The following is a 57,671-nucleotide window of genomic DNA, read 5'->3' as shown; positions in this document are numbered from 1 at the left end:
CGATATGTCAACTAACATTCCTGGTGTATACGCTGTAGGAGATATCTGTTCCTATGAGGGAAAAGTGAAATTAATCGCTACAGGCTTTGGTGAGGCACCTACTGCCGTAAATAATGCTTTACATTACTTACGGCCCGATGCTCGACGTCAACCAGTTCATAGTACAAGTTTATTTGAAAACGGCGTACCTAAATAAGGTTAGCACTGGACTTTAGCAGTTTTTAAGCCAAGGACAAAAATCTAAATCGGATTTTTGTCCTTGGCTTTCTGCTTTACTGAAAAGCCTTTCTTTTTCTCTTTTAAATTTATTTTTGATACAATAAAAAGTGCTAGGAGGAAGAAAGATGAACCAACCAATTATTTATTTAAATGAAGTATTCAACGAAGAACAACTGGAACAAGTGAAAGCTGTGGCACCCAATTATCTAGTTAAAACATCTACCGATTATTTATCCTCTGCTGAAGAAGAGGCCATCGAAATTATGTTAGGCTGGCATAAAGAAATTGGTCCGCGTTTATTAGCCTCTGATACTAGTCACCTAAAATGGATTCAGCTCATTTCTGCTGGTGCTGATTATATGGATTTTGATAAATTAAGAGAAAAAGGCATTCTGTTGTCTAATGGTAGTGGAATTCATAGTGTTTCTATCTCAGAACATGTTTTAGGCGTTTTATTAGCACATACCCGCGGACTGCAAGAAAGTATCCAACAACAAATGCAACACACATGGAATCAAACAGCCCCTTCCTATCAACAACTTTCTGGGCAAAAAATGTTAATCGTAGGCACTGGGCAAATCGGACAACAATTAGCTAAATTTGCTAAAGGTTTAAATCTTCAAGTTTATGGCGTGAATACCTCTGGACATGTGACGGAAGGCTTCATTGAATGCTATTCACAGAAGAATATGAGTAAAATTATCCATGAAATGTCCATTGTTGTGAACATTCTTCCTTTGACTGAAACAACAAAACATTTATACAATCAGGCACTTTTTGAAAAAATGGCTCCTGAAACAATTTTCGTAAATGTTGGTCGCGGTGCCTCAGTAGCAACGAACGATTTGATAACTGCCTTAAACAATAAAACCATTGCTTTTGCTGCCTTAGATGTCTTTGAAGAAGAACCTCTTCCCGAAGATAGCCCTTTATGGGAGATGCAGAATGTTTTATTAACACCTCATATTTCTGGCATGACACCGAAGTTCAAATCAAAATTACTGGCGATTTTTATTCCAAACTTAAATCAATTTGTGACGGATCAGACCCTCGTCAAAAACCAAGTTTCCTTAAAAAAAGGCTATTAACTCAAAAAAGGCCTTCAACCATCTTTCAAGTAATTGCATGGTTGAAGGTTTTTTTTGCTATTTTTTACCAGATAACCTTGAAGTTATCATTTGTCGACGCTTGAATGATTGGATGTTTTTTTAAATATTCTGCAATCAGTTCCGTCATATCAATTTGGATTTCTCGAATAATTTTTTCAGGTTGGAACATTTGATAGTTTCCGCCACCGACTGCACGGTATTGATTTGTCACGATTTCCAAAACATCTTCTGCTTGCACTGCTTTACCATGATAATTAAGTTTCGTCACTCTTTCACCAAACGGTTGTCTTAAATCAAGCGTATACTCAATGCCTTCATACATATCATAATTATAGTATTGTGGTTTTGGATCGACATATTTCGGGTTAAAAATTGGTTGGCCTTTTTCTAACACAAAATAAGTAGCGCTTTGTTCTAACGCTTCACGGAGGTCTTGTCCAGTGACACGCAATACAGCCAAGGTATTTGGATAAATGTAGTTGGTAATGATATCGCGCATCGTAATTTGGTTATTAAACCCTTTGCCTTCATTGTTAAAAAGTGCAGTCCCTGAAATATCCGTTCCGCTTGAAGCCATTTGGACGTTATTAATAAATTCTATATATGGATGTTCTTTGAGGCGTACGGCATTCGGATTTTGAATCGTCATATCCCCTTCCACATTTCCCACCGGTTGGTCAAGCCACTCTTCTACCTCGTCATGTAACGCTGTTGTCAAAGCTAAAATTTCTGCATCTGGTTGTTCGTTCCCAACAGGATGAATAGCTGCATCACTTCCGATAACGCGATAGCCTTTAGCCATAGGTTCAATTTCTAAAGTAATTTCTCCAACAAAAGCTCCTCGAAAACCTGGTTGAATCACAGGTATTCCATTCAGTTTTGTAGCAATTTCTCGATGTTGGTGACCAGTGACTAAGGCATCAATCCCAGGAACTTTTTCCAATAAATCGTAGCCTTCATTTTCTCCTGTTAGTAATTCCGTGGGTTCCCCTGTTTCTAAATCTTTTTCAAAACCGCCATGGTAAGCGACAACAACTAGGTCTGCTTCTTCCCGCAGTTTTGGCACGTATTCCGCCGCTGTTTCAACGACACTTTTAAACGTTAAATCTTTGACTGTTGCCGGCTGTTCCCAATGAGGAATATATTGGGTCGTCACGCCAAGAATGGCTACTTTAACCCCTTGTTTTTCTATGATGACATACGGCTGACCGAAATAAGGTTGTCCATCTTTACCAAGGATATTGGCAGCTAAAACTGGCTGTTGATAACTGGCAATCGTTTCCTTTAAATAATCTAAACCGTAATTAAATTCATGGTTGCCTAAAATGCTAACATCATAATTCATTTGATTAATGATTTTAGTGATGGCTTCCACTGAATGTGTTTCTGCTTTTCTTACGTAGTAACTAAGCGGCGAACCTTGAATAAAATCCCCATTTTCAATTTGAAAAACTGGTCCTTTGGCAGACGCACGTAACTTTTTCAGCATGGTTGCTGCTTTTGCGGTTCCAAAAGGCAAATCCATCTTTTTTTCACTATAACTTGTTGGCATAATATACCCATGCATATCACTTGTTGCTAAAATTTTTATTTGCATTTTGTTTCTCTCCTTCTTCCGCCCAAAAGAACAGGAAGGTTAGAACACGAGCCATAACGACTCAGATCCCAACCTCCCACGTCTGTTTATTTATTGATTATTGGTTCCATGCTTGTTCAAATTGTGATGTTGCATCTTTCAATAATTTTTTCGTGTCTTTATTTGATGAAGCAAAAATACTTTCCATAATTGTCCGCATTTCATTATAGGCTGAATCAGCATTCTCTTCTACTGGGATAGCGAATAAATCTTTTACTGCGTTTTCAAGTTGTGCAGGTACTTTGGTTGTCTTAGAGTTTTTGTACTCATCACTGTGTAAAACAGATTCTAAAATTGGCATATAACCTGTTTGTTGTGCCCAGTACAATTGTGAATCAGGCGTTGCTAAGAATTTCATGAATTCAAATGCCGCTGTCCGTTGTTCTGGCGTAGCACTATCGAACATATAAATATCTGTTCCTTGTTGTAAGTTGATTTTTTCAGGACGTGGTGCAACACCGTATTCATAGCCACCAGCTTCAGCATCTTTTTGAACAAAACCAGCACCAGCAATACTACCGACAAACATTGCTACCTTTTTGTTTGCAAATGGGCCAGATAAATATTTATCTGAACCAGCTGTGCGGAAGTAACCTGCTTCGATACCATCACGGTAATAGTCCACGACTTCTTGTGAATCTTTGCTTGTTAAATCTAAGTCTTTATTAAAATCAACGCCTTTGTTTTTCATTCCAATTGCGTAATAGTTATTTAACGAGTCAAAACCAGCACCAACGACTTCTTTGTTGGATTTTTCGTAAATTGTTTTAGAAGCTTCTTTTAATTCCTCTAATGTTTTCGGTACTTCAACACCATATTCTTTCAACAAATCAGCATTATAGAATAACATTTCTGTCGATTTATTAAATGGAATGCCGTATTGTTTGCCGTCGATTTTGGCGCCGTCTAACAATACTTCACGAATTGGCTCTGCATCTTTCCAACCGATTGTGTCATCATCCATATATGGTTTTAAGTCCACTAACATTTCATCTTGTGCAGCATTCCATAACCAGCCTGGGTACGCTTGCGTAATTGTTGGTAAATCTTTTGGTGAAGTTAAAGTCGAATTGATTTTGGCTTGTAAATCAGGGTAAGCAGATTGATTTTGTAATTCCACTTTAATTTTTGGATTTTCTTTCATGAAGTCTTTCGTTAATTTTGTTAACGCTTCTTCTTGAACCCCATTCATTGCATGCCAGAAAGTGATTGTCGTATCTTCCTTCACTTCTTTCACAATATCGTTTGATTCTTTGGCCCCATTACCGTTACCACAAGCCCCCAATGCGAAAATAGCTGCGGTTGCTAACACTGTTGTTGCTAGAGTTTTGAACTTCATTTTTTTCTCTCCCTTAAAAAAATTTATAAAACAATTTGCTCGCCACGTTCTGGCAATATTCTTTCACCATACGGGTTTTCCAGTTTTTCTGGTTTTAACGTATGGATTGGAACCAATACTTGAGGTTCAATCAATGCAATAATTTTATCCAGATCTTCTGGAATTGCATGTCCTGAACAAGCTAAACGGACAAAAGTAATGTCTTTTTTAGCCAACAAATCTAAAAACACGCGATACTGTGGATCAAAGTCCCCTAACGGTTGTGCATCACTGTGAATGTATAAACTACCTTCTTGGAGGTTGTCAAACTGGTTCACAACTTGCCACAAATAGTCTGTTTTGTCCTTTAGTAACGTGTCATACGGGATTTCTAACGCTGGATTCAATTCTGGTATTTTACCAGATTCAGCATAATAATAACGAACTTCTATTCCAAATACTTCAAGTAACAACGCAGCCATATTTGCTTCTAAAACGACTGTACGTGGTGACTTTTCAATAATCTTAGCAAAACGTTCCACGTTTGCTGGATAACCATTAAAGGTAATTTGTCGATTCGGGTTTTCTAGTTCTAAACGAACCAAGTGCTGAACAAGATCTTCTTCACTGACAACCGCTATTTGGGCTGGATCTGGTTCACGTTCTGGGAAGCTAATGCTTACGCCTTCCATCATTAATAATTCAGTATGTTTGGCTTTTTCACAAAAAGCTAAAGTTTCTTCACGATTATGGCCATGTAAGCGCAAATCACCTGTGTATGTGATGAAATGGTCAGGCGTGCGAATCAGTAATGCCGAAGCACCGTACGCATCATGATCGACAGGTACGATTTCCACTGAAATTTCGCCAACTTTAATCACATCGTTTTTATTAAGACCAATCATTTCTCGGGTAAAATTCTTTTCTTCAAACGGTGATGGAATCAAAAAATCACCTTTGCGATTTAAACTATTTAGAATCATTTTCGTTTCTTTTAGGGTGTACAACGGAACAGCTGGGTCTAAATAATTAATCATGCGTGAATGATCTAAGTGGGCATGAGATAAGAAAACAGCTGTGTGTTGATACTCTTTGTCTTCTGCACCATGATATTCATAACCTAAACGTGGATCATATAAGTCTTTTAATTCTGGCACTAAACGGTTATTAATTAAGGTTTCAATGTGATCATCGGGCAAATCTAATTCTGGTCGAAATTCTGTACCAAAATCAAAGAAGATATGGGCATCTTTATACGCCACTTCAATCACGGTTCCTCCAATTGTTAAAATGCCACTGTGAAAAGTCACAGTTGTTTTAGCCTTTGATTCCATTTTTTGCAACTCCTCTGATAATTTCTTTTCTGAAAATCAAGTAAATAATTAAAATTGGAATAACGGTTAATGTTGCAGCAGCCATTTGTAAATGTACGTCACTACCGCTCTCTGTCGCAAAGGCCGATAGTCCATTATTCAATAGACGGTATTTTTTCTCGTTCGTCACCAACAATGGCCACAAGAAAGAATTCCAACTAGAAATGAATGTTAAAATCCCTACTGTTACTAACGCTGGTTTTGACATTGGTACTAAAATACGCCAAATATATTCTAAATCACTAGCGCCATCAATCTTGGCAGCCTTGTAAAAAGTATCAGGAATACCTTTTAAATACCCGTTTAAATAGTAAATATAAAAAATACTAGTTAAAAATGGAATAATTAAGGCGCTGTAAGTATTTAACAAACCTAATTGCGCAATCGTTTGATAATTGGTAAAGATAATAGATTCATATGGAACCATTAACAACGAAATCATCAAAGCAATGACTACATTTTTAAAACGGAACTTCAAACTCGTTAACGCGAATGAAGCTAACACGGCGGTGACTACCGTAGCAATCGTTGTAACACCTGAAACAAAGACTGTGTTCAAGAAATACCGAAGAAAGGGTGCTTTTTGAAAGACCTCTGTGTAGTTTTGCCATTGTGGTTGTTTTGGAAACATGGTTGGCGGCATGCTGGTCGCTTCAGAGTAACTCATTAAACCAGCTAAAATCATATAGACAAATGGAAATAACGTAATAACGGCTAAAATGCCTAAGAAAACAAATGCGATAATCGTTAAAACTTTTTTCATTGGCTTATTGCCCCACTTTCTTTAAGAGTTTATTTTGTAAGAAAGTGACCACTAAAATAATCACAAATAAAATCACTGTGGCGGCCATCGCAATTCCAGGACGCCCTGCAATGTGGAATTTGTCATAAATATAGTACACTGCGGTTGTGGCACTGTTGGCAATCCCCGCACGACCACCGAATAAAGCATAAACTTGTGTATAAACTTTAAAGGCGCCAATTAAATTGACCGTTAATAAAAAGGCAATGGTCGGGACTAATTGCGGAAACGTAATACGTCGGAAAATTTCGCCGTCTGAGGCACCAAACATTTTCGCTATTTTAAAGTGTTCTTCATCAATATTTCTCAACCCAGCCAACAAAATAATAATATTAAATGCTAAACTCGTCCAAACCCCAAAAATAATCAATGTTGGCATACTCATTTGAACATTATCTAGCCAGTTGACAGAAGGAATGCCGAAAAAGCCTAAGACGTAATTGACAATTCCATAATCGCCATTAAAGAAGTAACGGAAGACAATCCCAATGGCAATCGTACTCGTTACATAAGGCATAAAGAAAATCGTTTCAAAGAAACTCTTATGTTTAACTTTTTCAAAGATAATCCAAGCAATTGCTAGGGAAATTATCAAGGCAATCGGTACCACAGCAAATGCATAGAGCGCTGTATTTTTTAACGCTTTATAGAAGATTGGATCATTCAATACACGTTGATAATTTTCTAAACCAGCGTAGCGTTGGTTAATTAAGGAACCTTTTTGGAAGCTCATCCACAAAGAACGAAACAGCGGATAAACGCTAAACAGTAAAATGATTCCTAATGATGGCAGAAGGAAGAGCCATGCTTTTGGTTGATTTTCTGGATTGTATTTTTTCATTAGTAAACCCGGTCTCCCGCTTCGTTAAAGATAAATACTTTTTTATATGAAAAATCAAAAGATAAAGTGTCTCCTTCTTCAATCGCTTCTTCTACACTTACAATTGATTTCACTTGTTCATTTCCTAATGTAAATCGTAAAATACGTTCTCGACCAATCAATTCCACTAAATCTGTCGTTGTGGTAAAGAGACCTGTTTCAGCTGGTACCACATCTTCTGGACGAGAAGCAAACGTATATTTCCCATCAGTCATTGGCATTTTAAAGCGTGCTTGCTCAAAACGCTCAAGCGGAATTTCAAAACTTTCATGGTACATTTTGCCGTCTTTCACTTCAACAGACAATAAATTAATAATTGGGTTACCTATGAACTGAGCAACAAATAAGTTATTTGGTTCTAAGTAAAGGTTTTGAGGTTCATCATTTTGTTGAATAACCCCTTCGTTTAATAAAATAATTTTATCACTGATTGATAGCGCTTCCTCTTGGTCGTGCGTTACAAAGATTGTTGTAATGCCTACTTCTTTCACCAAGCGGCGGATTTCTTCACGAATTTTCAAACGCAAACGTGCATCCAAGTTACTTAAAGGCTCATCTAATAATAAAACATCTGGTTTTTGAACTAACGCCCGGGTAATCGCAACACGCTGTTGTTGACCACCAGAAAGTGTGCCTGGCTTTTTATGGCTTAACTCTTCAATATTCGTTAGTTTCATATATTCTTCGGCAATAGCTTGTGCCTCTGCCTTGGGAACTTTCTTACTTCCTACCGTCAAAGGAAACATTACGTTTTCTAAAACAGTCATATGTGGATATAAGGCATAGTTTTGAAAAACGAACCCGATGTTCCGATCTTTTGGTGCTGTTTTGACAACCGATTGCTGTCGAAACTGAATATCTCCATCACTTGGATGTAATAAACCTGCAATTAAGTTTAAAATTGTGGATTTCCCACACCCACTTGGTCCTAACAAACAAACCAAGTCCCCTTGCTCAATCGTAAAATTGACCGATTTTAACGCTTCAAACCCATTATCGAATACTTTTTTCAAGTCGATAACTTCTATCATGACCCAACCTCCAAAAAAACATTTAATAGCATACCTTTTGATTTTAACATTTATTTCTTGCAACCGCGAGAGCAAAGCTGTTTCATTAAGATAAAAATAGGTAAAGTTAATGTATTTTTTATGTAAAAAATGTTGTTTTTCTGAAAGTCTATTCACACTTTTTTTAATGCACAACAAAAAAACAGAGAATTTTTCTCTGCTTTTTTGGTTATTTTTTAGAATCTTTTTCTGATTCCTTTACAATATAAATTGGTCGTTTTTTCGTTTCTAAGAAAATTTTGCCGATATATTTGCCAATAATTCCTAAACATAATAGTTGCAAGCCACCTACAAAAAGTACAATACAAACCATTGAAGGCCAGCCGCTTGTTGGATCACCATTAACTAATGTTCGAAAGATAATCACTAACATTGCTAGTGCAGAACCAATACACGAAAAGGCGCCAACGTATGAAGCAATATTCAATGGTGTTTCTGAAAAATTGACAATCCCGTCAATTGAATAACTTAATAGACTCCAGAAAGACCAAGAGGTTTCTCCAGCAATTCGTTCTCGATTTTTAAATTCAATATATTCTGTTTTAAAGCCGACCCAACTAAAAATCCCTTTTGAAAAACGATTATACTCAGATAACTCTAAAATCGCATCGACCATTTGTCGGGTCATGACACGGAAGTCACGGGCACCATCCACCATTTCTGTCTCAGCAATTCGATTAATGAGTTTATAGAACATCCGAGCAAAAAAGCTACGAATGGGCGGTTCGCCGTCTCTTGTTATGCGTCGTGTGCCAACACAATCTAAATCTGTACTGGTTTCAATCATCTCAATCATTTGAGGTAATAACTCAGGCGGGTCTTGTAAATCAACGTCCATGACTGTCACTAAGTCACCTGTCGCTTCTTTTAAACCAGCGTATAAGCCTGCTTCTTTCCCAAAATTTCGTGAAAAAGAAAGATAACGAACCTTCTCTGGATGTTCGCGATAAAGCTGTCTTAAAACAGCTAACGTATTATCTTTTGAGCCATCATTCACAAATATATATTCTACTGAATGAGATAGTTGCTGGCTAATTTTTTCTACTTCTTCAAAAAACAGCGGAATCGCTGCTTCCTCATTATAACAAGGGACAACAATTGATAACATTTTATTTCCTCCACACTTCAGTTAATTATCATTATACCATATAATAGCCTTATTAAATAACGATATCCAATTAAGAATAGCTTAATTAAATAGAAAGAACCTGAGAAAAAATCCAAAACGATTTTTTCTCAGGCTGACTAGCGGTTAAACGAAAGCAACAGAAATAGTCCTACGCACTACTTCAGCCTCTTTTGTTTAGCACTAAATTTATTTTGTTAAATCTTCTTGGTTCGCTTCAAATTGATAACGCGGTTCATCATTCTTTTCATCATAATCAACAATCAAATCATACCCTTTAAAGAACCAATCATCTGTTTCTTCAATAAAATAGGTAATCCCATCTAGGTTCTCTTTAATCATTGGCTCATCTGGCGCTTCTACAGACATCGCAATGGAAAAACCATCATGAACAGGTGTTTTTCCGTAAATTTTTCCGAAAAAACGAATGCCTGTCTCAGGCTGAACCCCGGTTTCTTCTTTAAACCATTGTTGGGCTTTCGGTGTCACTTCTAATTTCATTCTTTGTTCCTCCTTCACATCTCTGTCGCCATTTATTGTAGCACAGCGCAGTGCTTTTAGAGAATAAAGTGCTTAGCCATTCATTTTTTCATCTAATAAATCAACATCTGCGGTATCACCGATAACTAATAAATTATCGTTTTCTCGAACAATTTCAGAAGCATCTGGCGAAGCAATTACTTCTGTTTTCGAGCGGCGAATCGCTACCACAGTTAAACCAAATCGTTGACGGAAATTTAATTCTGCTAAGGTTTTATTGTAAAATTTAGGATTGGTGACCCGAACCTCAGCTAATGAAAATTCGCTAGATAATTCAATATAATCTAAAATATTGCGCGAAACAAGTTTGTGAGCAATTCGAATGCCCATATCCCGCTCTGGGTGAACGACCATGTCTGCCCCAATTTTATCTAAGACACGGGCATGATATTCATTGACTGCTTTGGCTAAGACATTGGGAACCCCCATCTCTTTAACCATTAGTGTCACTAAAATACTCGCTTGAATATCTTCACCAATTGCCACCACTACGTGATCAAAATTCCGAATTCCTAAAGAACGCAACGTCATTTCATCTTGGGCGTTAGCCACCACTGCATGCGTTGCAATATTCATATATTCATTGACACGGTCTTCACTGCTGTCAATGGCCAAAACTTCTTGACCAGCTTCCACCAAAGTTTGGCATATGCTGCCGCCAAAACGTCCTAAACCAATAATTGCAAAATTTTGTTTCATTTCTTCTGACCGCTCCTGTCTGTTCGTTAAAATTAGTATAACAAATCCATAAATAAATTCCTAGAAGGATTTCCTAGAATTTATTTATGGATTTATCTGATATTTATTTGGCTAAACCATGTTGAAAAGCATAAATCGCCGCTTGGGTCCGATCATCCACATCTAGTTTTGCTAAAATGTTTGAAACATGTGTTTTAACTGTTTTCAAAGTGATAAAGAGTTCATCAGCTATTTCCTGATTACTTTTACCTTGTGCAATCAACATTAAAATTTCGTGTTCCCGGTTTGTCAAATCTTCGTGCAACACCGGCTCTTGTTTTTTTGTTAACCGTTCCATCATCTTATGCGTCACTTCAGGTTCCAACACACGCTCTCCGCGATAAGTCGCCCGAATTGCATCAGCAATCTCATGTGCTGTTGATGTTTTTAATAGGTAGCCCGCTGCACCAGCTTCAATCGCCGGATACACTTTCTCATCATCAATAAAACTCGTCACAATAATAATCTTGGCTTCTGGCCAATCTTTCAAGATCGCTTTTGTTGAATCAATGCCGTCCATTTCTTCCATTACCAAATCCATCAAAATAACATCTGGACGTAGTTCCAATGCTTTTTCATAGCCAATCTTACCGTTTTCTGCTTCGCCTACGACTTCTATATCCTCTTGAATAGATAAATATGATGAAACGCCTAAACGGACCATTTCATGGTCATCCACTAACATTACTTTGATCACTTGCAGTTTCCTCCTTTATGACAGGAACTTTAATTTCAACGCTGGTTCCCTGCCCTTTAAAACTAATAATTTTAACTGTACCGCCCATGCCGACAACACGTTCTCGAATATTATTTAAGCCATAACTACCGGCTTTATTACTTTGTTCCTTCATATCAAAGCCGACACCATCATCAACAATACGCAATAACACGTTTTTATCGACTTGGTGTAAGTATACCTCTAATTCCTTTGCTTTGGCATGTCTTAAGGTATTGGAAAGTAATTCCTGCACAATTCGGAAAAGATGATCCTCAATGCTGCTATTTAAATGAACATCTTCAACATCCCAAATCAATTCAATTTTAATTTTTGTTTGTAGTTCTTTCAGTAATTGTTCAATACCTTTACGCAAACTTTTTCCTTCTAGACTGATAGGACGCAAGTGCAATAGTAACGCGCGCATTTCCGATTGGGAGGCATTAATGATTTCTGCCACCATGGCTAGTTGTTTACGATATGGTTCCGGGGTTTCTGTTCGTTGTGCTTGTTCATTTAAGGCAGACAACATCATCATGGCTGCAAAAAGTTGTTGACTGACTGAATCATGCAACTCCCGCGCCAAACGATGCCGCTCGTTCTCTAAAATTTCTTCTTTTGTTTGCCCATCCATTAATTGCGGCCGACTGTTTAATAATTGCAATTCTTTAGACATCTCTAATAATTTATTTTTAATCGACCAAATATCTTGTTCGACTTCGGTTAGATAATGATCTTGATTTTCACTGGTCGTTGGTTTGTTTAAGACTGGACTTTCATAATTGCCATTGGCCAATAACCGAAGTTTTTCTTCAATCCGTCCATATTGCCCTTTTTGAACCAATGAAATCAGTAAAAAGGTCAATAAGCCTATTAGTAAGGATATGAGAACAATGTGCACAATTAGTGGTAAATAAAAGACTTTCCTCTGAAGAAGCTCTAATAGCCACCGGTTTTGTTTAATCGAATGAAAATATGAAAACAATGTAATTAAGATAACAATAAAGGTGCTAAGGGACGCATATAATGAAATCATGCGTCTTGAAATCCGATCGGTCATACACGGATCACCTCAACATCTCCTACTAAAGTGTTCGTCATAATTTTCAAACGACGAAGATTGGTATCATAATCATTGCTGTAAATTTTTAATGATTCGTTTTTCAATTGATATTTTTCTTCTTCAAAACGTACCGTTCCGTAAAAAGTTGAATGTTCTAACAAAATAGCTACACCTAACGGCACTAGAATTCGCGTGCGGCCAAAACCTTTACGAATAATAATAATATTGTCTTCTTTCGGTAGTAGCGTATTACCTAAATCAATAATGGTGTCCCCAGAGATTAAATCAATATTGATGTCATCCCATTCATAGATATTGTTACCAATGCGTTCGTTGGCAAACCAGCGGCGTTTAAATCGTTTGCCATTTTTAGGTTCTTTTGCCGCCGTCTCTACCATAATCATTTGTTTTTTACGCCAAGGTGCTCGTTCAGCTATATCCACGCCTGAAATCTCAAAGCCTTTTAAGCCGATAAAGAGTACGCCAAAAATCAACATAAACCAAACAGCCGTACTGTTCATTGCACCAATGACAATAAAAACAACGCCGAGGACGAATTGAAAGTTGTTAAAATGTGTTTTTGATGCTTTCCTGGAAACATAGGCCACAAGTAAAACGCCAATTGTTAATAAAACAGCTAATCCAGGATTATGTACAATTTGCCATAACGCCAGAATAAAAAGTAATGCTTCTGCGACGATAAAAAAGCGCCAAGGGTTATTCATAGATTTGCCTCCTCCCTCTGTCATTTATTTTACTCGTTTATTTTATTTAATCATAGTGGTTTGCGCCTCAGGTTACCATAGGACTTTAGCCCTAAATGTCATAGATTGCGAAAGGACAGGCCTTGGAAGCTGCCTGCCCTACTCAATTATTTAGTTTGCTTCAACTTTTGTAATTTTAACTGTCATGTCGCCACCAGGGGTTGCAATAATCACTTGATCGCCTAATTGTTTACCAATTAAGGCTTGCGCAATCGGTGAATCGTTAGAAATTTTACCAGAAAATGGATCGGCTTCAGCACTTCCTACGATTGTGTATTCCTCTTCTTCTCCATCAGGCAATTCTTGGAAAGTAACTGTTTTACCGATGGAAACTTCGTCTTGGTCCACGCCATCATTGTCGATGATTTCTGCAAAACGAATCATATTTTCTAACGTTGTAATACGTCCTTCAACGAAAGCTTGTTCATCTTTAGCTGATTCATACTCTGAGTTCTCTGAAAGATCCCCAAAGCTACGAGCGATTTTAATACGCTCTACGATTTCTTTACGTTTAATTGTTTTTAATTCTTCTAGCTCTTGTTCTAATTTTTCTTTTCCTTCAAGAGTCATTGGATATACTTTTTCTACCATGTTAATTCTCCTTTTTCGCTTAACGATACGTAGTTCTTGGTTGGTTATTGAAAAAAATTCCGCTTTCAATCCACAAAAGAGTACCACGCTTTTTCTAAATTGTAAATATAATTATTGAATTTTTGTGATTTTGCTAAATTTTATTTATATAAATTTCTAGTTGCTACTCTTTCCCTCTGTTAAACAGATTACTTTTTGAGTATCTAAAAGCTTGGTGAATCATACAAAATTGATTCACCAAGCTCTTTTATGTTTTCATTTTATTCACTACTTGAATTATTGACATACTGATCTACTAATACTTGATGTTCTTCATATGTTTTTGAGAAGTATACTTTTCCTGTAGAAATATCTGCTACAAAGTATAAATAGTCACTTGGTGTCGGATTCAAGACTGCTTTAATTGACTCCTCACTTGGGCTATCTAATGGTCCTGGTCCATAACCAGTATTTTTATACAAGTTATAAGACGAGTCCACTTCCAAGTCAGCATACGTTACAGTTTCTTTGTGTTCTCCTAGAGCATACAAAATAGAAATATCTGATTGGATTGGCATATCAGCAGCCAAGCGGTTAAAGAATACTTGCGCAATTTGTTTGCGGTCTGCTTCTTTGACTCCTTCTTTTTCAACCAATGAAGCTAACGTTAAGACTTGCTGATTGGTTAAATTCTTTGCATGAATTGTCGGCGTATATTGTTCCATTACTGTGTTCATTTTAGCAACCATCTGTTCGACAAATTCAGGAAGTGTTGCTTTTTTGTAGTAATCATAAGTCGCTGGGAATAAATACCCCTCTAAGCGATAACGAACACCTTCTGCGGTTGCAGCACTTTCAAGTAAATCAGGATACTTAGCCTTCATTTGATTGAAGAAGTCCTCGTTTTTCATTAATGCAATGAAATCTGCTTTCTTGAAATCCGTATTTTTTTCAATGGCTTCGCCAATTTTATCTATATCGTAGCCTTCAGGAATCGTTACTTTGCCATCTGCGATTTTAGTTGGTTCTGGCGTGCCTCCTTCTTTTAGCATTTCACCAATTTCATCGAGTGTCATGCTTGGAGACATTTGATAATAGCCCGCTTGAAAATCTGTTAAGTTTTTAAATTTTACGTAGTAGTTAAAAACCATTCCGCTTTTAATGACGTTGCTTTCTTCTAAAACCGCAGCAATTTGCTTATTAGAAGATCCTTCTGGGATATGCACTTGAACAAGCTTCTTATTGTTCTTGTCTAGTGGTTGTAGCCCAGCGTCTACATATTTATAAAAAGTAAACCCAAAGATTGCCATCATTAAAACCAATACAGAAACTACAATTAACACGATACGACCGACTAAACGATCTTCTTTTTTACGTGTTTGTTTTTTTGTATTTGTTGGCTTTTCGTCTGTTTCAATCGGGGTTGGCTCTTCGACTGTCTGTATTGTCTTGTCTTTCCCACGTCTTCGAGCAGCTCTAGAACCTGCACGTGTTTGTGTTGTGCGGCTCGCTGTTTCTTGTGATTCATCAGATGAAGGTTGGGGAGACCTATCATTTTTTTCAGAGGAATCAGGTTGATCGCCATCATTTCTACCTTTTAAAGACCCAGTTACTTGATCTCTAAGCGAAGATTTGGGATCTTGGTTATTTTGGTTATCATTAGCCAAAACTAACCCTCCTTACTATTCTATCGTTTATGACTGAAACTATTATACATGAAACCTCTTTAAAATTAAATGTTTTTAATAAAAAGACCGTCATTCCCCGATAAAAAATTCATCATTGACAACGTTTAAAGCCTATGATGGCGCTTTTCTATTGAAACGATAATAAATCTTAAAATCCTCCTAAATTTATCGAAAATCCATTTTCTATTAAGGATTTTGTAGCAAAATAGCACCTAAGTCTTTAGGCGATTGTACTAGGAATGTCGCTCCCGCCTTTTGTAATTCTGTTTCTTCACCAAATCCATACAAGACACCTATACTATCTAAGCCATTTTGTTGAGCACCAAGAATGTCATGATTACGATCACCAACCATGATAATCGCTTCTTTGGTTGGGTCTAATTGAGCTTCCGTTAATGCATACTGAATCACATCTGCTTTTTTAGAACGATGACCGTCCATACTCGCTCCATAGATGCCTGTAAAATAACGATCTAAATCAAAATGAGTAATAATCTTTTTAGCAAATTCTTCTGGCTTGGAAGTCGCAATGTATAACTTTGCTCCCGCTTCCTTTAACCTTGTTAGTACCTCTGGGATCCCTGGATACACATGATTTTCAAACATACCTTTTCTCTGATAATACGCTCGATAATGACTCACGGCTTGTTGCGCTGCTTCAGCTGAAGGCGCCATGTGCAAAAACGACTCATATAAAGGCGGCCCTATGAAAGAACGTAACGTCTCCTCGCTAGGAGCTGGCCAGCCTAATTGTTCTGTTGCGTATAAAATAGAACGCATAATGCCGCTACCAGAATCCGTAATTGTGCCATCTAAATCAAATAAAATCGTTTGATACATCTTCACTTCACTACTTTCTAGCATTTTTGTCTAATTGATTCTTCAAAATAAGATACGCAAAAGAAGCACATTTTTCAGCGCTTCTCTGCCTTTTTATTTATTTTGCTGTAAACGTATCTGGTTTTTTATCTGATTGCTGCATTTCATAGGCAATGGCTTCAACGATTCGGCGGCTAGCTTGACCATCCCCATACGGATTTTGTGCATGCGCCATCGCGTGGTAAGCATCAGAATCAGTCAATAATGTTTTCGCCTCTTGATAGACTACTTGTTCGTCTGTACCAACCAATTTCAATGTTCCTGCCGCTACGCCTTCTGGACGTTCCGTTGTATCTCGTAAAACTAAAACTGGCACACCTAAGGAAGGAGCTTCTTCTTGCACACCGCCAGAATCAGTTAAAATTAACGCACTTTTCGCTGCAAAATTTTGAAAATCTTTGACGTCCAATGGTTCAATTAAATGCACACGAGCTAATTCACCTAAGTGTTCCGCTACTATTTCACGGACTTTAGGATTTTTGTGCATAGGGAAAATGACTTCAATTTCTGGATGTTCCATTACAAGTCGACGAACAGCTTTAAACACATTTGCCATTGGCAGGCCTAAATTTTCACGACGATGCATTGTAATTAGCACGATGCGCTGGTCTGTAGGGATTTTTTCCAATAAATCATTTTGATAGTGAGCATCAACAGTGTACGCCATCGCGTCAATCGCTGTATTGCCAGTTACATAAATATGTTCTTCTGGATGATTTTCTTTGATTAAATTGTCCTTACTTTGAGTGGTTGGGGCAAAATAAATATCAGTTAACACATCTACCAGTTGACGATTCATTTCTTCCGGAAACGGAGAATATTTTTGCCAGGTCCGTAATCCTGCTTCCACATGTCCCACCGGAATCTGTTGATAAAAAGCAGCCAATGCAGCCGCAAATGACGTGGTTGTATCGCCATGAACCAAGACAATATCCGGCTGTTCTGTCACAAGAACCTCAGTTAATAAATTCAAAACACGACTTGTAATATCTGTTAAGGTTTGCCCATCTTTCATGATATTTAAATCATGATTCGGTGTAATTTGAAAATCTTCTAACACTTGATCCAACATTTGGCGATGTTGCGCTGTTACGACTACTACAGAGTCAAATCCTTCACTTTGCTCTTCTAAAACTTTGATTAAGGGCGCCATTTTGATCGCTTCTGGCCGTGTTCCAAAAACCGTCATTACTTTAATTTTCTTCATCATTTTCCTCCTAATTCTATGTTAGTTTCGGGTATTTTTGTTGGCGAAATTCTTCTGCTCGTTGAATATAATGTAAGGCGTTCGTATGATTACTGGCTATTTCTGCTGCCGTTAACGGACGGATAACCTTCGCGGGTCGACCAAATGCTAAAACATTTGGCGGGATAATTTTGCCTTCCGTCACTAAAGAACCCGCACCAATCAGGCTGTTTTCTCCAATAATAGCATTATTTAGAATCGTTGAACCCATGCCAATCAAAGCACCATCACCGATTTTACAACCGTGTAACATGCATTGATGGCCCACCGTTACATACTTGCCCACAATTGTCGGGGCATCTTCATCAACATGAATAATCGTGCCATCTTGAATATTACTACCTTCACCAATGGTAATTGTGTTACTGTCACCTCTTAAGACCGACTGAAACCAAATATTACTATCCTTCGCTAGTTGTACGTTTCCATAGACATCTGCACTAGCAGCAATAAAATACTCTTTTTTCAAACCCTGTCACCTCTTTTCATTAAGTATAGACAAGAATTCCTCACTTTCATAGTAAAAAAGACAAGAAAAGAGCGTGGGACAAAAATCACTTTGGATTTTTGCTCCACGCTCAAAAACTGATAAACGGCGGGAACAAAAGCAACTCCTTCGGAAATAAGCCGGAATTCTCCAAAAATCACAGAACAATTTTCGGAAATTCCTTCTTATTTCTCGGAGTTAAACGCTTCTGTCCCGACCTCATTTTTATTCCTCATAGTCGCCTTCTTCAGCAAATTGACTATTGTATAGTTTTTCATAGAAGCCACCTTGTTCCAGCAACTCATGATGCGTACCTTTTTCAATGATTTCTCCTTGTTTCATAACAAGAATTAAATCAGCTTCACGAATAGTTGATAGGCGGTGGGCAATAACGAAACTCGTTCGCCCTTCCATGACACGATCCATTGCTTTTTGAATTAAGGCTTCCAAGCGTGTATCGACTGAACTAGTCGCCTCATCTAAAATCAAAATTTTTGGATCAGAAATTACCGCTCGGGCAATGGTCAACAATTGTTTTTGACCAAGGGAAACGTTATCTCCCTCAGAATTGATTTCCATTTCATACCCATCTGGCATTGTCCGAATGAAGTGATCCACATTGGCCGTTTTCGCTGCATCCACAACTTCATAATCCGTGGCATCCAACTTCCCAAAACGAATGTTATCTGCAATGGTACCTTTATACAACCAAGCATCTTGCAATACCATTCCAAATACAGATCGGACATCACTACGGTTCATTTTTTTCGTGTCAATGCCATCAATTTTAATGGCGCCTTCTGTTACATCATAAAAACGCATCAGTAAGTTGATTAAGGTTGTTTTCCCAGCGCCAGTTGGTCCCACAATCGCAACCATTTGGCCCGCATCAACTTTAAAGTTCAAATTACGAATTAACGGTTTTTCTGGGTCATAACTAAAGCTGACATTTTCAAATTCAACAGAGCCTAAAATAGGTTCTGGCAAAGGAACATCTTGTTCGTTAAGTTCTTCTTCTGGTTCATCTAGGATTTCAAAAATCCGCATGGTCGAAGCTGAAGCGCTTTGTAAAGCTGCAGACAACTGCGTAATATTCCCCATTGGTTGGCTAATTTGCCAAATATATTGAATAAACGCTTGTAATTGCCCCACTACGATCACACCAGCAACCACATAGTAACTACCAAGGACAGCTACCCCGATATAGGTTCCATAAGCGGTCATTTGAACCAATGGCAACATTAATCCTGAGATAAAGGATGCTTTGAAACCAAAACCATTTAAACGATGATTGACTTGTTTAAAGCCTTCAAGGGTTTCTTTTTCCCGACCATATAGTTTTAAGACACTGAACCCAGTCATATTTTCTTGGACATAACCATTTAAGTCTCCTAAAGAATTTTGCATTCCTTGGAAATATTTCTGGGAGATTTTAACAATTGTTCTGGAAATAATCAGAGACAACGGAATCATAATCACTGAAAAAATCGCCATCAGCGGATTGATCAAGAACATCATCACTACCGCCATCACAATCCCTAAGACTGCCGAAACAATATTAATAAAACTTTGTTGCATCGCATTGCTGACAGCATCCACATCGTTCGTCACCCGTGACAAAATATTTCCTTGTTGGTTCTTATCAAAATAAGAAACTGGCAAACGATTGATTTTTTCTTCAATATCGCGACGTAAATCGCGCATGGATTGTTGAACGACATTCGTCATTAAAAAGCCTGACAAAAATTGTGCCACACAATAACCTGTTCCCACAACTAAAATCCAAATTAAACATTGGATTACATAATCAAAATTGATTGATTCACCGGCCGCAATATTACGGCTAATTTCTGTCGTTGGTAATCCAGTCAAATAAGGCAACGCTGCATTAAAGGCAACGGTTAATATTGTAAATAAAATAACTAAATAAAACGTCACTCGGTACGGTTTAATATAGCGACCGATTCGTTTCATAGAAGAAAAGGCGTGTTTCATGCTAATTCCTCCTCTGACAATTGAGAAGCCGCAATATCATAGTAAATTGGACAAGTCTCAAGTAATTCACGATGTGTGCCAATTCCGACCACGTCGCCTTCGTTTAAAACAACAATGCGGTCCGCATGCATAATTGTTCCAACACGTTGTGCCACAATTAAAACAGTGGATTCTGTTGTTTCTTTTTTCAGACGCGCTCGTAAATTTGCATCTGTTTGATAATCTAACGCAGAAAAACTATCATCAAATATATAAATTTCCGGATTGCGAATAATCGCCCGTGCGATAGCTAAACGTTGTTTTTGACCACCAGAAAAGTTCGTGCCACCTTCTGAAAGAGGTTCATCATAGCCTTGCGGTTTTTGTGAAACAAATTCTGTAGCTTGAGCAATGTCAATTGCTCGTTCCATTTCTTCTAACGTCGCATCTTCCTTACCGTAGCGAAGATTATCAGCAATTGTACCAGTAAAAAGTAACGCTTTTTGTGGAATATAGCCAATCTTATTGCGTAATGCACTAAGTTGGTACTCTTTTACGTTCACTCCATCGATTAAAATTTCACCTTCTGATACATCATAAAACCGTGGAATCAATTGAATTAATGTTGATTTCCCACTACCTGTGCTCCCAATAAAGGCCACTGTTTCACCAGGTGACGCCTTAAAACTTACATTGCGGATAACTGGGCTTTCCGCATGTCCAGGATAGGCAAAGGTTACATTTTTAAACTCTAGATAGCCTTTAGTAGCTGTTTCTGTTACGCCTTTTTCTTCACGAATAGCTGGTTCCATGTCTAAGGCTTCTTGAATCCGTGAAGCCGAAACCGCAGCCCGAGGATACATCATAAAGACACTGGCAAATAACATAAACGAGAACAGCGCATGAAAAATATATTCAATAAAAGCAATTAAATTCCCAACTTCTAAATCCCCATGGCTGATTTGAACAGTCCCGCTCCAAATGATTAAGACCATCACAATATTAAATAAGAAAAAGAACCCTGGTTGGGCTGCTGCCATTAAACGAAACAGACTTTTTGAACTTTTAGTGTAAGTTTCATTGACTTTATTAAAACGAGATTCTTCAAATTTTTCATTAACAAATGCACGTATTACCCGCAATCCAGAAAGATTTTCTCTTAAAATCCCATTGATTCCATCTAAGTTCTTTTGTTGCTTTTTAGATAACGGTTCTGACAAACGAGCAATTCCGACAACTGCTAGCAGCAGAAAAGGCAAGGCACCTAAAACGTACATTCCTAACGACGGACTCGTTCGCATCACCATGTAAAGACTGGCAATAAACATCACTGGCGTCATAAAGCCAAGACGTAAAATATTTCCCATGAAGAGCATAATTTGGTATGCATCATTGGTAGTTCGCGTAATTAAGGAAGAAACCCCAATACTTTCATATTCACTGTGTGAGAAAGTTTGAATCTTTTCAAATAAATCATCACGAATATCACGAACAATGTTTGTTGTAATTCTGGCACCAAAGTACCCCAGCAAAATATTCATTGCGACACCAATAATCGTAATTACAACCATCCAAATCCCTTGCTGATAAATATAGTCCATATCTTTAGGAATAATTCCTTTGTCAATCATTCGTGCTAAAATGGTCGGCAAGCCTAATTCAATCAAAATAAAACCAAACACACAAATAAAATCAGCGAAAAGTAATTTCTTATAACGCATTGTGTAACGCCACATTAACTTCAATTAATCATCTCCTTCTTATCTTACTTTAAATTTTCTAGTACTCCCACTGTATCAAAAAGAAATCGGTAATACAAGCTGTCTGGCTAGAAAAAACAGCCTTTCTCTTTCTATCCTTTCTCTTTTAGATTTTCTAAAAAATAGATAATTTTAATGATTTACTTATACGATTAAAATTGCTACTTCCTTTTGATTGTGCCATAATTGGGAAAAACTGAAAGGACCCTTTGAATGAAAAAATTATTCTTCATTTTTCTCGGTTCCTGTACGTTTGCTTTAGGCACGTTAGGAATCTTTTTGCCGCTTTTACCCACCACTGGTTTTTATTTATTAACGGCCTTTTTTTGGATGCGTAGTTCAGATAAACTTTATAACAAATTTTTAGCTTCTTCTTATTATCAAAAATATATCCAAGAAGCCTTCTTTGAGAAAAAAATTACTCGTAAAGGCAAATGGAAACTATTTATTTCCATGTTTCTTTTATTTGCCATTCCGTGTTTAATTGTCCGAAATACGTTGATGACTACGACTTTAGCGATTGTTTATTTAGCTCACGTGATTGGCTTAAGTTGGTATTGGCGTCCTAAAAAAAAAGGCACTCGAACTGGATCAAGAATAAGGCGAAACAAGAAGTTTGTTTTTTTTAAAAGTCCAGTGAGTGTTTCTATACTTCCTTATCATTCTATGATAAAATAAGCTTAATTGTTGTTATTCACAACACACGGGACGGTTGAAAAAGAACACATAAAATCAAATACCCAGAATGAAGCAAAGTCGAGGCTTCATTTCATCATTAACAGATGTTTTTGATGAGCATTCTTTTTTAGGTGATCAGCACCTCGTTTTGTTGTGTTTAATTTTCTGTCTTAAAATGAAAAAAACTATAAATTGCTACTATTAGTAGCTGAAGGAGAAATGAATCGATGATTTACAAAGTATACTATCAAGAAACAAAAATCAGAAACCCAAAAAGAGAAGACACAAAATCTCTTTACATGGAAGCCGATAGCGATGTAATCGTGCGCCAATTAGTTGAAGAAAATACCCCATACAATATTGAATACGTTCAATTATTAGACGAAAAACATCTTGCTTACGAGCAAGAACATGCGGACTTCACTCTAACGGAGTTTTAACATGAAAGTAAACATAAAAAATAACGAAACTGGCGTTTTTGCAATCGGTGGTTTAGGCGAAATTGGAAAAAACACATATGGGGTACAATTCCAAGATGAAATTATCATTATTGATGCTGGGATCAAATTCCCAGAAGATGATTTACTTGGGATTGACTACGTGATTCCAGATTATAGCTACATCGTTCAAAATTTGCATAAAGTCAAAGCACTCGTTATTACCCACGGTCACGAAGACCATATTGGTGGCGTTCCTTATCTTTTACGTCAAGCGAATATCCCAATCTATGCGGGACCACTAGCCTTGGCTTTAATTACCAACAAACTAGATGAACATGGTTTATTGCGAGAAGCGGAATTACACGAAATTAATGAAGATACGGTGATTCGTTTTAGAAAAACAGCGATTAGCTTTTTCCGGACGACTCACAGTATTCCTGATGCCTTGGGCGTTGTGGTTAAAACGCCTTCTGGTAACATTGTCGCAACAGGTGACTTTAAGTTTGACTTTACACCCGTTGGTGAGCCAGCCAACTTACACAGAATGGCAAAATTAGGTGAAGAAGGCGTCCTTTGTCTTCTTTCAGACAGTACCAATGCTGAAATACCCACCTTTACAAAATCCGAAAAAACAATCGGGACCTCTATTTTAAAAATCTTTGAAAAAATTGATGGTCGGATTATCTTTGCCAGTTTTGCTTCAAACATTTTCCGTTTACAACAAGCTGCTGATGCAGCCGTGAAAACAGGTCGCAAAATTGCTGTTTTTGGTCGTAGCATGGAAAATGCCATTGTCAATGGCGAACGCTTAGGCTACATCAAAGTGCCAAAAGGAACGTTTGTCGATGCGGCGGAACTGAATCAATTGCCTGCAAATGAAACAATGATTTTATGTACTGGCTCTCAAGGAGAACCTATGGCCGCGCTTAGTCGGATTGCTAACGGTACACATCGCCAAATTAGTATTCAACCAGGCGATACGGTTGTTTTCTCAAGTTCACCAATTCCTGGGAATACGACAAGCGTTAACCGTTTAATCAACTTATTATCTGAAGCCGGTGCAGAAGTTATCCACGGAAAAATCAATAATATCCATACTTCTGGTCACGGTGGACAAGAAGAGCAAAAATTAATGCTTCGTTTGATGAAGCCTAAATATTTCATGCCTGTTCATGGTGAATTTAGAATGTTAAAAATCCATGCTTCGCTCGCTCAAGATACAGGGGTTCCTGAAGAAAATTGCTTTATCATGGGAAACGGCGATGTCTTAGCTTTAACGGCTGATAGCGCACGTCCTGCTGGTCACTTCAACGCTAACGACGTGTACGTTGATGGAAATGGTGTCGGTGATATCGGGAATGTTGTTTTACGGGATCGTCGTATCTTATCTGAAGAAGGTTTAGTTTTAGCGGTAGCAACAGTTGATATTAAAAATAAAGAAATTATGGCTGGTCCAGACATTCTTTCCCGTGGTTTTGTCTACATGCGTGAGTCTGGTGATATGATTCATGAAGGCCAACGTCTTTTATTCAATGCTCTACGTGAAGCAATGAAAGATAAAAACTGTACCGAAGCAAAATTAGGCGAAGCCATGACGACCGCTTTACAGCCTTTCTTGTTTGAACAAACAGAACGTCATCCAATGATTCTGCCAATGATTATGACTGCCACAGTTAGTGATCAATAAAGCTCTCATTTAATAGAGAAGAAAAATGTTTGTCCATTTTTCTTCTCTATTTTTTCTAACAAAAAAACACCTAACATGCGTTAGGTGTTTTTGGATTATTTTTTATTAGTTTTTTTCTACGTTAACTGCTTGAGGGCCACGGTCTGAATCTTCAACATCAAAAGTCACTGCTTGACCTTCTTCTAAAGTTTTGAAACCATCACCTTGGATAGCTGAGAAGTGTACGAATACGTCGCTTCCGTCTTCGCGTGAGATAAACCCAAAACCTTTTTCTGCGTTAAACCATTTTACTGTTCCTTGTTCCATTCTTTTGTTCCTCCTCGTGCATTTGCACATAAATAGTCGTAACTTTGCTCGCTTCCAATAGAATATTTAAAAAAATTTAAAAAGTCTACATAATTCCAAACAAGATTACCCTTTCATTTTACACGTGATAAAATATTTTTGCAAGAATTGTCCTCATTCTGAAGCAAAAAAATTCTCTTCTCTCAAACTAATGTATCCGCTATCACCAACAATAATATGATCCAACAATTGAATCCCCATCATTTCGCCACATTCTTCCATTCGTTTGGTAAATTGAATATCTTGTGGAGACGGTGTCGGATTGCCAGATGGATGATTATGAGCTAATAGTATACGAGCAGAAGAATATTTAACCGCTTCCCGAAAAATTTCGCGTGGATGAGCAATACTTTGATTCAGTGAACCTTTGAAAATCGTTTTCTGTTGGATAATGTCATTCTTGGTATTCAAGTAAATACAAATTAAATGTTCTTGTTGCAGCCCCTTCATCTCTTGGAGTAATCGTTGAGCGACTTGTTGGCTGGACGTAACTTTACCAAATTTGATTTGACTACTTTGATAAATTCGACACCCCAATTCAATGGCCGCACGTAATTCAATGGCTTTCACTTGGCCAATGCCTTTAATAGCCATTAACTCGTTCAATGTGGCTTGCTGCAAATAAGAAAGTTGCTTAAACTGTTTTAACAGCGTTGCAGCAACAGTCATCACGTCTGCTTCTTTTGAGCCAGTTCGTAATAGAATCGCCAACAACTCTTGATTCGATAATGCTTTTTCTCCTATCGCTAAGAGCCGTTCTCGTGGTAAACAATCACTCGGCATCTCGCGAATAAACAGATCCGATACTTGCATAAAAAAACCTCCTTTGCTAGTCATTAATAAACTACGCAAAGGAGTGTTGTTTTTATTATTTTAAATAATGTGGCGCTTGATGTAAACTCTCCAAGACATGTAATGTTTTCTCTTGGATAACTTCAGTTGGTTGCAATAAATCAGGTACCATGATCACTGGAATGCCCGCACTATGAGCCGCACTTACCCCATGAAATGAGTCTTCGAAAATCAAGGTTTTCGGGGCTTCTGTTCCTAAAAGTTGACGAGCTTTTTGAAAAATTTCTGGGTCCGGTTTTGCTCGTTTAACATCCTCTGCTGAAACGATCCCTACAAAACGATCCTGAATCCCAGCATGGCTTAATAACATTTCAATTGCTGGACGGACGTTACTTGAAGCAACTAATCGAGGAATTTTTTGATCATCTAAAAAGTCGAGAAATTCCACCACCCCTGGTTTTAAAGGGACGTTACCAGATCGAAACTCTTGCAAGGTATCATCATAAGAACGGCGGATAAATTCTTCCACTGTGTCGTGACCATAAGATGCATAAATACGTCGGTAATTCTCTTGTACTTCTTCATCGGAAATCCCAACATAGTCTAAATAGACTTCTTTACTATATGGTAACCCCATTGCATCTGCTACTTTTTGAGTAGATGTATAGTAAATCAACTCCGTATCAAAAAGCAACCCATCCATATCAAAAATTACGCCATCAAATTTCTTCATCATTTCCTCCTATAGTTAAAAGTAATTCTCTTACTTGAGAAACAAAATATAATGAACCTGTTACTAATAATAAATCATCTGTCGACATTTTTTCTAAAATTTCGCCTAAGCCAAATTGCCATAAAGACACAATTTCTGTTAAATCGTCTTCATATTTTTCCATTTCTGTAAGTGCAATAGCTTTAGGGTAATCAAAGCTAGTTAAGTAAAGATGCGCATTCGGTACTTGCTTTAAGTCCTGAATCATCTCATCCACATCTTTAGTTGCTAAAGCTGAAAATAAAATATGAATCGTGTGTTGTGGAAACTCTTTGCGCAAGTTTTCAACTAAGCGTTTTACTGCATGATCATTGTGGGCACCATCTAAAACAATCAACGGTTCATCACTAAGACGTTCCATTCGAGCTGGCCATTGCGCTTTAGCTAACCCTTGAGTAATGTCTCGTTCTTTAAACGGCAAATGTTGTAGTTGACAATACTTGTCAAATAATTGAATAGCTACCGCCGCGTTTTCTACTTGGTGACGCCCCAACAAGGGAACTTTAATTTTTGTCAGTTTGCCCATTTCTCCATAGAAATTAAATACTTCCCCCCATTGTGTATCAGGATGTAGATATTCCACTTGATACTCTTTGCCAAAACGAAAAATTGGACTCTGTTTTTCTTGTGCGACTTTTTCAATGACTGCTAGCGCATCAGCACAAATATTGCCTGTTACTACTGGGACTTTTTCTTTAATAATACCCGCTTTTTGATAGGCAATTTCAGCAATTGTTTCACCTAAAATTTCTGTGTGATCCTTCCCAATTGTCGTAATTCCCGTCAATAATGGCTTCACGACATTGGTGCTATCAAGTAATCCACCTAAGCCAACTTCAACAACGGCGATATCCACTTGTTCATTCACGAAATAGTCCAAGGCCATTCCTGTCAATGTTTCGAATTCTGTAATTCCAGCCACTTCAGTGATCTGGTCTAATTCTTTAATGATTGGTTGATACTTTTCCACATAGGTAATCAATTGTTCGTCTGAAATTGGTTGACCATTTATCGTAATTCTTTCATTAAATGATTCAATATAAGGAGAGGTAAAGGTTCCGACTTTCAAGCCCATTTCTTCTAATAGACAGCGTAAATATGTCACGGTTGAGCCTTTACCATTGGTTCCTGCGATATGAATCGTTGGCACTTTGTTTTCTGGATGATCAATTTTTTCTAATAACGCATTAATCCGATCCAAACCAGGTCTTGAACCAAAGGGTAACCGGCTATGAATCCATTCAATGGCTTCTTCTATTGTTAATTGCATCTTGTCCAACTCCTTGTCTTCTTCTACATTATAACTAAGTTAGGTGACTTTTTCACTAATAACCAATTGAAACTTTTTCTTGAAAACTTTTTGCATTTTTCATAATTTTGCGTTATTAGCGGATACATTAATGAACTTATGGTAAACTAACATTCTGGATGGTTCGTTCCAGCCAGCCAATTAAAAACTATTTTTAGAGCGTTTAACACGCTTATTCATGATTTTTTTATAAAGGTGGACTTATTTTGATGAAAAACAAATCGAAGCTTTTATGGTTAGGAAGTTTTTTCTTGCCGTTTTTACTTCTGTTGCTTGTATGGATGACATTACAACTTGCGCCTTTTGGTGACAACAACTTATTAGTTAGTGATTTAGGCACACAATACATGCCTTTCTTGAGTTTTTTAAAACGCTCTTTTCACGAGGGAATAACTACATTCTACTCTTTTTCCAATGAGATTGGTGAGTCGATTGTTCCTTTGGCAGCCTATTACTTACTGAGCCCTTTTAATGTGTTGGCTTTCTTTTTTCCTTATGAACAATTACCTATAGCAATTTTATGGATTATTACCTTAAAACTTGCCTTGATGGGCACTACGATGTTTAGCTATTTAAAATACACCTATCAAAAAGTTGATGGCACCACGTTACTTTTTTCAACGTCCTATAGTTTCTGTGGCTTTGTCACCGTCTATAGCCAAAACTTTATGTGGTTGGATGCACTGATTCTATTCCCGCTTATCTTATTGGGACTCCAACGTTTATGGGATCAACGCAAATGGGGCTTATACAGTATAACCCTGTTTTTAGCCATTGTGACGAATTACTACATGGGTTATATGATTTGTCTCTTTGCTGTTTTGTACAGTATCTATTGGTTCTTTAAAAAGAATACCCAAGCCCATGCTATTCGGCAATTTTTTAAACAAAGTCCGTTATTCATCCTCGTTTCTTTTTTAACAGGAACTGCAACTAGCTTTTTATTATTACCTGCAGCAGAAGGGATGCTCTATACAAAAAAAGCAGATTTTGATGTCTCGACGTTCTTTTTAACGCCTAAGTTCAACACTTCGTTCTTCTCGCAATTAGGCTTAGGTTCTATTAATTATGAGTTGCGTTTAGACCATTTACCAACCGTTTTTGCTGGATTATTTGTGACACTCCTCTGTGTTGCCTATTTTCAAACGAAACAAATTGCGTTAAAAGAAAGAATAGCTTCAGCGATTCTTTTATTCATTCTCTTTTTAAGCTTTTGGTTAGAAGCCTTTAACACTGTCTGGCACATGTTTCAAAGCCCAGCTGGTTTCCCTTACCGAAATGTCTTTATTTTTAGCTTTTTATTGATTGTCTTTGCCTATGAAGTTTGGCTTAAAAAAGTGACCATTCCTTGGACCGCACCTATTATTTTTAGTCTGCTGTTAGTCATTGGCTACGGATCTTTGTATTATGGTCCACAAAAGAATCTCTTAATTTCGATCAATTATTTATGGCTAAGTTTACTTTTTATTTGGTTGATTTTCGTTTGCTTGCGTTTAGCACACAAAAAGGCCTTAAGAAACTATGTAGTCGTGGCTTTATTCTTACTTGTCAGCACGGAATTAACAACGAATTTCTGGATTTCTTTTAAACACATGCCCTTTGGTAGCCAAGCAACATTTGCCCAAGATTACCGAAAACACAGCCAATTAATCGATGAAAAAATGGCCTCAGCACCAGAACTTTATCGCATGAAACAAGTCATTCCTTCCAAAGAAACAGGGTTCCGTGAAATCAATAACGGCTACAATAATCCTTTACTTTATGGCTATGCTGGCGTTTCTAGCTATACTTCGACTTTAACTGCCACTACCCAAGACACATTAAGTGCGCTAGGTTTATATCGAAAAAATGATCGCCGGATTGCTTATGTGGATAATTCACAATTAACCAATTTACTTTTAAATGTGAAATATGACTTTTTACCAATTGAAAAACCTACGAGTGAAAAATTGCTAAAAACAGTTGGTTCCACGAAAATCATGGAAAATGATGAAGCGATCGGTATGGGCTTTTTGGCGCCAACCGCATTAACCAAGTTAAAATTAGCAAAAAATAATCCTTTAGATGCCCAAGAAGAACTCCTGCAAACGCTCGTGCCGACGGATAAACCTTACTTTAAAACAGCTTCGTTGATAAATGAACCTCATCATACCAACGAAACAATTGAAGCAACCTTTAAAGTGAATAGCACTGGCGACTTGCATCTTTATATTCCGAATTTAAAATGGAAAAAGGTTACACAATTGAAGGTAAACCAACAAGTTATCTCGACGCCAATTTATATTGCAACCAATCAACTGTTCAATTTAGGGCATTTTGAAAAAGGAACTACCGTGACCCTGTCACTAACTGCTGAACAAGTGGTTGATTTAACTAATTGGCAGCTTCAAACTTTAGACCAAACAGCCTTTAATCGTGCGGTTGACAAATTACGCCAACAAGCTCTTCACGTGAACCTAACTAAAAAAGGCCACTTAAATGGCGCACTGAATGTAACTGGAAATGATACTCAGTTACTGTATACGTCCATTCCTTATGACCAAGATTGGCAAGTCAAATCGTCGCTACAAAAAGAACCCTTAAAAACACAACGCATTCTAGGTGGCTTTTTAGCTGTTGAAGTTCCAGCTGGCAAACAGCAGTTAACCTTTGCCTATCATCCAAGAATGATTTATCTCGGCACTGCCGTCAGCGGAACGATTTTACTGGGAACGGCTGGTTATCTTGGCTTTAAAAAATACCGTCGAAAACGTCAGGAGGCCACTCATGACTAATCAGAAAAAATTTTTAAATGGACTCATTCGGTGGCTACCCCTAGTGGGACTTGTGCTTTTCTTCGGCTTAATTTTATGGGGATATTCCAGAGGAATTTTTCATTCTGTTGCTTCATTGCAAGCTTTTATTAAACAGTTTGGTAACTATGCGGTTCTGTGTTTCATTCTTTTACAAATCGTCCAAGTGATTATTCCTATTCTACCTGGAGGAATCTCTTCTGTTGCAGGAATGTTGATGTTTGGCAATTTGCAAGGCCTTTTGTATAGCTATCTTGGGTTGATTATTGGTGAGTTTATTGGCTTTTTACTAGTTCGTTACTATGGACGTAGCTTTGTAAAAATAATCCTTTCACCCAATAAATACAAAAAATTTGAAGAGATTTTAGACAAAAATGAACACAATGTCAAAAAGCTCTTAATCTTTACTATGTTAGTCCCCTTCGCTCCAGATGATATTGTTTGTTTAGTGGCGGGAATTACAGATATTTCTTTAAAAGAATTCATGAAAATTGTTCTTTTATTGAAATTCTGGTCTGTGGCTACTTACAGCTACTTAATGTTGTATTTGTTTCAATTATTTGGCAAATTATAACAAAAAGACAACAAAACCAACGTTTGGTTTTGTTGTCTTTTCTTTTTTAGATTGAACGTAATTGGGCAATCCGTTCTTTGACAGCCTCTTGTTTTTCAAGGTAGTCTTTTTCTTTTGCACGTTCTGCTTCCACGACCTCATCTGGTGCGTTTGACACAAAACGTTCATTTGAAAGCTTGCCTTGCACACGTTTGACTTCTTTTGTCCATTTGTCTAATTCTTTTTCTAAGCGAGCAATTTCTTCCTCGATATTAATCAACCCAGCTAATGGTAGGAATAGTTCTGCACCTGTTAATACAGCGGACATGGCTAATTCTGGCGCTTCTATTTCACGACTGATGACTAATTCCTCTGGGTTACAGAAGCGTTCTAAGTAGCTAGTATTAGCTGTTAAAAATTCTTCTACTTCTGTATCGTTTGTTTTAATTAACAAGGTAATTGGTTTAGAAAGTGGTGTATTCACTTCTGCTCGAATATTCCGAACCGAACGAATAACTTCTTTCAGAACTTCCATTCCTCGAGCTGCTGCTTCATCGTTAAATTCTTCATGAACAACTGGGTACTCTGCCACAACCAATGACTCACCTTGATGCGGAATTTTCTCCCAAATTTCTTCTGTTACAAACGGCATAATTGGATGCAATAAGCGTAAGATTTGATCCAATGTGTACACCAAGATGCTCCGTGTTGTTTGTTTAGCTACTTCATTGTCTCCGTAAAGAATCTCTTTACTCATTTCAATATACCAATCACAGAAATCATCCCAGATGAAGTTGTATAATTGGCGACCTGCTTCACCGAATTCAAAACGATCAAATAATTCTGTCACACGAGCGACTGTTTCGTTTAAGCGCGTTAAAATCCAACGATCAGCGACAGTCTTTTCACCACTAAAGTCAATATCTGCAGCAGTCATACCTTCTACATTCATGATAACGAAGCGACTTGCATTCCAGATCTTATTGATAAAGTTCCAAGAAGCATCCATTTTTTCATAACTAAAACGAACATCTTGACCTGGAGCTGAACCATTTGATAAGAACCAACGTAACGCATCTGCACCATATTTTTCGATGACATCCATTGGATCAATCCCATTCCCCAATGATTTACTCATTTTGCGTCCTTGCTCATCACGAATTAAGCCATGAATTAAGACATTTTGGAAGGGACGTTCACCTGTAAACTCTAAACTTTGGAAAATCATACGACTCACCCAGAAGAAGATGATGTCATAGCCAGTAACTAATGTGCTTGTTGGGAAGTAACGTTGATAATCTTCGCTTGCTTCATCTGGCCAACCCATCGTTGAAAATGGCCATAAAGCAGAACTAAACCATGTATCTAAGACGTCACTATCTTGAACCCAGTTTTCACTGTCGGCTGGCTCTTCCATCCCAACATACATCTCGCCCGTTTCTTTGTGATACCAAGCAGGAATTTGATGGCCCCACCATAATTGTCGCGAAATAACCCAGTCATGTACATTTTCCATCCAACGTAAAAATGTTTGATTGAAGCGTGGTGGATAAAATTCAACAGCGTCTTCTGTTTCTTGATTTTTCATTGCTTTTTCAGCTAATGGTCCCATTTTTACAAACCATTGGGTCGATAAACGCGGTTCCACGACAACGCCTGTTCGTTCTGAATGGCCCACGCTGTGATTCATTGTTTCGATCTTAATTAAGCGACCTAGTTCTTTCAAGTCAGAGACAATCGCTTTACGTGCGGCAAAACGATCCATTCCTTCGTATTTTCCAGCCAGTTCATTCATCGTGCCGTCTTCGTTCATAACATTTACTCGAGGTAAGTCATGACGATTACCGACTTCAAAGTCATTTGGATCATGGGCAGGTGTTATTTTTACAACCCCTGTTCCAAATTCCATATCTACATAGTCATCTGCAATAATTGGAATTTCTTTATCGACTAATGGCAAGACAACTGTCTTACCAATAAGTTCCTGATACCGTTCATCTTCTGGATGGACCGCAATCGCCGTATCTCCCAACATTGTTTCAGGACGCGTTGTCGCAATTTCAACAACACCAGAACCATCTGATAATGGGTAGCTCATGTGGTAAAAAGCTCCTTCAATATCTTTATGGATTACTTCAATATCAGACAATGCTGTTTTCGCTTTCGGATCCCAGTTAATGATATACTCACCACGGTAAATCAAATCTTTCTCGTAAAGAGAGACAAACACTTTACGAACAGCCTCAGATAGCCCTTCATCTAAAGTGAAACGTTCACGGCTGTAATCTAAAGAAAGACCCATTTTTGCCCACTGTTCACGAATGTGAGAAGCATATTCTTCTTTCCATTCCCACACTTGATCAACAAATTTTTCACGACCTAAGTCGTAACGTGAAATTCCTTGTTGTGCTAGTTTCTCTTCTACTTTTGCTTGCGTGGCAATTCCGGCATGGTCCATTCCTGGTAGCCATAACGTATCAAATCCTTGCATTCTTTTTTGGCGGATAATCATATCTTGTAATGTTGTATCCCAAGCATGCCCTAAGTGTAGCTTCCCTGTTACATTAGGTGGTGGAATAACAATTGAATAGGGCTTCGCTTTTTTGTCGCCACTTGGTTTAAATAAATCTTGATCTAGCCATTTTTGATAACGGCCAGCTTCGATTTCTGTCGGTTGATATTTCGTTGGTAAGTTTTTTTCTTCTGACATTTTTTCCCCTTCTTTCTTAAAATACGCGATTTGGAGCGGTAATTATTTTACAAATGAGTTTTTTGGGCTAAACACTAAAATACGCCCTAAAATACTTTCGTATTTTAGGGCGTAGATTCATCTTATTTACGCGGTACCACCTAAATTGCATTTGAATTGAATTCATTCAAATGCCACTCATTCGTGAGATAACGTTCACGAAACGAATCGTTCTACTAACGTACTGTGTTCAAACCATTGACTCACAAGCTACCTTCTCACTGGTTGTGTAAAAGTCTTGCACCTGAACGACTTTTTCTCTAAAACGACGCCAATGATACTCCTCTTGTTCGCTGTCTTTGCTTCATTCTACAATGAAGCGCAAGCAAAGTCAATTTGTAATCTAGAGGGATTACACTTTTTTTGCAGCTTCTAACGCTTGTTGATAATCGGGTTCCGACGAAACTTCTGAGACGATTTCTTCATAAACTAACGTTCCTTCTGGGTCAATCACAAAAATAGCACGTGCTAAACGGCCCATTTCTGGAATATACAAACCATAAGCTGCACCAAATGAGTCTTCAGTATCATGAAGCATTTCCATTTCGACACCCTCAGCGGCACACCAATTTGCTTGTTCTTCAACTGTGTTATTGGAAATCGTGATAATCTGAACACCGTCTAATTTCGCCGCTTCTTGATTGAAACGTTTCGTTTGCAGTGAACAAACACGTGTGTCGATATCAGGAACCACACTAATTAAAACCGTTTTACCTTTATAATCTGCCAAGTTGATTTCTTGGTTGTTTAAATTTTTCAAAGAAAAGACGGGGGCTTTTGTGCCAACTTCGGGCTGTTCACCTGTCAATTCTAATACGTGCCCTTTTCTTGTAACATTCATTCTGAAATCCTCCTTTTCCACTTTCAATAATAAGTATAGTAGAGGATTTTTATGAAGACAATTTTATTGCTTTGGGCTATTTGCTAGTGAAAAAGTTTCATTAAAATAAATCAGTGTTTGCAGTTCCGTTGTTAAATCAATATACTGCACACTAACGTTGGCTGGCACACTGACACGGTCTGGCGCAAAATTTAAAATCGCAGTCACACCCGCTTGAACAATTTTGTCGATGGCTTTTTGGGCATGGTGACTTGGTACTGTAGAAATGGCTACCGTGACCCCTTCTTGTCGAACGAATGCTTCTAACTCAGACATATCATGAACTAATAATCCATTAATCGTGGTGCCAACTAAAGCCGAATCATTATCAAAAGCACAGACAATATTCAAATTCTCGTTGCGTCTAAAATTATTTTTTAATAATGCCTTGCCTAAATTGCCACAACCAATCAGAGCAATTCTTTTTTCTTCTTGCGTATTTAAAATATTACTAAATACCTCAATTAAATACGGCACATCGTAACCATAACCGCTTCGGCCCAGTTCACCAACGTGGGAAAAATCACGCCGAATCGTTGCAGAAGGAATCTGGATCATTTCACTAAACTCTCGTGATTTAATGCGTTTAACACCAGAATCCCCTAACATTTTTAAATAACGTAAATAAACCGGCAAACGTTTTGCCGTTGCTTTAGGCATTTTTTTCTCCATCCTCTGTCCTCCTTGTTACCTACTTCACATATTCAGTTTATCACGGTTCCCCTCTCCGAGCAACTTGTTTGTGAAATAAGTACAAAATAAATACAGTGACGTCTAAGCGACCGTCACTGTATTTATTTCTTATAGGAAATCTGCAAATTCGTCTTCTTGTTTATCTTTCGCTGTTTCTGCTGAAATCTCTGTAATTTTGAGTCCTTCTAAGGCCCGAGCCATTAAACCTTCTAAGTCTAAGCGCGCTTCATAATCTTGCGCTTTATCCAAGCGAGGTCGTGTTTTCGGTTGCGGTGGCGCAAAAATTGTACAACAATCTTCGAAGGGTTGGATGGCTAATTCAAACGTGTCAATTTTTTCGGCAATTTCGATAATTTCTGTCTTATCCATTGAAACAACGGGTCGAATTATCGGTGTTGAGGTAACCTCATTAATTGCTACCATACTTTGAAGTGTTTGCGAAGCCACTTGTCCTAACGATTCACCGTTAATAATGACTAAACCTTTCCGCATTTCACGAATTGTATCTGTTAAGCGTAACATTAAACGTCGTGTAATGGTCATTAAGTAGCCTTGGGGAACGACTCGTTTTATTTCTTCTTGAATTTCTGTAAAGGGCACTTCAATAAATTGAATAGTTCCTACATAAGGGACTAATTTTTCAGCTAAATCTTTAGCCTTTTGTAACGCTTGTTCACTTGTATAAGGCGGACTAGCAAAATGGACAGCTTCCACTTCCACGCCACGTTTCATAGCTAAATAACCAGCAACTGGTGAATCAATGCCTCCTGACAACATCAACATACCACGACCACTGGTGCCCACTGGCAATCCACCCGCACCGCGAATCGTTTCATAAGATAAATACGCCGCATCTTTACGAATTTCAATTCTTAAGTTAATATCAGGCTTTTTCATTTGTACTTGAATTTCCGGAATGGCCTCGATAACAGCGCCACCTAATTCTTGATTCAAGCCATTTGAATCAAGTTCAAATGAATGGTCCGAGCGTTTAGCAGTAATTTTAAATGTCTTACCTGGCGTATAAACTTCCCGAACAACCTCTTGAACCATTGCACGAATCGCTGGCATTTCTTTTTCAATACGAATACTTGGTGAAAAATTTTGAATCCCAAACACTTTACTTAGTTTCGGAATCACTTCTTCACTATCTTCCCCATTTAATAAAATATGCATTCTGTCTCGATCTGCATGGATTTTCAATGCTGGAAAATCAGCTAACGCACGTTTCACATTTTGTGCTAACTGCATGATAAACGTTTTACGATTTTTTCCTTTAGTTGATAATTCGCCATAGCGAACCATAATTTCTGTATATTTCACTCAATTAATTCCTCTCTGTTCCTGTATCTTCACAGGTCAATGTCTTTGCAAATTATACATCAAATAAGGGGCGTTTTTCTAGTGCTTAGTCGAAAAAAAATAGTTGATTCATAAGTTCATTGTCTTATGAATCAACTATTTAATAACTTTCTCTCTTACTTATTGCGCATTCAGGATCCACATGAATCCGACAAAAACAAAGAACAAGCCATACATAATTGGCGAAACTTCTTTCCCACGTTTTGCCGCAATCATTGTAATTGGATAGAAGATAAAGCCTAAGGCAATCCCATCTGAAATGCTATATGTCAATGGCATTCCTAACAAGATTAAGAAGGAAGGAATCGCAATTTCCATCTCGTTCCATTTAATTTTGCTTAAGGATTGTGCCATCAAAACACCAACAATAATCAACGCTGGTGCTGTAACTTGCGAAGTGACAACTGCTAACAAAGGAGAAAATAGCAAGCTGAAAATAAATAAAATCCCGGTTGTAATAGCTGTGATTCCTGAACGACCACCCACAGCAATCCCCGCAGATGATTCGACATATGCGCCAACTGGCGATGTTCCTAGTAGAGAACCAGCTAACATCGCTGTTGAATCAGCGGCTAAAGCTTTCCCCACACGCGGCATTTTATTGTCCTTCATAAAACCTGCTTGATTGGCTAAGCCCACCAACGTACCAGCCGTATCAAAGAATGTTACTAATAGGAACGTTAAAACCACGACCCACATTTGAATCGTATTGATATCTTTCACATGTCCTAACGCCACTAAAAATGTTGGTTCTAAACTTGGCGCGCTTGAAATAATCTTATCAGGCATTGGAATAACGCCTGTCGCTAAACCAACAATCGTTGAAATCGCCATCCCAATAAAAATACCACCAGGCACTCGACGAACTAACAAAATTGCAGTTACGACTAAGCCGACAATGGTGACCCACGTTGAGCCAACGTTCAAAGGTCCTAAGCCAACGAGTGTCGCATCATTAGCCACAATTAAGCCACCTTGGCTTAAACCAAGAAAAGCAATAAACAACCCGATCCCACCTGAAATGGCAAATTTCAAGTCTGCAGGAATTGCATCAATAATTAGCTCGCGTAATTTAAAAATTGTAATTAAAATAAATATCAATGAAGCCACAAAAACGCCTGCTAATGTCGTTTGCCAAGGAATCCCCATACCAACAGAGACTGAATAAGCAAAGAATGCATTAATTCCTAAAGCTGGTGCTGTCGCAATCGGATATTTCGCCAACACACCCATTAAAATACAACCTAAGGCACTCGCTAAAGCGGTGGCAGTAAAAACAGCGCCTTCGTCCATGCCAGAAGCACCAAGTACGGTTGGATTAACGAACAAAATATACGCCATTGAGATAAATGTGGTGAAACCAGCTAACATTTCTCGTTTCATATTCGTATTCAATTGTTCAAGTTCAAAATATGAACTTATTTTTTCTTTCATGTTCCGTCCTCCTAAAATCTAAATATTTTACAATGTTCGTAAAATATTCAATTTATTAATGAAACAACGTGTTTAATCATATAATAAACCAACAAATAAGTAAATATCAAATTCTAAATTCTGTAAAAAACGAACAATCACGATTTAAAAAAGTATTCCTTTCTAGGAATACTTTTTTAAATTAAATCGTTTGTGTGGTCGGGCGAACAACCATTTCACTGATTGACATACGATCTGGCGTGTCTATGGCAAAGACCACCGCTTGCGCAATGTCTTCCGCCTTTAAGCCCCAACTTAACTGTTCTAGATGTAACGTTTCAGCTACTACTCGATTAGAAATTGTTTGATAAAGTTCTGTTTGTACAGCACCTGGTGAAATAATCGTTGATTTAATGTTATTCTCTCTTTGTTCTTGTCGCAATCCTTCCATAATTGCTCGAACAGCAAACTTTGTTCCACAGTAGACAGCCGAATCTGGATAAACGACATGTCCTGCCACAGAATCAGTAGCAATAATCTGCCCTGATTTTTGTTCAACCATAATTGGAAGAACTGCCGCAATGCCATTTAAAACACCCATAATATTAATATCTAGCATTTGACGCCATTCTCCTTTTGGTGCTTCAATAAGAGGCGCCGTTGGCATAACTCCTGCATTGTTAAAAAGAACATCAATTCGTCCATATTTTTCCATTGTAAGCTTGATTACACGCTGAACTTCCTCTTCTTTCGTTACATCTGCTTGTTGCACGAGAATCGTTGCTTCAGGAAGTTCTTTTTTTATAGCAATTAAACGTTCTTGTCGACGTGCTGCAATGACTAACTTCGCTCCTTTTCTGGCAAGTAAACGGGCTGTTGCCTCACCGATGCCACTGGAAGCGCCCATGATAATAATAACTTTTTCTGATAATGATTTCATTATATTTCCTCCTTATCTTCCTGAATCCAACGAATAATTTTAGCTGGTGTTCCTGCAACAATAGCGTTAGCTGGCACATCTTTAGTTACAGTCGCATTAGCTGCTACGATAGCATTTTCACCAATCGTAATACCTGGTAAAACAGTGACACCCGCGCCTAACCACGCAAATTTTTTAATGGTAATTGGTGCTAGCAATACACCTCGCCGTTTCATTGGCAGTTCCGGATGATTGACACTTAAGAGATTAACGCGCGGCCCAATTAAAACATTGTCTTCAATTATAATGCCCCCTAAATCAACAAACATAGCTGCCCGATTAATAAAAATATTTTTACCAAAATGTATATTGCGTCCAAAATCTGTATAAAAAGGCAATAAAATCGTAACGGTTTCGTCAATTTTGTCTTGGATAATCGTGGCAAGAAGATTCCTTACTTCATTATGTGTGTAGGCTTGTTGATTTAATTCTATTAAATAGCGACTATTTTCCTCTTGAATCTGATGAATAAGTTGAAATAGTGGTTCATCTTTATCAATGCTACCTGTTGCAACTAGTTCTTGGAGATTTTTTGTAAGCATTACTAATCGCCTCCTTTTGCTAAATTTATCGTAATACGTGACAACTCCTCTGTCTAATACTTATAATAAATAGATAAGTATGCGTTTTAGTTATAGGAGGGAAAGTAATGGAATTACGAGTGATTCACTATTTCTTAGCAGTGGTCCAAGAAAAAACGATTAGTGGCGCAGCCAAACAACTGCATGTATCACAACCAACATTATCTAAGCAATTAAAAGAATTAGAGGAAGAATTAGGCGTGACATTATTTATACGAGGAAATCGACAAATACAACTAACACCTGAAGGAGAATATTTAGCTAAACAAGGGCAAGATATTTTAAGCTTAGCGAATAAAACAGTCACCAACTTGTCGCAAAATGAATTCATTAATGGCGAAATCACGATTGGTGGCGGCGAAACAAAAGCTATGTCTTTTTTAGCGAATGCACTACAACAAATAACAAGCCAGCACTCAGCTGATATTCACCTTCATTTATACAGTGGGAATGCAGATGATGTAATAGAACGGCTAGACAAAGGATTATTAGATTTTGGTTTAATTATTGAGCCTGCACCTAAACAAAAATATAGCTATTTAACATTACCAATTGTAGATACATGGGGCTTAATTACTGTAAAGGACCATCCCTTAGCCACTAAAAATGTTATTACTGCAGCCGATTTAAAAGAAGAACCTTTATTTATTTCTCGACAAGCACAAGTTCCGAATCGTTGGGACCTACAACTTACTTTACAACGCTTCACTGATGGTAGAAGCTGGGCTAGGTAGCGCCCTAAGCATTGATGGTATTCTAGAAACAAAGCAAACAAATTTACGTTTTATCCCGCTATATCCTGCTTTAACAGCCAAAATTAGTTTAATTTGGCGCAAAAATACGGTTCTTTCCACAGCTGCTGCATTATTTTTAGAACAAATAAAAAAAAGTATTCAACGCCCTGAATAATAGGTCGTTGAATACTTTTTTAAATCATCACTGTGATCGTAGCTGCTGCCAAAATCAAAACTAAGCCGATAATCGTTACGGTCATTTCCTTGGCTGTTTTCTTTTGACCTAAGAACCAAATACCTGTCAACGTTGCAAGCACAACTGATGTTTGGGATAGAATAAAGCCCGTTGCCAAGCCATTCATATCTGGCTGCGCTGAAATTAAATAAGTTAACGCTGCAAAGGCGAAGAAAAAGCCTGAAAAAATTTGTTTGTAAGAAACAGTTTCTATAAATGGCGATGTTTCCCCACCCTTAATAGTGACAACTGCTGAATAAATAACTGCGACAATTACCATGCCTATTGCTTGTGGTAAAAAGGCATGCATGCCATCAATTGCCGTCGCTTGGGGTGCTGCAGAGTACGCCCAATAGCCGATTTCACCAACGGCTAATAGAAGAACTGCTTTTTTCATAATCCCAGCACTCTCAGCGGACTCCGTTTCCGACCAGACCGTCATTTTGGCACCAATCATGATTAACACTAAGGCAAATGCGCCTAACAATTTGGCTGTCGCACCTGGCCAGTTTCCTAAGAAAAAGACACCCCAGAGAGAAGCACCTAAAAGTTGGAACGCGGTCGTTACTGGCATGGCACGTGATGAACCAATCATCGTGAAGCATTTAAATGTAATGATTTGCGCACAGGCCCAACCGACACCAGATAAAATTGAAAAGAATAAATCCATGCCCGTTGGAAAAGCTAAACCATTAATCATTGAAAAAATAGCGGCAAAAATTAATGTTCCTAAACTGGTACCAAGAATTTGATTCACTGGACGACCACCAATTTTGGAAGCGATTGTTGGGAAAAGCCCCCAACCTAGAAGCGGTCCTAAACCGATTAATAATGCAGTCGCATTCATCTCTATTTCCCCTCTCTCGTTTAAAAGACAACGTTACTTTCTAATAAAATATTTGCGTAAGGGGTCATTTCCCCTGTCCGAATAAATGCATGGCAGTTGTTTAATTCTTGTTTCATTTCTGTATGAGGAATAAAACTGATGGGAGTTTCTGGTAAACGAGTTTTAATTGCTGTCAACATATCAGGATTTTCTGTTTTAATTTCTTCTGCTAAATAAATTCGTTGAACTGCCAATTCCTCAAGAACATTGTTTAAAACTTCCATAAAACTAGGGACACCATTAGTAACTGCTAAATCAATTTTTTCTGTAGTCCGAGGCACAGGCATGCCTGCATCACCAATACTTAATTTATCAAAATGACCCATTTGTGCGATAACGCGGGAAATATCTGAATTAATAACTTTTGTTTTTTTCATGTCGCTCGCTCCTTTTTATTTGTCTGCCAATTCGTGTTGATAAGGAATCGAAGGTTGGGCTCCAAAACGTTGAACAGTCAACGAGGACGCCTTGTTTCCATAACGAATAGCTTCTTCCAAATTGCTAAAGTCTTTCTCTAATATACTACTTAATGCACCAATAAAAGTATCGCCAGCAGCCGTTGTATCAACCGCTTTCACTTTAAAAGCAGGCACAATACCACTTCGTCCATTGACGTCATAAAAGGCGCCTTTACTACCTACTGTAATAATTACTGCTTCAATCCCTAATTGATGAAGTGCTTCTGCAGCTTTACGCATACTCGCTTCATCTGTGATTTTAATGCCTGTCAAAATTTCGGTTTCTGTTTCATTTGGTACAATCATATCTGTCACGTTTAGTAATTCTTCAGGAACTTGTTCTAACGCAGGTGCGGGATTTAAAATCGTTTTGACGCCTGCTTTTTTAGCAATTTTAAACGCTGCAATCGTACTATCAATCGCACTTTCAAATTGGGCAATCACAAAATCACTTTTTTCAATAATTTCTTGATGTTCCTGGACTTGTTTTGGCGTAAAGGCGTTATTGGCTCCCGCGTAAATCATAATGCTATTTTCACCAGCGTTATCTACCATAATAAAGGCTTGGCCAGTAGCTGTTTTCTCTAAAGTGGTGACCCCAGTTAAATTAATTTCATCTTGACTCATTAAATCAGTCATCATAGCTCCAGCGCCATCATTTCCCACAGCACCAATAAAATATGTTTCTGCGCCTGAACGTTTCGCTGCAACTGCTTGGTTTGCTCCTTTACCACCACCTGCTGTAAAATGTTCAATGGCGTGAATTGTTTCGCCTGGTTTTGGCATTTCTTTGACTCTTAATGTTGTGTCTAAATTGATACTTCCGATAATTGTAACCGCGTTCATTTTCATCCACCTCAATAAAATTTATTTTTTCATTCTAATTAAAACGTTTTAGTAAAACGTTTTAATTCCACAACAAAAATATAGCACACCTTGAAAGCTATTTCAAGGGTGCTGTCGAAAATCGTTCAATCAGTTGGACAGGCAAGGTTTGCTCCTCCCAATCTTTTGCAGGCTGATGGATTCTTTCCAATAATAAAGTCGCCGTAGTTTGCCCCAATTGAAAAACAGGTTGAGCAATTGTTGTTAGCGGCGGCGAAACATACTCGCACATATCAACATTGTCATAACCAATAATGCTGTAATCCTCAGGAATTTTTTTGCCCGCTTCTGCTAATCCTCGATATAAACCAAAAGCAATTTCATCATTGATAGCAAAAATTCCGGTGCTCTCTGTTTTTAAAATTTCGGGGACAGCTTGGTAGCCGCCGGTTTTTGATAATTCTGTTTCGATCAACTGGACCTTTTCCGTATAAACAGAACAAAAACCTTTTAACCGTTGCTGAATATTGACTGGCGCATGTGGTGGCATTACCACGACGACCTGTTCATGTCGTTGCTCTTGTAAATGCTTTGCTGCTAGTTGCCCACCTCTATAATCGTCTGTCAAAACAGCATCGCTAAAGCCTTCTGCTTTTTTTTGGTCAAGTACAATAAACGGAATCTTTTTCGCACGTAGCGTTTCATTAATCGTTTGATTGGAAATTTCAGAACTTGCAATCACAAAGCCATCGACACTACGACGAATCAACTCTGTTAAATATTCATGTTCTCTTGTAACATCTTGGTCCGCATTGCATAACATCAGTATAAAATTTTCTTTGTATAAAACACTTTCAATTCCTCGAATCAATTGCGCGAAAAATGGGTTGGTAATATCAGGTACGATTACGCCAATCGTCTTACTTTTTTTCATCACCATACGTTGCGCAAAATAGTCGGGCTGATAGTTTAATCGCTCTTTTGCAGCCAATACTTTTTCGACCGTTTTCCCACTAAACCGTGCCCCATTCCCGTTTAAAATTTGTGAAACGGTAGTAATAGAGACACCTGAGTCATTGGCAACATCTTTAATTGTAACCTTTTTATTTGTCATCCTACTTCTCTCCTTGCCGTGAACGCGCCCATTCACCGGACCTCTTAATCTCATTTAATTTACTACAATCATTTACTTTACGCAACCACAAATAAATACGTACATTCGTTTAAACCGTCCTTTCATCCCTTCAACAAATTTCGTTGTTCTACTTTTAAAATGTTATACTGTAGAAAAAATGATTTACTTTTTGCTGAATGGAGGGCCTTAATTGAAAAAGAAATCGATTGGTTTGTTGTTAGCTAGCGCATATTTGTTCCACGCACGTTCTCGTCAAAAATCCTTAAAAGCCTGTCTTTTTGAAGATTCTTTACGTCTTTCCCAAATTGCTCGACTTGAACGAAATCCGAAAGTCACCAAGGCTTTTTATCATTGGCAACGATCATTAAATGAACAAGTAACTTTGCCAAAACATTTACGTCATCTTTTTCCTCTTCAAGAAATGACTCAAATTCCTACGATGTATCGCATGTCAAACTCCGTTATTGCACCTACCAAGAAAGCTGTACTGTACCTGCATGGTGGGGGCTTTACATTGAATCTCGCCTATAGCCAATTAGACTTTAGTTATAAACTAATTGAAGATCTCTCTTTTGCAACAGATTATTTTATCCCTGTATATCCATTAGCACCAAATAAGTCTTTTGCTGATATTTATAATCATTGCTATGCTGCTTATCAAGAAATTTTACAGCATTATGATCCCGAAGATGTTATTTTATTAGGTGATTCTGCTGGTGGCACATTGGTTTTAAACGTATTGCAGAATTTAGCCATCGATTTCCCTGAACGCTTACCCAAAGCTGCTGTTTTAATTTCTCCTTGGTTAGATGGACATTTAGACATTCCTGTTGCCAAAAGTTATCAAAAAAAGGACAAAATGATTGGCATGAACTATTTACAATTAATTGCCCAAGAGATTGATGACACGGCTAATCACGCCACGCTTTCTTTAAATTGCTTGTCCTTTGATTATCAAAAATTTCCGCCACTTTTTTTCGTGGGCGGCACACATGAAGTTTTTTGTCCTTCCTATCACCAATTTTTAAAACAATTAGGGCCACGACCACAAGATACTTGCCGATTGGTGCCTGGCATGCAACACGTTTTCGCAATGAAACAATACTTGCCCGAAGGACGACAAGCGCGGAAACAAATTGCACAGTTTATCCAAGAACAATGGTAAAAGGCAAATGGGACAGAAGTCAAAACGACTTCTGTCCCACTTGCCTTTTTTTAGAACAAAACACTTAGTTTTCTTCGGCGACTTTTTTCTCCCGCATAGTCAAAACAGCGCTAGCCAAAAGAACAACCACTACAAAAGCAATGATTCCTCCTACTAAAAGACTCGGACCTGCCTCACCTAATTTGCCTAAAAATAGACCTGGGATTAAATAATCTGTATCCGCAAACGTTGAGGATGCTAACTGTAGATCACCCAAGACTGGTAAAATAAATAACGGTAACCAACTAATTAATAAGCCATTAAACGCAGCCCCTAAAATCGCTCCTCGACGTCCCCCTGTGGAATTTCCAAAAACGCCTGCCGCGGCACCACAGAAAAAGTGCCCAACAACGCCGGGTATAATCACGGTGGTATTCAGACCGACCATCGCTAACATTGAAATAGTTCCCACAATAAAGCTCACAAAGAACCCAATCAAGACAGCATTTGGCGCATAAGGAAAGATAATGGGAACATCAAGTGCTGGTTTAGAATTAGGCACTAATTTTTTAGCAATTCCTTGGAAAGCTGGTACAATTTCTCCTAAAACCATCCGCACACCTTGTAAAACCACTACGAAACCAGCCGTAAAGGTTCCTGCTTGAATTAATGAAAAGATAATCGCATTTTCGCCATTGCTTAACTCATGCTCGACATAGCCTGTCCCAGCCAGCAAAGCCAAAATCACATAGACAATCGACATCAAAATCATAATTGAGATGGTTGAGTCTCTTAAAAAACCAAAACTTTTAGGAATTTTAATATCTTCCGTTGACTTTTCTTTATTCCCAAAGACTTTTCCAATAAAGCCACTTGCCGCATAACCAATATTCCCTGTATGCCCCATTGCTACTTTATCATTTCCAGTAATTTGTTTCATAAAGGGCTGACAAAGAGCAGGTGTCACTGTTAATAAAGTTCCTTCAAATAAACCACCTAAAAGAATCATTGGCAAACTAACGCTAAAACCGGCCCCCACTAAAATAACGGCTGTCAAACACGAAACGTACATCATCGCTTGACCTGTCAAAAAGATATATTTAAAACGTGTAAAACGCGCCAACAGAATATTAACAACCATGCCCACCAACATAATCAGAGCAGTTGGTGTCCCATATTGTTGCAAGGCAATCGCTACAACTGCTTCATTACTAGGCACCACGCCTTGTGTATTTAATGCGGTTTGGAACATCTCCGCAAAGGGCGTTAATGAGTTCGCCAATAGCCCTGCGCCACCAATTAAAACTAAGAAGCCGACGAATGTTTTCAACGTTCCTTGAACAACATCAGAAAATTTCTTTTTCTGTAAAACTAATCCCAACAAAGCAATTAATGAAACCAGAATCGCTGGCTGGCTAACAATTGAAACAAATAAATTCAATAAAGTTTCCATGTTTTTCCTCCTTCTTATTGATGTGCAATGCCATTGTCATCTAAAACTTTCAAGACTTTCTCCTTCGTTTCATCGTAATCAATAATCGCATTTAAAGGAATGATTTTTTCATCAGGAATTGACCCTAAAGCATCTTGCAATGTTTTTTCGACAAAGAAGTAATCAGCCATATCACCACTGGCACTCCCGACATCTGTGTGATCAATTTGAAAATTATCTGTATCAACACCGACTTCCTCTAAAATTTGTTGGATATTCATTTGCACCATAAAACTTGTTCCTAAACCACTTTGACAAACTGTAAAAATCTTCATCTTATTTCTCTCCTTCTTGGATAATTGATAGTATTTCTGGGACGGTTTCAGCCGCCACTAAGCGATGTAATGATTCTTTTTTTGATAGAATTTTTGTCAGACTAGATAAGGCCCGTAAATGTGTTTCGTTATCTGAAGCAGCTAAACAAATAAAAAGGTGAATTTCATGCTTAGGATCTTCTAATAAATCGACACTTTTTTGGATTTTTAGTAATGACATGCCTAACTGATTAACGCCATCTTCTGGTCGCGCATGAGGCAATGCTACGTCTGGACAGATATGGATAAATGGCCCAAACGATTCGACTTTTTGAATCATTGCATCAATGTACTTTTCCGTAATACTGCCATTTTTTAATAACGGCTTGGCAGCTTCTGTGATTCCCGCTCGCCAGTCTGCAACTTCAGGCAGGACTTGGACTGTTTCTGTTGTTAATAATTCCGATAACATTGGACGCAGATCCTCCTCTTTTTCTAAAATTTTGTTCATTTTACGATGCAAGACACGATATAACTGCGCTTCTGTGACTCCTTTTTTTAAGGAAATGTAAGGTTTTAACGCATCTAAAATATCTTTAACATCTGGCATGGAAATACCTGGCAATAGCCAATCTGATTGGACTTGGTGCATCAATTGATTTTTCTCCAAAGAGCTCATAATGGGTTTGGTAAGATAAACCTTTTTGGCTGTTTCAATAGGGACCGTTGAGAAAATGATGTCATAACTTTTTTCAGATACATTCTCTATTTCCCTCACCGCATTCGTTTCTTTAAATTCAATCATTGGAAATAGCCGACGCAATTCCGATTGCAAAATCAACGAAGAACTGATACCACTGGGACAAACAATTAGCGCTTTTAGCTTTTCTTGCCGCTGCTCATTTTTTTGGCCGAAAATTTCTCCACCAAATAATATGGTAAAAAAACCGATTTCCTCTGACGGGATTGACCGTTTCGTTAATTTTTCTAAAGGAGCTAACGCTTGTTCACAAAGATGATAAAGCGACCGATATGATTGTCGAATATCCTTGATTAAAACATTCGGCAAGTAAAAGCCATAGTTAATCCGAAAATAAGCAGGAACCAGATGATAATACACATTCATGAGCAATTCACGAGGCTGTTCAAATTGAACGACGGCCAATAATTCCATTTTCCGAATAATTTCACCAGAAATATCTAATAAAAACTCTAACTTCGTATCTCGCAATTCTCCTTGTAAGGCTGTCATTAAACAAATCGTAAAAAAAAGACTCTCAGTTTCTACATTCGCCACTGGCCCAACTAAATCACTTAAAATACGACGACTAACGGGATAAGCGCGTAAGGACTGAATTAACTGGTTCTCGGGCCAGACGACTGTTTCATATTTGCCTAATCTTTTTTGAGAAAACGCAAGAAAGTAACTAATTTCATCCAATCTGCTGGGTACCAGTTGAAGCTGTGCTTCCTGGACGGCTAATTGAATGCCGTCACGCATTTTTGCGTATTGGCTCATTTGATGCTGACTGAGCCAGCAAAATAAAGCGAAGGTGCCCGACTTTTGTTGTAAGAGGCGGGCAAGCCAATTTTTCCCGAAACGACGAATCCGAAATTCATCTCCTTCTAGATAAAACCCTCGTTTTCGTTCGTAGGATAAAGCAATGTTTTCAGTTGCTAGTTGGTGTCGTACTTTTTTGATGTCCGCTAAAATAGTACCTTTCGAAACATCTAAAAAATTTTGGTAATGATACACCGATAGTTCTTCGATTTCTGAATAAGTGAGTAAAAAAATGAGTGCTTGTCTTTCTGTTTCGCTATAAATCACTTGACGTTGTTGAAAAAGTTGTTTTCCCCATTCATTTGCGGAAAGGTTTGGAATGCTGACGGTATTCTTTTGAACTTCTCCGCCTATTGTCGAAAGTTGTGTCACTAATTCTCGTTGCGAAAGATCGGTTATTTGTTGAGCCAAAGAGAGCGCAATTTTTTGCCCTGCATACTCGTCAAGGAGATAACTTATTTTATAATTCACAGCTGTGTCCTCCTCCTGTAATCATCATATAATGATAGCGCTTTATTTTCTATCTAAGTTGGGTACAAATGTCTACTGTACTTTTTTGATAAATTGTACCGTTCTTTATTTTAAAGTTAACAAAAACCCGTTGCAAGTTTCTCAAAAACTTACAACGGGTTGTTTTTATGTTAATTGTGTTTGTAATGCGATATTCAGCAAGATAGCTATTGCTACCCAGCCACCACACATCACCAGAAGCAGCCAACTAAACATTGATTGTTTTACTAAAGACTGCTTAGGCTTTGCTTGATGAACAAAATTCATGCTATTTACTAAGAACAGTAAAAATAAAGCAAAACAAAGGACGGCCAAGCCAGCACAAATCCAAATCCACATCGTAATCTCCATCTATATTCCTCCTTCTACAATTGACTCTGTTTATAAAAACAGCACATTATTTTTCCTTTTTCCTTTTTTTATTCAAATAATAGAAACTTATTAGTGCTACGAGTAAACAGGCAATACCAAGGCTGTAAAGCCATGTGCTATTTCGTTCACCTGTCCTTGGTAAGGACGTCTGTGCAGCTGTGGGATTCGTCTTAGCAGTAGTTTTTCTGCTCACTTTGTCTTGTTGTTGTGACGTTTTTTTATCTTTATTAGTGACTGGTTGTTCTGTTGACTTAGTGCCACCTTCCGTTTTTAGGGGTGCCTTCCCACCATAAAACGTCACACCGATATTCGTTTGTCCCGCTTCTTCTGCAAAGCTCTCAGAAGAAGCGGTCAGAATCGCAATGCTGACGGTTAAAAGTATTCCCCATGTCACCAGAAGTGATCCTTTACTTTTCGCTGTCATCATCGCGCACTCCTTGTCTATTTTTCAAAGCTGCCTGTTTTTCTTGTTGTAAATAGGCTTGTTGTTTTAGTATCGCTTTCTGTTGTGTAAAACGCCAAATAGCTAGAATTAGACTCACAATTGTTGCAGCTAACAATCCATAAAAAGCTTGATTCCACCAAGTCGGTAGGACCAATTTCACTACTGCTTCTTTGTTTAATTTCTTGGCTTCTTGACTACTGATGGTAAATTCTTGCTTAAACGGCCACACTTGTTGTTCATCTTCTTTCAAGACCGCTTTTCCTTCAAAAATATAGGTTCCTGGACGAACATCTTCTTTCCCAAAATCTAAATGGAAGTTCATCGTCGAATTCGGTGCGAAACGAACACTTGGTAAAATCCGTTTAGCATATTCTTTCGTTTCGCCTTTTTTCGTTACTTTTCCTTCTAAACGTACTTCAGGAAAAATAGCGGATGTCGGATTCTGAATAACCGCTTGGACCGATTTATTTCCTAAAGCAATGGTCGGAACTAATTTAACTAATTGAAGAGTCTCTGCTAGATACATTGGTGTATCTTCTGACGTTCGTAAAGCAATCGCTACGTTAAACCCATATCGACTGGTTAACCCCGTTGATTTTCCTTTTTCTTCCTTTTCATCTTCTGCAAGCGAAGCGTAGACACCACCTAAGACTAATCCCTGAAAACCATTTTCTGGAATTTCGACAGTCATTTTGGCTGCTACGGTTTTCTTAGCGGGAACTTTCACATGTTCCTCAGGCAATTTGATCAATGTTGTCAAGGGTACTTTCAAACTTGCATCTGTTTTTTTCTCGAAATCATTGTACACAATTAAACCATTGTCATTCGTCGTAGCATTTGCCAAATTTAAATCAATCGTTAATTCTTCATTTGTTTTATTAATTAATGACAGTTCTACTTCTTGTTTCTGTCCTGGTTTCACAATGAGATCGTAGTAGGATTGCGTATTTTTCGCTTGATTCTCTGGAATATTGGGTTTAACTGTAAATTTTGTATTCATGTTGTCATCCGCTTCTTCTGCTTGTACAGCAGAAGGGATGCTTAATGCCATCACACAAATAAAAACTGTGACGATTAGCCAGCGCATTGTCTTCATTATTTGTTCCTCCTATGTATCGAAAAGGAGCCGTGCACCACTGCGCAGCTCCTTTTCTAGTAATGCAGTATTCTCGTTAGTAACTGTTTATGGCGCAGCCACTAATGTCCAAGTTACGTTACCTGTATACGCACCATTTGTAATTTGTGAACTAGGTGTTGTAATGTTTAATTTTACATTTGATAATTCAGAATCCCATGTACCTTGACCTTTACCAACTGCTGCTGTATCAATTGATACAGCTGCTCCACCTACTGGAATAGTTGTTCCAGCAAATTCAGGGCTTCCTGGGTCTGCTGCAAAGGCAGCCACATCACGTGAGTATGTTTTTGCTGTTTCATCGTATTTAGCTACCGCACCTGTTTGCGCAAAGGTAATTGAACCTTCTAAAGTAGCAGTACCATTTTTCATTTCAGCAACGCCTGCAGTAACTGACCAACCAGCTTGTGTTCCACGAACATCCCCGACCGCATAACGTTTTGTTTGTGTACCATTTGCATCTAATGAAATCGCTGATAAATCAGAACTAACTTCTGTCGAAGCAAATTTGAATTCTGTTGGAACATATAACAAATCAAAGTTAGTATTCGGATTTACAGGATCTGGATCTTGTGTATCTCCGTCACCATCTCCAGTCCCATCAGGTGGTAATGAACCACTCGTCATTTCTACGTTTGCTGGTGTTGTACCAGTCGTTGTTGCATGTGCTGCTGCAGGAGCGATGCTTGCCCCTAAAATTGCCGTTCCTGCAAATAAAGTTACCAATGTTTTTTTCTTCATTTTACTCTCTCCTTTATATCTTGGTTGATTAATGAATAAAAAAGTTAAAAACTTTTCTATCTCGGTAGAACGTAAATTAAGTATATCGAAAAAAAGCCTGCTTGTGATTTCAAATTTTAAACACCTCATGCAAAAAAAATGAATTTACTATAACAGCAAGGTTCCAACGACTTTTCGCGTCTTTGAAAACGTAATTTTCAAAAAAGATATTGTTTTTTCCCATATATAAAGTGGTGATTTTATAAAAAAACAGCGAAAAAACGTCAAAACATTAGTAACAAACACTAACATTTTGACGTTTTCTCGCATTTATTAAATCAAAATTCCCTCAATATTTTTAAAAAAAATAGTGAAAACTAAAATTATATCGTTTTCATAGACAAAACGTACATTTTTTCTTACAAAAATTGACAATCACTCGCTGACTATTCTCTAATCAAAGCTTGCGTTGTACAACGGAAAGAACCACCTAACATTCTAGAAACATGGTAATCAATTGCCTCAACTTTGATACCTTTTGCCTCTATTTGAGGAATTAAGGTTGTAAACGATTGGTCCGTTATATACGTTTCTTCGTTAAGTGGTAGACCATTTGTCACTAAATACGCTGCTTCTTGCAAAGTAACATGAATTTTTTCCCAGTTTGCTAATTGCGCAGGAAGACCATCCAAAAAGGCTTCTTCACAAACAATCATCAAGCCATCTCTCAACAAGCTTAACGCACAATCTAAGTGGAGAATATGTGGATGTAACTGAACTGGCACCACCTCATAACCAAAATGACCAATCATATTGGTCAACCACTGAATCCCCGCTAGGTTACTTGCCAAACCGGAGTAGCCCACAAAAATTGTTTTTCCTAAAACTAAAACATCGCCGCCTTCAATAAAGGGACCTGCTTCACTTAAAGCCCCTTCAGAAATGTCAGGTTGTGGCGCAGCAAAATAATAACCTTCTGCTTCTTGTGTCCACTGCTGAATAATCGGACGAATTGGTAAAATTTCTTGTCGACGGTGTTGGAATCTTAAGTTTCCTTCTATTAAGAGATTGCCAATTGTAAAAAAAGGGTCTCGTGAAAAGAAGTTACTATATCCTACACCCAATTCCTTGCCATGTTCTTTTTCATAGGTTGTCAATAAACGCGGACGAAATACTTCTACGCCATAAGATTCTAATACTCCTTGCATGACTTCTTTTTCTTTTTCCCAACGAACTTGTTGTTCTGGTGCAAAGTCTGCTAAATCACGCCCTTCATTATTCTGTGTTAAACGGGCATTTTCCTCTGTTAAAAAAGTCGTATCCGCTTCATCAAATTTATCTGGTAAACAAAATTGCGATTGTGCTAAAACAACTGAACGCAACGGTGCAAATTCACTTTCAACATGCATTTTTTTCATTATTTGACCTCACTTTTATCTGGTTACCTTCATTATAACAGAGATAAAATTTTTATGCCTTTAATGAAGAAAAAGCAGAACTTCTATACGTTCTGCTTTTTCTTTATTTTGTTATTTGCCAATACCTTTATCTTTAATCTCAGCTTTTTGCCCAGTGCCATCTACTAAGCCAAAAATAATCTTCGCTTGGTCTGTATTATCAATTTGTCCTGAAAAAGCTTCTGCTTGTGGGCCATAAGCATAGACATTTACATCTTCTCCTGTGTGTCCGCCAGTAGTCCAACCAGTATTCGAACGTTCATCAAAAATCTTTCTTAATGCCTGAGCGATTTTTTCAACATCTTTTGACTCCGCCGCTGTTTTCACTGCTTTCAATTCAGCCTCACTTAATTGAAAATCAATATACTCAGTCACTGTTTTTTCCACATTACCATTTTTAATAATTTCTTCTGCCATGAAATCAGGCGTGCGTTTTGCCGCATGTAAAGGCTCCGTCAACCAGTTGTATTGATCGCCTTTACCTAAAGACAAACCACCAGTAGAATGATCTGCAGTTGTAACCACCAATGTTTCACCATCTTTTTTGGCAAAATCGATGGCCTTTTCAAACGCCGCTTCGAAGTCTTGCATTTCGCTCATCGCGCCAACAATATCATTGCTATGCCCGGCCCAATCAATTTGGCTACCTTCAACCATTAAAAAGAAGCCTTTTTCATTTTTATCTAACCGTTGAAGAGCCGCTTCTGTCATATCAGCTAATGAAGGAACTTCTTCCGTTCGGTCAATCATTTTAGGTAGCCCGCCTGATGCAAACAAGCCTAAAATTTTGTCGTCTTGGTTCTCATTTAACGACTTTTTATCTGTGACATGACCATAACCCGCTTGGGAAAATTCTTTGACTAAATCACGATCTTTCCGCGCAAATAATTCGGAGCCGCCGCCAAGTAACACATCGACTTTGTGTTGTCCGTCGATTTGATCATCAAAATAGTCATCGGCGATTTCTGCCATATTTTTGCGTGAAACATTATGTGCGCCATATGCAGCAGGGGTTGCATGTGTTATTTCAGATGTTGCTACAAGCCCCGTTGATTTCCCCACTTTTTTCGCACGTTCCAGCACTGTTTCTGTTTTGGACTTGTCATTATCGAGCGCAATAGCATTATTATAGGTTTTTACTCCGGCAGCCATCGCTGTCGCTGCGGATGCTGAATCGGTGACATTCTCTTCTTCATCTTCTGGATAAGTGGCTTGCTGTCCGACCAAATAGGTATCAAAAGCTGTTTGGGGAATAGGCTTGTCTGAGTGATTGGCTTTGAAATATCGATAGCCCGTTGTATACGGATTCCCCATACCATCTCCAATCATAAAAATAACATTTTTTACTGGTGCTTTTTCGGATTCAGTTGCCTTCGCTTCAGCAACCTCTGTTTGTTTTTCGCCGCTTTTCTGTTCAGATAAATTTGTACAACCCGCTAATGTTGTGAATGTTAATAAGGTAACCCCTAGCAAAGCTCTTTTCTTCATTTCCTTGTTTCCTCCTTCATATCTACCCATACATTGACTATAACAAGTCTTAGTTGATTTCTGATAAATAACAAGTAAACAAAGTGTTAAGTTGTTGTATTGCTTCTGTTAAGTTCCTTATTTGTCGCGTCTTGCTGCTCTTTTTTCGGCCTCTTTGCGTGATTGTTTCTGCGCTTTTTTTGAGCCGCGTTCAATATCTTTGAGTTTCTTTCGTTCATGGAAATCTGTAAATAAACTTTCTAAATCATAGTCTTGCGGATATAGATCTTGTGCTTTCGCTTGTAATTTCAACCGTCTTCGTGGTACATTTTCAATTTTATCATTCACAAATACTTGGATTTCTTGTTCACCCTCATCTGTAAAAACCAACCCAATTTGTTGTGTTTCTGTCAATAGGACACGATCACCTTTTTGATAACGGTGTGTTTCTTCTACAAACGTGGCAAAGGTCGTTTCTTTTGCTTTCAGGGGTTTAAATAGACTTCGATTAGTAGGGTATTCTTTCCGCTGAATATAATGAGCCGCCTTTTCAATGAGCTGTGGCTCCATCTTCATTTTACGTGCAATCCAAAGCGCCTGACTATCGCCAACTTCACCAATTTTCAATTGATATTTGGGCGTTAATGTTTCACGATCGAAGGCCATTGCGGCGGGCACAAAATCATCATGTTCTTGGGCAAAACGTTTAATTTCACCATAATGGGTCGTCGCAACTACCAAGGCACCCTTTTGATACATCGTTTCCATGATCGCAATCGCTAAGCCAGCTCCTTCGTTTGGCTCGGTGCCACTGCCAATTTCATCTAATAAAACAAGTGTGTGTCGCTTAACGTTACGCAACATTTCCGCAATATTTTTCATGTGCCCAGAAAAAGTGCTTAACGCATTTTCCAGATTTTGCTGATCACCAATATCGACAAAAATTTCATCTAATACTGGAATCTCTGTGCCCGCTTGTGCTGGAATTTGCAACCCAAATTGTGTCATGACAGTCAATAAGCCAACTGTTTTCAAGACAACCGTTTTACCACCAGCATTGGCACCTGTAATGACAAGTCCTCGATACTCTGCTCCTAAAGAAAACGTCAATGGTACTGCGTGTTCTAATAAAAGTGGATGTTTTCCTTGAACAATGCGCAAGCGTTCTTCTTTGTTTACTTTTGGCGTGATCCCACCAATTTCGCGACTATACTTTCCTCGTGCAAAAATAATATCTAAGGTGGTCATTGTATCGACGGCTTGATCGACAAGTCGTTCTTGCTCATTAATTAACCCAGTTAGTTCTGCCAAAATTTGATATTCTTCCGCTGTTTCTTCCGCTTTTAAGAGTGTCAATTGTTCATTTAATTTACTAATTGCTACAGGCTCAATAAAGACCGTTTGTCCTTTATTGGATTGCTCAATGATTGTGCCTGAAACCTTATTTTTATAGCTAGCTTTGATTGGTACCGTGTAATGTTCCCCTTTTTTCACCATCATATTTTCTTGAATGTACAGTTGATTATTTTTATTGCGTAAAAATTTTGTGACTCTTGTTTCAATGTCTTGTTGGCATTCATTGATCTGACGCCGGATTTTCCGAAGTTGACGGGAAGCATCGGTGGCGACTTTTTGGTTATGGATTTTCGTATAAATTTGTTCTTCGATTGCTCTGAAGTCAGCTAAGTGCTGACTGTAACTAAATAGGCGTGGTGTTTGGTATTGATTTTTTTCAAAAAACTTCTGGATTCGCTGACTACTTCTTAAAAAGTCAGCGACCTCAATCAATTCGTTTGGTGTAAGGATTAAGCCTTTTTTCACTTGTTGAAGCAAGCGGGTAATTTGACTCAAGCCCATGAAAGGGACGTGTTGTCCGCTATCAATAATTAAGCGGGCCTCAGTTGTTTCCGTTAAGCGGGACTGCACTGTTTCTAAACGTGTTGCAGGGACCATTTTCGCCAACCGTTCTTTACTATACTCGCCAATTGCACGTGTTTGAACTTCTTTAAGAATTGTTGTAAATTGTAATTTTTGAATGGTTTCATGATTCATTTGTTTTTTTCTTCCTTTCTATCGCGAAAAGAATACCTGGCGCCTTTAAATAAAAACCAGTTTCTACAGAAAAAAGAGGACAGCGTTCTACCGCTGTCCTCTTTATCATTGGATAAAGGTTACTAAAGAAACCTCTTTTAAAGGAGGTATTTAGTAAATGAGATGACTGACAGGTATCACTTTCTAAGCACACCAAATAAACCTTGCTTGGTTCACTGGTTATTCAACTTATCAATTAGATACCTACGACACTCACCAAAATACCCCACATTCATTTGTTGGTTTTTATTTATTCTCCACTTGAGAGTAGCAAATCTAGCGAAGAAAGTCAAATAAAGATTGGCCCTTTACTTATTCAATGTGTTTTTCATCATGGTTAGTAACGTTTTCACGTCTTCTGTTCTAGTGTCCCCTGTTTCTTGATCGATAATTGAGCTGTAAACATGAGGAATGATTTTTTTAACGCCGGCATCCACCGCAATTTGAACAATTTCTTCAAAGTTTTCTAAATCAATGCCCCCTGTTGGCTCTAAATAAAAGTCATACTTGGCACAAGCTGCTGCTACTGCTTGGTATTCTTCTTTGTGAGCCAAGCCTTTCATTGGGAAATATTTAATAGAACTGCCTCCCATGTCTTTCAACAATTTTATAGCGGTTTCGATAGGTACTTCCGCCGCTGGCGCACCCGAGCTTAACGGACCTGTCGCAATATTAACATAGCCAACTTTGCCTGTGGGTGACACCAAGCCATTAATCACTGTTTCGTCTTGACGAAGTAAGGCCCGCGAAGCGCCGACACCTGTGAAG

The 57,671-nt window shown here is 38.1% G+C and carries 51 protein-coding genes, 3 pseudogenes and 1 other annotated feature (1 of these 55 running past the window's edge); of the genes and pseudogenes, 9 read left to right on the top strand and 45 right to left on the bottom strand.

The window, feature by feature from the left end:
• Window positions 1-196: the final stretch of an NAD(P)/FAD-dependent oxidoreductase gene (locus AB3I72_RS12350; protein WP_010816750.1), read on the top strand. It extends 815 nt beyond the left edge of the window; 196 of the gene's 1,011 nt are visible here — the last part of the coding sequence; its start codon lies off the left edge, out of view; the stop codon is at window positions 194-196.
• A gap of 148 nt (window positions 197-344) precedes the next feature.
• The gene (locus tag AB3I72_RS12345) at window positions 345-1,307 is read left to right on the top strand and encodes a phosphoglycerate dehydrogenase (protein WP_010715421.1); all 963 of its coding nucleotides are present in this window, start codon (window positions 345-347) and stop codon (window positions 1,305-1,307) included.
• A gap of 64 nt (window positions 1,308-1,371) precedes the next feature.
• Here the strand turns inward: AB3I72_RS12345 and AB3I72_RS12340 are convergent, their stop codons facing one another.
• The 19 genes from AB3I72_RS12340 to efrA form a co-directional block, all read right to left on the bottom strand.
• Complete coding sequence (locus tag AB3I72_RS12340; protein ID WP_002380858.1) at window positions 1,372-2,925, bottom strand: bifunctional UDP-sugar hydrolase/5'-nucleotidase; 1,554 nt, start codon at window positions 2,923-2,925, stop codon at window positions 1,372-1,374.
• Window positions 2,926-3,022: 97 nt separating this feature from the next.
• Window positions 3,023-4,303 carry an extracellular solute-binding protein gene (locus tag AB3I72_RS12335; RefSeq protein WP_002359172.1) on the bottom strand — a complete coding sequence of 427 codons (1,281 nt, stop codon included), beginning with the start codon at window positions 4,301-4,303 and terminating at the stop codon, window positions 3,023-3,025.
• A gap of 23 nt (window positions 4,304-4,326) precedes the next feature.
• Window positions 4,327-5,616 (bottom strand): MBL fold metallo-hydrolase, encoded by a 1,290-nt coding sequence (locus AB3I72_RS12330; RefSeq protein ID WP_002359171.1) that lies wholly within the window; start codon window positions 5,614-5,616, stop codon window positions 4,327-4,329.
• Window positions 5,600-6,418 carry a carbohydrate ABC transporter permease gene (locus AB3I72_RS12325; RefSeq protein ID WP_002355144.1) on the bottom strand — a complete coding sequence of 273 codons (819 nt, stop codon included), beginning with the start codon at window positions 6,416-6,418 and terminating at the stop codon, window positions 5,600-5,602. Before AB3I72_RS12325 ends, AB3I72_RS12330 begins: the two co-directional genes overlap by 17 nt.
• Window positions 6,419-6,422: 4 nt before the next feature.
• The gene (locus tag AB3I72_RS12320; protein WP_002355143.1) at window positions 6,423-7,298 is read right to left on the bottom strand and encodes a carbohydrate ABC transporter permease; all 876 of its coding nucleotides are present in this window, start codon (window positions 7,296-7,298) and stop codon (window positions 6,423-6,425) included.
• Window positions 7,298-8,431 (bottom strand): ABC transporter ATP-binding protein, encoded by a 1,134-nt coding sequence (locus AB3I72_RS12315; protein WP_002396511.1) that lies wholly within the window; start codon window positions 8,429-8,431, stop codon window positions 7,298-7,300. The genes AB3I72_RS12320 and AB3I72_RS12315 overlap by 1 nt, the downstream gene beginning before the upstream one ends.
• Window positions 8,432-8,576: 145 nt before the next feature.
• Complete coding sequence (locus tag AB3I72_RS12310) at window positions 8,577-9,515, bottom strand: glycosyltransferase family 2 protein (protein ID WP_002373102.1); 939 nt, start codon at window positions 9,513-9,515, stop codon at window positions 8,577-8,579.
• A 207-nt stretch (window positions 9,516-9,722) separates the two neighbouring features.
• Complete coding sequence (locus tag AB3I72_RS12305) at window positions 9,723-10,052, bottom strand: HesB/YadR/YfhF family protein (protein WP_002355140.1); 330 nt, start codon at window positions 10,050-10,052, stop codon at window positions 9,723-9,725.
• Window positions 10,053-10,106: 54 nt separating this feature from the next.
• Window positions 10,107-10,772 carry a TrkA family potassium uptake protein gene (locus AB3I72_RS12300; protein WP_002355139.1) on the bottom strand — a complete coding sequence of 222 codons (666 nt, stop codon included), beginning with the start codon at window positions 10,770-10,772 and terminating at the stop codon, window positions 10,107-10,109.
• A 103-nt stretch (window positions 10,773-10,875) separates the two neighbouring features.
• Window positions 10,876-11,508, bottom strand: a complete 633-nt coding sequence (locus tag AB3I72_RS12295; RefSeq protein WP_002355137.1) for a response regulator transcription factor — start codon at window positions 11,506-11,508, stop codon at window positions 10,876-10,878.
• Window positions 11,483-12,586, bottom strand: a complete 1,104-nt coding sequence (locus AB3I72_RS12290) for a sensor histidine kinase (RefSeq protein ID WP_002365182.1) — start codon at window positions 12,584-12,586, stop codon at window positions 11,483-11,485. The genes AB3I72_RS12295 and AB3I72_RS12290 overlap by 26 nt, the downstream gene beginning before the upstream one ends.
• On the bottom strand, window positions 12,583-13,314 hold the full coding sequence (liaF, locus tag AB3I72_RS12285) for a cell wall-active antibiotics response protein LiaF (RefSeq protein ID WP_002381168.1): 732 nt from the start codon (window positions 13,312-13,314) through the stop codon (window positions 12,583-12,585). Before liaF ends, AB3I72_RS12290 begins: the two co-directional genes overlap by 4 nt.
• A 150-nt stretch (window positions 13,315-13,464) precedes the next feature.
• Window positions 13,465-13,944 (bottom strand): transcription elongation factor GreA, encoded by a 480-nt coding sequence (gene greA, locus AB3I72_RS12280; RefSeq protein WP_002355133.1) that lies wholly within the window; start codon window positions 13,942-13,944, stop codon window positions 13,465-13,467.
• Window positions 13,945-14,204: 260 nt separating this feature from the next.
• Complete coding sequence (mltG, locus tag AB3I72_RS12275; RefSeq protein ID WP_078122479.1) at window positions 14,205-15,590, bottom strand: endolytic transglycosylase MltG; 1,386 nt, start codon at window positions 15,588-15,590, stop codon at window positions 14,205-14,207.
• A 207-nt stretch (window positions 15,591-15,797) separates the two neighbouring features.
• The gene (locus AB3I72_RS12270; RefSeq protein WP_179114988.1) at window positions 15,798-16,475 is read right to left on the bottom strand and encodes an HAD family hydrolase; all 678 of its coding nucleotides are present in this window, start codon (window positions 16,473-16,475) and stop codon (window positions 15,798-15,800) included.
• 73 nt (window positions 16,476-16,548) lie between these two features.
• Window positions 16,549-17,700, bottom strand: a complete 1,152-nt coding sequence (wecB, locus tag AB3I72_RS12265; protein WP_002393016.1) for a non-hydrolyzing UDP-N-acetylglucosamine 2-epimerase — start codon at window positions 17,698-17,700, stop codon at window positions 16,549-16,551.
• 13 nt (window positions 17,701-17,713) lie between these two features.
• Window positions 17,714-18,205: a gamma carbonic anhydrase family protein gene (locus AB3I72_RS12260; RefSeq protein WP_002355129.1), complete on the bottom strand. Its 492-nt coding sequence runs from the start codon at window positions 18,203-18,205 to the stop codon at window positions 17,714-17,716.
• Window positions 18,206-18,448: 243 nt separating this feature from the next.
• Window positions 18,449-20,218, bottom strand: a complete 1,770-nt coding sequence (efrB, locus tag AB3I72_RS12255; RefSeq protein ID WP_002365186.1) for a multidrug efflux ABC transporter subunit EfrB — start codon at window positions 20,216-20,218, stop codon at window positions 18,449-18,451.
• Window positions 20,215-21,942 (bottom strand): multidrug efflux ABC transporter subunit EfrA, encoded by a 1,728-nt coding sequence (gene efrA / locus AB3I72_RS12250; protein ID WP_033660207.1) that lies wholly within the window; start codon window positions 21,940-21,942, stop codon window positions 20,215-20,217. The genes efrB and efrA overlap by 4 nt, the downstream gene beginning before the upstream one ends.
• 228 nt (window positions 21,943-22,170) lie before the next feature.
• Here efrA and AB3I72_RS12245 point away from each other — a divergent pair.
• From AB3I72_RS12245 to AB3I72_RS12235, 3 genes and pseudogenes are all read left to right on the top strand, one after another.
• Window positions 22,171-22,558, top strand: a pseudogene (locus AB3I72_RS12245) (YbaN family protein).
• 304 nt (window positions 22,559-22,862) lie between these two features.
• The gene (locus AB3I72_RS12240) at window positions 22,863-23,075 is read left to right on the top strand and encodes a DNA-directed RNA polymerase subunit epsilon (protein WP_002355123.1); all 213 of its coding nucleotides are present in this window, start codon (window positions 22,863-22,865) and stop codon (window positions 23,073-23,075) included.
• Between the two features lies 1 nt (window position 23,076).
• Window positions 23,077-24,762: a ribonuclease J gene (locus AB3I72_RS12235; RefSeq protein WP_002355122.1), complete on the top strand. Its 1,686-nt coding sequence runs from the start codon at window positions 23,077-23,079 to the stop codon at window positions 24,760-24,762.
• A gap of 105 nt (window positions 24,763-24,867) precedes the next feature.
• Here AB3I72_RS12235 and AB3I72_RS12230 read toward each other — a convergent pair whose 3' ends face one another.
• The 4 genes from AB3I72_RS12230 to AB3I72_RS12215 all read right to left on the bottom strand — a co-directional run bounded on the left by AB3I72_RS12230 (window position 24,868) and on the right by AB3I72_RS12215 (window position 27,941).
• On the bottom strand, window positions 24,868-25,068 hold the full coding sequence (locus AB3I72_RS12230; protein WP_002355121.1) for a cold-shock protein: 201 nt from the start codon (window positions 25,066-25,068) through the stop codon (window positions 24,868-24,870).
• A gap of 153 nt (window positions 25,069-25,221) precedes the next feature.
• On the bottom strand, window positions 25,222-25,920 hold the full coding sequence (radC, locus tag AB3I72_RS12225; RefSeq protein ID WP_002365188.1) for a DNA repair protein RadC: 699 nt from the start codon (window positions 25,918-25,920) through the stop codon (window positions 25,222-25,224).
• Window positions 25,921-25,975: 55 nt separating this feature from the next.
• Window positions 25,976-26,635, bottom strand: coding sequence for an HAD family phosphatase (locus AB3I72_RS12220; RefSeq protein WP_002385286.1), 660 nt, complete (start codon window positions 26,633-26,635; stop codon window positions 25,976-25,978).
• The gene (locus AB3I72_RS12215) at window positions 26,619-27,941 is read right to left on the bottom strand and encodes a folylpolyglutamate synthase/dihydrofolate synthase family protein (RefSeq protein WP_078122472.1); all 1,323 of its coding nucleotides are present in this window, start codon (window positions 27,939-27,941) and stop codon (window positions 26,619-26,621) included. Before AB3I72_RS12215 ends, AB3I72_RS12220 begins: the two co-directional genes overlap by 17 nt.
• A 248-nt stretch (window positions 27,942-28,189) precedes the next feature.
• Here AB3I72_RS12215 and AB3I72_RS12210 point away from each other — a divergent pair, with 248 nt between their 5' ends.
• Window positions 28,190-30,754: a YfhO family protein gene (locus AB3I72_RS12210; RefSeq protein WP_078122471.1), complete on the top strand. Its 2,565-nt coding sequence runs from the start codon at window positions 28,190-28,192 to the stop codon at window positions 30,752-30,754.
• The gene (locus tag AB3I72_RS12205; protein WP_002355114.1) at window positions 30,747-31,346 is read left to right on the top strand and encodes a TVP38/TMEM64 family protein; all 600 of its coding nucleotides are present in this window, start codon (window positions 30,747-30,749) and stop codon (window positions 31,344-31,346) included. The genes AB3I72_RS12210 and AB3I72_RS12205 overlap by 8 nt, the downstream gene beginning before the upstream one ends.
• Before the next feature lie 46 nt (window positions 31,347-31,392).
• Here the strand turns inward: AB3I72_RS12205 and AB3I72_RS12200 are convergent, their stop codons facing one another.
• From AB3I72_RS12200 to AB3I72_RS12170, 7 genes are all read right to left on the bottom strand, one after another.
• The gene (locus AB3I72_RS12200; RefSeq protein ID WP_078122470.1) at window positions 31,393-34,035 is read right to left on the bottom strand and encodes a valine--tRNA ligase; all 2,643 of its coding nucleotides are present in this window, start codon (window positions 34,033-34,035) and stop codon (window positions 31,393-31,395) included.
• 102 nt (window positions 34,036-34,137) lie between these two features.
• Window positions 34,138-34,377: a binding site (T-box leader), on the bottom strand.
• A gap of 49 nt (window positions 34,378-34,426) precedes the next feature.
• A complete protein-coding gene (gene tpx, locus AB3I72_RS12195) occupies window positions 34,427-34,915 on the bottom strand; it encodes a thiol peroxidase (RefSeq protein WP_002367321.1) in 489 nt (162 codons plus the stop codon).
• Between the two features lie 63 nt (window positions 34,916-34,978).
• Window positions 34,979-35,626, bottom strand: coding sequence for a redox-sensing transcriptional repressor Rex (locus tag AB3I72_RS12190; protein WP_002365189.1), 648 nt, complete (start codon window positions 35,624-35,626; stop codon window positions 34,979-34,981).
• A 129-nt stretch (window positions 35,627-35,755) separates the two neighbouring features.
• The gene (gene thiI / locus AB3I72_RS12185) at window positions 35,756-36,970 is read right to left on the bottom strand and encodes a tRNA uracil 4-sulfurtransferase ThiI (protein ID WP_078122468.1); all 1,215 of its coding nucleotides are present in this window, start codon (window positions 36,968-36,970) and stop codon (window positions 35,756-35,758) included.
• A gap of 159 nt (window positions 36,971-37,129) precedes the next feature.
• Window positions 37,130-38,443: an NCS2 family permease gene (locus AB3I72_RS12180; RefSeq protein ID WP_002355107.1), complete on the bottom strand. Its 1,314-nt coding sequence runs from the start codon at window positions 38,441-38,443 to the stop codon at window positions 37,130-37,132.
• A gap of 181 nt (window positions 38,444-38,624) precedes the next feature.
• A complete protein-coding gene (locus tag AB3I72_RS12175) occupies window positions 38,625-39,362 on the bottom strand; it encodes an SDR family oxidoreductase (RefSeq protein WP_002415874.1) in 738 nt (245 codons plus the stop codon).
• Window positions 39,362-39,943, bottom strand: coding sequence for a DapH/DapD/GlmU-related protein (locus tag AB3I72_RS12170; RefSeq protein WP_002370029.1), 582 nt, complete (start codon window positions 39,941-39,943; stop codon window positions 39,362-39,364). Before AB3I72_RS12170 ends, AB3I72_RS12175 begins: the two co-directional genes overlap by 1 nt.
• A gap of 107 nt (window positions 39,944-40,050) precedes the next feature.
• On the opposite strand from AB3I72_RS12170, the pseudogene AB3I72_RS12165 reads away from it, so the two are divergent.
• A pseudogene (locus tag AB3I72_RS12165) lies at window positions 40,051-40,891 on the top strand (LysR family transcriptional regulator).
• A 19-nt stretch (window positions 40,892-40,910) separates the two neighbouring features.
• On the opposite strand, the gene AB3I72_RS12160 reads toward AB3I72_RS12165, so the two are convergent.
• From AB3I72_RS12160 to AB3I72_RS12145, 4 genes are all read right to left on the bottom strand, one after another.
• Window positions 40,911-41,798 (bottom strand): ribose/proton symporter RbsU, encoded by an 888-nt coding sequence (locus AB3I72_RS12160; protein WP_016614484.1) that lies wholly within the window; start codon window positions 41,796-41,798, stop codon window positions 40,911-40,913.
• Between the two features lie 20 nt (window positions 41,799-41,818).
• Entirely contained in the window at window positions 41,819-42,214 is a 396-nt protein-coding gene (gene rbsD / locus AB3I72_RS12155) for a D-ribose pyranase (protein ID WP_002355102.1), read from the bottom strand.
• Between the two features lie 15 nt (window positions 42,215-42,229).
• Complete coding sequence (rbsK, locus tag AB3I72_RS12150) at window positions 42,230-43,147, bottom strand: ribokinase (protein ID WP_002381157.1); 918 nt, start codon at window positions 43,145-43,147, stop codon at window positions 42,230-42,232.
• Window positions 43,148-43,238: 91 nt separating this feature from the next.
• Entirely contained in the window at window positions 43,239-44,234 is a 996-nt protein-coding gene (locus AB3I72_RS12145) for a ribose utilization transcriptional repressor RbsR (RefSeq protein WP_002359151.1), read from the bottom strand.
• 211 nt (window positions 44,235-44,445) lie between these two features.
• Between AB3I72_RS12145 and AB3I72_RS12140 the strand changes: the two genes are divergently transcribed.
• Entirely contained in the window at window positions 44,446-45,420 is a 975-nt protein-coding gene (locus AB3I72_RS12140; RefSeq protein ID WP_078122467.1) for an alpha/beta hydrolase, read from the top strand.
• Window positions 45,421-45,484: 64 nt separating this feature from the next.
• On the opposite strand, the gene AB3I72_RS12135 is transcribed toward AB3I72_RS12140, so the two are convergent.
• From AB3I72_RS12135 to AB3I72_RS12085, 11 genes and pseudogenes are all read right to left on the bottom strand, one after another.
• Window positions 45,485-46,852: a PTS ascorbate transporter subunit IIC gene (locus AB3I72_RS12135; protein ID WP_002355097.1), complete on the bottom strand. Its 1,368-nt coding sequence runs from the start codon at window positions 46,850-46,852 to the stop codon at window positions 45,485-45,487.
• Window positions 46,853-46,866: 14 nt separating this feature from the next.
• Complete coding sequence (locus AB3I72_RS12130) at window positions 46,867-47,166, bottom strand: PTS sugar transporter subunit IIB (RefSeq protein ID WP_002355095.1); 300 nt, start codon at window positions 47,164-47,166, stop codon at window positions 46,867-46,869.
• Between the two features lies 1 nt (window position 47,167).
• Window positions 47,168-49,177 (bottom strand): BglG family transcription antiterminator, encoded by a 2,010-nt coding sequence (locus tag AB3I72_RS12125; RefSeq protein ID WP_078122465.1) that lies wholly within the window; start codon window positions 49,175-49,177, stop codon window positions 47,168-47,170.
• A 165-nt stretch (window positions 49,178-49,342) separates the two neighbouring features.
• Window positions 49,343-49,567, bottom strand: a complete 225-nt coding sequence (locus AB3I72_RS12120) for a hypothetical protein (protein ID WP_002378909.1) — start codon at window positions 49,565-49,567, stop codon at window positions 49,343-49,345.
• Window positions 49,568-49,613: 46 nt separating this feature from the next.
• The gene (locus AB3I72_RS12115; RefSeq protein ID WP_179114987.1) at window positions 49,614-50,015 is read right to left on the bottom strand and encodes an LPXTG cell wall anchor domain-containing protein; all 402 of its coding nucleotides are present in this window, start codon (window positions 50,013-50,015) and stop codon (window positions 49,614-49,616) included.
• Window positions 49,996-51,129: a DUF916 and DUF3324 domain-containing protein gene (locus AB3I72_RS12110; RefSeq protein ID WP_078122462.1), complete on the bottom strand. Its 1,134-nt coding sequence runs from the start codon at window positions 51,127-51,129 to the stop codon at window positions 49,996-49,998. Before AB3I72_RS12110 ends, AB3I72_RS12115 begins: the two co-directional genes overlap by 20 nt.
• Before the next feature lie 87 nt (window positions 51,130-51,216).
• Window positions 51,217-51,909 carry a WxL domain-containing protein gene (locus tag AB3I72_RS12105; protein ID WP_368023964.1) on the bottom strand — a complete coding sequence of 231 codons (693 nt, stop codon included), beginning with the start codon at window positions 51,907-51,909 and terminating at the stop codon, window positions 51,217-51,219.
• A gap of 425 nt (window positions 51,910-52,334) precedes the next feature.
• Window positions 52,335-53,306 carry a dimethylarginine dimethylaminohydrolase family protein gene (locus AB3I72_RS12100; protein ID WP_061101382.1) on the bottom strand — a complete coding sequence of 324 codons (972 nt, stop codon included), beginning with the start codon at window positions 53,304-53,306 and terminating at the stop codon, window positions 52,335-52,337.
• Between the two features lie 111 nt (window positions 53,307-53,417).
• Window positions 53,418-54,863: an alkaline phosphatase gene (locus AB3I72_RS12095; protein WP_179114986.1), complete on the bottom strand. Its 1,446-nt coding sequence runs from the start codon at window positions 54,861-54,863 to the stop codon at window positions 53,418-53,420.
• Between the two features lie 87 nt (window positions 54,864-54,950).
• A pseudogene (locus AB3I72_RS12090) lies at window positions 54,951-56,973 on the bottom strand (endonuclease MutS2).
• A gap of 238 nt (window positions 56,974-57,211) precedes the next feature.
• On the bottom strand, window positions 57,212-57,671 hold a 460-nt coding region (locus AB3I72_RS12085; RefSeq protein WP_002379154.1), incomplete at its 5' end, for a KDGP aldolase.

It is taken from the genome of Enterococcus sp. GC34, assembly GCF_040886645.1.
Classification (GTDB): domain Bacteria; phylum Bacillota; class Bacilli; order Lactobacillales; family Enterococcaceae; genus Enterococcus; species Enterococcus faecalis.
The sequence above is the reverse complement of the archived record's forward strand: the minus strand, read 5'-3'. Positions and strand labels throughout refer to the sequence as shown.

Coding starts and splice junctions, on each gene's coding strand:
- AB3I72_RS12200 (WP_078122470.1), bottom strand. CDS start 34,035: ATGTCAGAAGAAAAAAACTTACCAACGAAATATCAACCGACAGAAATC.
- AB3I72_RS12145 (WP_002359151.1), bottom strand. CDS start 44,234: ATGACAAATAAAAAGGTTACAATTAAAGATGTTGCCAATGACTCAGGT.
- AB3I72_RS12105 (WP_368023964.1), bottom strand. CDS start 51,909: ATGAAGAAAAAAACATTGGTAACTTTATTTGCAGGAACGGCAATTTTA.
- AB3I72_RS12120 (WP_002378909.1), bottom strand. CDS start 49,567: ATGGAGATTACGATGTGGATTTGGATTTGTGCTGGCTTGGCCGTCCTT.
- AB3I72_RS12160 (WP_016614484.1), bottom strand. CDS start 41,798: ATGAATGCGACTGCATTATTAATCGGTTTAGGACCGCTTCTAGGTTGG.
- AB3I72_RS12270 (WP_179114988.1), bottom strand. CDS start 16,475: ATGCTAGAAAGTAGTGAAGTGAAGATGTATCAAACGATTTTATTTGAT.
- AB3I72_RS12320 (WP_002355143.1), bottom strand. CDS start 7,298: ATGAAAAAATACAATCCAGAAAATCAACCAAAAGCATGGCTCTTCCTT.
- AB3I72_RS12325 (WP_002355144.1), bottom strand. CDS start 6,418: ATGAAAAAAGTTTTAACGATTATCGCATTTGTTTTCTTAGGCATTTTA.
- tpx (WP_002367321.1), bottom strand. CDS start 34,915: ATGAATGTTACAAGAAAAGGGCACGTATTAGAATTGACAGGTGAACAG.
- AB3I72_RS12300 (WP_002355139.1), bottom strand. CDS start 10,772: ATGAAACAAAATTTTGCAATTATTGGTTTAGGACGTTTTGGCGGCAGC.
- AB3I72_RS12290 (WP_002365182.1), bottom strand. CDS start 12,586: ATGACCGATCGGATTTCAAGACGCATGATTTCATTATATGCGTCCCTT.
- AB3I72_RS12135 (WP_002355097.1), bottom strand. CDS start 46,852: ATGGAAACTTTATTGAATTTATTTGTTTCAATTGTTAGCCAGCCAGCG.
- AB3I72_RS12235 (WP_002355122.1), top strand. CDS start 23,077: ATGAAAGTAAACATAAAAAATAACGAAACTGGCGTTTTTGCAATCGGT.
- AB3I72_RS12230 (WP_002355121.1), bottom strand. CDS start 25,068: ATGGAACAAGGAACAGTAAAATGGTTTAACGCAGAAAAAGGTTTTGGG.
- AB3I72_RS12335 (WP_002359172.1), bottom strand. CDS start 4,303: ATGAAGTTCAAAACTCTAGCAACAACAGTGTTAGCAACCGCAGCTATT.
- AB3I72_RS12205 (WP_002355114.1), top strand. CDS start 30,747: ATGACTAATCAGAAAAAATTTTTAAATGGACTCATTCGGTGGCTACCC.
- greA (WP_002355133.1), bottom strand. CDS start 13,944: ATGGTAGAAAAAGTATATCCAATGACTCTTGAAGGAAAAGAAAAATTA.
- AB3I72_RS12340 (WP_002380858.1), bottom strand. CDS start 2,925: ATGCAAATAAAAATTTTAGCAACAAGTGATATGCATGGGTATATTATG.
- radC (WP_002365188.1), bottom strand. CDS start 25,920: ATGCAAGTATCGGATCTGTTTATTCGCGAGATGCCGAGTGATTGTTTA.
- AB3I72_RS12345 (WP_010715421.1), top strand. CDS start 345: ATGAACCAACCAATTATTTATTTAAATGAAGTATTCAACGAAGAACAA.
- AB3I72_RS12095 (WP_179114986.1), bottom strand. CDS start 54,863: ATGGGTAGATATGAAGGAGGAAACAAGGAAATGAAGAAAAGAGCTTTG.
- rbsD (WP_002355102.1), bottom strand. CDS start 42,214: ATGAAAAAAACAAAAGTTATTAATTCAGATATTTCCCGCGTTATCGCA.
- rbsK (WP_002381157.1), bottom strand. CDS start 43,147: ATGAAAATGAACGCGGTTACAATTATCGGAAGTATCAATTTAGACACA.
- AB3I72_RS12210 (WP_078122471.1), top strand. CDS start 28,190: ATGAAAAACAAATCGAAGCTTTTATGGTTAGGAAGTTTTTTCTTGCCG.
- AB3I72_RS12100 (WP_061101382.1), bottom strand. CDS start 53,306: ATGAAAAAAATGCATGTTGAAAGTGAATTTGCACCGTTGCGTTCAGTT.
- AB3I72_RS12180 (WP_002355107.1), bottom strand. CDS start 38,443: ATGAAAGAAAAAATAAGTTCATATTTTGAACTTGAACAATTGAATACG.
- wecB (WP_002393016.1), bottom strand. CDS start 17,700: ATGATGAAGAAAATTAAAGTAATGACGGTTTTTGGAACACGGCCAGAA.
- AB3I72_RS12110 (WP_078122462.1), bottom strand. CDS start 51,129: ATGAAGACAATGCGCTGGCTAATCGTCACAGTTTTTATTTGTGTGATG.
- AB3I72_RS12240 (WP_002355123.1), top strand. CDS start 22,863: ATGATTTACAAAGTATACTATCAAGAAACAAAAATCAGAAACCCAAAA.
- AB3I72_RS12190 (WP_002365189.1), bottom strand. CDS start 35,626: ATGGAGAAAAAAATGCCTAAAGCAACGGCAAAACGTTTGCCGGTTTAT.
- AB3I72_RS12170 (WP_002370029.1), bottom strand. CDS start 39,943: ATGCTTACAAAAAATCTCCAAGAACTAGTTGCAACAGGTAGCATTGAT.
- AB3I72_RS12115 (WP_179114987.1), bottom strand. CDS start 50,015: ATGATGACAGCGAAAAGTAAAGGATCACTTCTGGTGACATGGGGAATA.
- AB3I72_RS12330 (WP_002359171.1), bottom strand. CDS start 5,616: ATGGAATCAAAGGCTAAAACAACTGTGACTTTTCACAGTGGCATTTTA.
- efrB (WP_002365186.1), bottom strand. CDS start 20,218: ATGAAACACGCCTTTTCTTCTATGAAACGAATCGGTCGCTATATTAAA.
- AB3I72_RS12175 (WP_002415874.1), bottom strand. CDS start 39,362: ATGAAATCATTATCAGAAAAAGTTATTATTATCATGGGCGCTTCCAGT.
- AB3I72_RS12310 (WP_002373102.1), bottom strand. CDS start 9,515: ATGTTATCAATTGTTGTCCCTTGTTATAATGAGGAAGCAGCGATTCCG.
- liaF (WP_002381168.1), bottom strand. CDS start 13,314: ATGAATAACCCTTGGCGCTTTTTTATCGTCGCAGAAGCATTACTTTTT.
- AB3I72_RS12220 (WP_002385286.1), bottom strand. CDS start 26,635: ATGATGAAGAAATTTGATGGCGTAATTTTTGATATGGATGGGTTGCTT.
- AB3I72_RS12130 (WP_002355095.1), bottom strand. CDS start 47,166: ATGAAGATTTTTACAGTTTGTCAAAGTGGTTTAGGAACAAGTTTTATG.
- AB3I72_RS12215 (WP_078122472.1), bottom strand. CDS start 27,941: ATGCAATTAACAATAGAAGAAGCCATTGAATGGATTCATAGCCGGTTA.